The sequence below is a fragment of the Candidatus Saganbacteria bacterium genome (assembly GCA_026387835.1).
Classification (GTDB): Bacteria; Margulisbacteria; WOR-1; order JAKLHX01; family JAKLHX01; genus JAPLKZ01.
Window position 1 is genome coordinate 172,850 of record JAPLKZ010000005.1, and the last position, 57,671, is coordinate 230,520.

A 57,671-nucleotide genomic window follows, 5' to 3' on the forward strand; every position below is an offset into this window, starting at 1 on the left:
AAAAATATCGCGCGCCTTAAAGACATCGAAAAGATGGAAACGACCGGCATGTTCGAAAAACTCCCGAAAAAAGAGGTCGCAAAGCTCCAGAAGGAAAAAGCAAAACTGGACAGGATGCTGGGGGGAATAAGGGACATGTCATCCCTGCCGTCAGTGGTCTTCATCGTTGACACAAAAAAAGAGGTCATCGCCGTGAAGGAGGCCAGGAAACTGGGCATCCCGATAGTAGGGATAGTCGATACCGACAGCGACCCGGAAGAAGTGGACCACGCCATACCGGCCAACGACGACGCAATAAGATCGGTAAAACTCCTCACATCGATAATCGCGGATGCGGTGCTTGACGGAAGGCAGCTAACGGAACCCGGGCAGGAGTTCGGCATATCGATAGAGGACACGCCCGAAGAGCTCGCTGCGGCCATAGAGATCGAAAAGGAAGAACAGCTGCAGGACGTCAGCATCGAAAGCTTCATCAAAATACCCGACAAAGAAACCGAATAGAAAGGCCTTTGGAAATGGCTGTAACACCCGAGATGGTGAAAGAACTGCGTGAAAAAACGGGCTGTGGGATGATGGACTGCAAAAAAGCCCTTGAAGAGTCCGGGGGCGATATGGCAAAAGCGGCGGAGCATCTCAGAAAAAAAGGCCTTGCCTCAGCGGCTCAAAAAGCGGAAAGAGCGGCCTGCCAGGGCATTATCGAATCTTATATACATCTCAATTCTAATATCGGTGTGATGATCGAGCTGAACTGCGAAACAGATTTTGTCGCTAGGAACCCTGAATTCAAAGAGCTTGCAAGGGATATCGCGATGCAGGTGTGCGCGGCCTCGCCGATGTATGTCTCAAGAGAGTCCGTGCCGCAGGCGCATCTGGACCATGAAAAAGAAATAATAAAGGCCCAGTCAAAGACAGAAGGAAAGCCTGAGCATATCATAGAAAAGATGATGAAAGGCAGGATCGAAAAGTTCTACAGCGAGGTCTGCCTGGTAGATCAGCTTTTCATAAAGGACCAGGATAAAAAGATAAGCGACCTCATAAAAGAAAAGATAGCCAAGTTCGGCGAGAATATAGTAATAAAGCGCTTCACAAGATATCAAGTTGGAGAAAAGATCTAATACGCCCGTAATCTACCTCATAGATGGGAACTCTCTGGTCTACAGGGCTTTCTACGCCCTTCCCGACACGATGAAGACCGCTTCAGGCATCACAACAAACGCAATTTACGGTTTTACTAACATGCTTTTAAGGCTTCTCGATGACAAGCCGGATTACATCGCGATAGCTTTTGACAGGCCGGAACCCACTTTCAGGCACAAAGAATACTCTGAGTACAAAGCCCAGAGGCAGAAAGCTCCCGATACGTTAAGGCAGCAGTTCCCTTACATCAAGGAGTTGATCTCGATGTTTTCGATCCCGGTATTCGAGATGGCCGGTTTTGAAGCTGACGACATCGTGGCCACGATCGCAAAAAAGGCCGAGAAAGACGGGATGAAAGCGGTGATAGTCACGGGAGACAAAGACACTTTTCAGCTCATCAATGACAGTATAAATGTTCTTACCGCGGTAAAAGGCATAACCGAGACCATGCTTTACGACAGCACTAAGGTCAAAGAAAGGTTCGGGATAGAACCCAAATTCCTTCTTGATTATAAATCCCTTGCCGGTGACCCGTCGGATAACATACCCGGAATCCCGGGGGTGGGGGAAAAGACGGCGGTATCCCTGATATCAAAATTCGGTGACCTTGAGTCGATAATAAAGAACGCCGATACTCTTGAAGGTAAACTTAAAGACAAGATAAAAAACAATGTCGGGATCGCCCGTCTTTCAAGAAGGCTGGCCGAACTGGTGACGGACATGCCGCTGGACATAGATTTCAAGAAACTTGAAAGGAAAGAAATAGACTGGCCTTCAGTGTTTCCGCTCCTTGAAAAGTTCGAGTTCAAAAGCCTTCTGAAAAAATACGGCAAGGACCAGACAATCGGTTTGTTCGCACAGGAAAGCAGGGAAAAAGTCAGGCAGGCCGACGAGAATACGGATTATAAGTTGATAGAGAACGGCAAAGACCTCGATTCTCTTATCGGAGAGATCAGATCAGCAGGCGCATTTGCTTTTGATACGGAGACTACATCACTTGATACAATGACTGCCAAGCTTATAGGCATTTCAATATCCTGCAAATTATGCAAGGCTTCTTTTATCCCTGAAGGTATTATTTCAAAGTTTGGAAATGCAGAAAAACTGAAGGATATATTTGCGGACTCAGAAATAAAAAAATACGGCCATAATCTTAAATATGACATAGAGATCCTTAACGGTCACGGCATAGAAGTCCACGGTATAGATTTTGACACTATGGTAGCCGCATATATTCTGGACCCGACTGCAGGGAAATTCGGCTTAAAGTTCCTCGGAGCAAAGTATTTCGGAAAGATCATGACCAGCTATGAAGAGCTCATGCTTGCTGACAATGCAAAGGATATCAAGAACACGGATATTGAAGATCTCAAAAATTATGCCTGTGCCGATGCGGATATCACATTCCGGCTCCAGGAAGTGCTGCGTAAAGAACTGACGGAAAAAGGGCTTCTCAGCATATTTTCAAATATCGAAGTGCCCCTGATCGAGGTCCTTGTGAAGATGGAGGAGGACGGCGTCTCGATCGACGAGGCAAAGCTTTCTTTCCTGTCAAAGGACGTTTCCAAAAGGATCGAACGCCTTGAGATAGAGATATATGCCATCTGCGGCGAGAAGTTCAATATCAACTCTCCAAAACAGCTTGCCGAGATACTTTTTAATAAGCTGAAGCTCCCGAAAGGCAGAAAGACAAAGACGGGACAGTCAACTGACGCGTCAGTCCTTGAATCCCTGGCCGGCAATTTCGAGATTGCGCAAAAACTTCTCGAGTACAGGCAGCTCGCAAAGCTGCAGAGCACTTATATCGACGCGCTTCCCCAGATGGTCAACAAGAGGACGGGAAGGATACACACGTCATTTAACCAGATCATCACGGCGACAGGCCGCCTTTCAAGCAGCGATCCAAACCTGCAGAACATACCGATAAGATCGGACCTCGGCAAGATGATAAGGGATGCTTTTGTTCCTGCAAATGACGGGGACATGATCCTGTCCGCCGATTATTCTCAGATAGAGCTACGCATACTCGCGCACCTCAGTAAAGATCCGGAACTGATAAAGGATTTTATCGAAGACAAGGATATTCACTCCGCTACCGCGGCTGACATATTTGGTGTCAAATTCGAAGAAGTAACAAAGGAGATGAGGACCTTCTCGAAAACGATAAACTTCGGCATTGTTTACGGTATGAGTTCCTACGGTCTCGCGAAAACACTCAACATCAAACCCAGAGAGGCTGAAGAATACATCTCTAAATATTTCAACAAATATAAAGGTGTAAAGGCGTTCATGGACAACACGATTCTTTTTGCAAGAAAGAACGGCTATGTCGAGACCCTTCTCGGCAGGAGAAGGTATTTAAGGAATATCGACAGCTACAACCAGAACGAGAGGCAGGCTGAAGAGAGGATAGCTGTCAACACACCGGTGCAGGGAACAGCCGCCGATATAATCAAAGCGGCTATGATAAAGATCTATAATAGACTGAATGTAAGGGCGGGTTTAAAACCCGCCCCTCTCAGATCAAAAATGATACTTCAGATCCACGATGAGCTTGTGTTCGAATGCCCGAAGGAAGAAGTCGAACAAGTTAAGACGCTTGTCAGGGATCTCATGTCAACGGCCGTTCCTCTTGATGTCCCCGTCAAAGTCGATATCGGTGTTGGGAAAAGCTGGGGCCAGGCGAAGTAAAAATACCATTGTCCTTCGTACTCAGATTCTTAATAAATACTTTTAATTAGCGCCTTACCGAAATAATGTGGACAGGTGAAATTCTTGGCGGAAAAACACGATGATTATATTGATAACATATGAATATTCAGGGATTTACAATGAGAAATATTTCCGCTTCCATGAGGAGCGGGTGTATCCCGGCGAGGGCACTGACTGAATTTGACAGGCAAAGATTTCGTATCGTTAAAGGTCTTCAGGATCCGTACGGCCGGTTTGTTTATGCCCCGGAATCTGCGAGCATTTCCATGACACGAAAGTGCAATTCAACCTTTTGCCCTCAATGTGCCCCTGATTCTACAGCAGGTTCAAACCTTTCTCTAAGCAGAGAACAAGTCAAAAAAATTATGGGCGATCTCGCAGAGATTCCCATCAATATGCTATATATCGAGGGTGGCGAACCGACACTTGAACTTGATAATACATTACTGGCGTCCCGTCTTGGAGCGCATATTTTAAACATGTACGGATTTAGTCTCGAGAGCAATCTCTCGTGGGCATCTACAGAGGATAGCACAACTGAAATGCTGTCAAGGCTGGCAACCCAGGGGATCGAGCGAAATAGAAAAATCTTTGTGACAGGAGGGAACCTCGACTCTTTTCATGATTTTGTCCCATTGCAAAATCACATCAATCTTGTGCGTCAATTCTGGCGATATTTCCCAAGCGGGGAAATGGTATTCTCCCGTTTGGAAGACCCTAACGACGACTCGGTAACAAGATTTATCCAACTTCTTAAGGAACAAGGCTGGCGTTGCGATTATAAGGAGATCCCGACAGACCCAGAATTATATCAAACTCCGGCAGTTGAAGAGATAAATATTGATATGGGGTCCCATGCGGGAGGTAAAAGAAAGATCTGCATACAGCATAAATTCCCTGTCCTTGTAGGCAGGGGAAAACAGCTGAGGCAAACCCCTTACTTGGACTGGCTAAACGCAGCAAGAGGAAAGCAGGTCGACATGCGAGAAGATAAAAGCACTATATTTCCTGAAGCTGTCGAAAGCGAAGGGCAAATCGTGAGCATAGGATGGGACGGTCTCGTTTATCTTAATCCTATGTTCATGCATACGCAGACGTATCCGCTGGGCTCGATCGACGAGGAAGACCTGTATTCGATAATCAAGAGGGCAAATAAAGATCCGCTAGTGAGACGGCTGGTGGCAAGAGGATTCGGAAGTATTTTTAGGGTCGCTGCAAAGATATTTCCGCAGCTTGCGCATTTTGACCCAAGGCTGGGCATAAATGAAATCTGCATAGATACTCTTCAAAATCCTGAGCAGAATCTTGCAATACTTGAAGGGATATTGAGAGAAGAAGGAGAGTTAACTACTGCAGCGGCAAGGTTGAAATCCGCCCCGGATAGTATTGACATAAAAGCTGCATTACAGGACTATGCGAGCCGGGACTGGACAGGAATCGAGAATACTTTTGTATGGTGCGCAACAGATAAGGTCGCGGAGCTTACGGTAGAAAAGCAGATTGAGACGATCAGCGCAACGGACCTCAAAGGATTTGAGACGCAGATCCTGTTCTCTCTTGTAATGAGAGCAGAAGAAAAAAGGAAAAAAGAGCTGCTGTGCATGGCGGTGGCGGATAAAGCACTTTTATTAAAACTTTTTGGCCCGCCGATGTATTCGGATTATATTGACGGGCAAAAAGAGTTTGCCTGTAAAGTATTTGCGGGCATAATTGCGGAAAAGGGGAGTATCCCTCTTCCTGCAGACGAAAAAGAAGAAAAACCGTTTTTAGACGTGCTTGTGGCATTATTAAACATCGGCGCGATAGATATTTTCTTTAAAAAATATGAAGTATTGCCTGGCACTGATCAAGCAAAGATGAATAAAATCATTTTAAAAGACGCCGATCTTTTCTCTGTAATTGTTGACAGATTAGGGGACGCATGGATGAAGAAAGGCCCGAAATGATATCTGTAAAAGCTGGGGCCAGGCGAAGTAATCGCCCCATTATTCCGCTCAAAATGGATGAAATAATTTAAATAAATAATCGATATATTTATATGCAATTCAAATGGATACATGAAGGGCCGATATATCAGGCGATGGTTAAAGACCATGGAGGTTTTACCGCTATAAAAAGAAGATTGCCTTATCTTGCGGAAAGGAATATAAAGACTATTTGGTTATGCGGCGTCCAAGAGAACCATAACGGGGTCTCGCCCTTCGCCTTAACGGACCCGCTGGCAGTCGAAAAAAAATATGGTACCGAGGACGATCTAAGGGATCTGATCAATACCGGGCATGAAAAGCACGGGTTCAGGTTCATCGGTGATTCCATATTGAACCACGTTTCAAGAAGCAGTGCATTACTAAGGAGCCATTCTGACTGGTTCTTAAGATACCCGAGCGGTTGGATAAGATATGGCACTGACCTTAACAATGAAAGCGTAGATAAGCCTTTTGTGCCGGGAAAAGATTGTTGGAGGTTCGAGGATACGGCGCAATTTGATTTCCTGGCCCCGGGATTAAAACAGTATTTGATAGACTCCGGATATTTCATGCTTAACCTAGGCTTTGACGGGCTGAGGATGGATGCGCCAATGGCGCTCCTAAAAAATAGAATGAAATATAATTGGTACCGGGGCAGAGAACATGAAGTGGATAAAGTGTTCCGGGATGAACTCCTCAGAGAGTTCATATATCTTATGAGGGAAAGAAGAAATGATGCCTGTTTTGTGGCGGAATCTTTTCAGATGCATAAAGAGATGATCTCTTGCGGGATCGATGTGGCCTATGATCCGGGATGCGTATATAAGGCATACGATGTTTTTAAACGTCTTGCAGATGTGGAGACATTCGATAGATATCTCAGCGACATCTGTTCGAATGGAGGTGAAAGTTCGTTCTGCATGGCCCATTTCAAGGACGGACATGATATAAGGGATACCCGCTGCAATGACGAAGGAATGAAAAAACCAAGGAACCTTGACCCTGCCGAGCTCAAGGTGGTGGCGACGCTTATTGCGACCATGCCCGGGGTGCCGATGTTATTCAACGGGGAGCTTGAGGCGGTCAGAGGATACGGCTATGACAGGGAAGGCACTTCTTTTATAGATTTCGGCAACATCGACGGTGACCTTGCCTCTTTCAATTATGCCCTTTCCAAATTGTGGCGCATGCCGCTGTTCAGACAAGGCGGAACCGATTATCTTCCTACAAGGGACGGATGGACATCCGGCGGTATAAGGGCATTTGCGAGGCAGTTCAACGGCGAAAAGGCTGTCGTCGCGGTAAATATGCATTCAGATTACGCGTGGACAGCTTACAGGTCATTTGGTGTCGATCCTCTTCTCTGGGGTCTTGGGGACGGCCGTAAGATCATGGTGCGTGACATGATGACCGGCCAGCTGTTCCATGAGACGTCAGCCGGTGATCTGAGGACGAACGGACTTAAAGTCGGGCTTTGGCCCAAGGGTTCTCAGGTCCTGCAGCTGATACCGAAAGATTGATCCTTCCGGCGCATTTCTTAGAGCACCTAAAAAATACTGAAATTTCAGATATTTCCCGACGATAGATATATGAGTTCAAAAAGAGCTCAATTAATAAGTTCCAATAAAGGAGAAATGCGATGAGTATATATGCTTTTCAAGCTGGATCAAAAAGAATAGATATTGGCGGACGTCTGGCAATGGACGTGCTTCCCGCGGCTCATCTTAAGAGGTTCCTGGCTAACGGGATCCTTCCGAGAACCCGGCTTTACGGAGATTTACGCACAGTCGATCTCAGAAATCCTAATATGCCGGTCGAAGTGGAGGAGGCGGCACGCCTTCAGAAATTCCTCGGCAAGGAAGCATATGCCAAAATGGCCGCCCGCGAGCCTATTCAACTTGCTGTCAGGACTTCGGTAAACACGCCAAAATATGCTATGAATGAATATCCTTATAAATATATATCGCTTGCATTTTCCCTTTTTGGCAGCCCCGGCGAAGGACGGGCATATAATATGGTCATAACTCCGTATGCCGGGCTAAGTCATCCGGTCATGGAATTTAACTGGGCGGATATATTTTCGCACGGCACAGACTGTTTACCGTATTTCAATCTGACAAGACTTGAGATCATCAAGAACCCAGACACTAACTCGACTTCAAAATTCCTTGTCAGGAGAATGCAGCTGGTTGACAGGCATGACCAGGGACTGGCAGCTGTTTTTTTCAAGAACACTCCGTTATCCGCCTGGACGGGACTTGTCGATCCTCCCGGAACGAAAGGGAAGGATAACAGATATATGGGAATGTATTTTTTGGGCAATTTAGCCTGCGCGCTTGACCGTATCGAGAAAATGTTCCCTGTGCATCAAGCTCTTGATCGCGATTTGAGAAAGAAAGAAGAGGCTTAGGATTAAGCAATATCTGTTTATTTGTTAAAACCTGTTTAACGGCTAAAAAGTTGTAGTTCGCCCCTTTTTATCAGATCTTAACGTTCTGAAGAAATCTTTTAATATATCCATGCAATCTTCTTTGCAAACGTCCTTGATAATTTTTACCTTGTGATTTAACCGCTTGCTCTTTAAGATGTTCATGATGCTTCCCGCAGCCCCGGCTTTCGGGTCAGCAGTGCCATAGATCAAAGTCCTTATCCTTGAAAGGACCATGGCTCCGGCGCACATGGGGCAGGGCTCGAGCGTTGTGTACAGATCGACCTTGTTAAGTCTCCATGTTTTCATCTTTTTTACTGCTTTTTGCAGGCACAGAAGCTCGGCATGGGCGGTCGGGTCATTCCTTTTTTCTTTCTCGTTGTGAGCCCTTGCGATGACCTTGCCGTCGAGGACCGCCACTGCGCCGATGGGAACGTCGCCGGTCTTAAGTGCTTTGTTGGCCTCTTTGATGGCAGACCGCATAAAATGTTCATGTTTCATTCTTCAATTTTACCTTTCTCTATGCTAAAATGAAAGGCACAAATGGCAAAAGAAAAGATAATAATGGACGGCCCGGATATAGCAAGAGCCGTCAAAAAAATAGCGCATGAGATAATCGAAAAGAACAAAGGCGCCAAGAACATCGTTTTCGTGGGGATTCTTGAAGGCGGCTACCCGCTTGCGAAGAGGATTGCCAATATCATTAAAAGTGCAGCGGGTGAAAACATCGACGTTGGCGGGATCGACGTGTCTTTTTACAGGGACGATCTCATGGTAAAAGGGAAGAATATAACACCGAAAAAATCAGATATCCTATTCTCTGTGGACAAGAAGACCGTTATCCTCGTCGATGATGTGCTTTTCCACGGGAGGACCGTGCGTGCCGCCCTCGACAACCTGAACGATTACGGAAGGCCTTCCAGGGTCCAGCTTGCAGTTCTGATCGACCGCGGCAACCGCGAGCTCCCGATACAGAGCGACTTCTGCGGAAAGAAGATATCCACCACTCCTGATGATGACGTCAAAGTGTATCTTGCTGAAAATAACGGAACAGACAAAGTGACCGTAAAATAGAGACCCTCCTAACATGACAAAACAAGTCTTCGTGGTAGAAGCCTCTGCCGGCACCGGAAAAACATTTGCCCTCGCGAAAAGATATATCGATCTTCTGACAGATAAAAATAATCAAGATCAGGATAACTCGTTCAGGAGTATCCTGGCCATCACTTTTACAAATAAGGCCGCCAGTGAGATGAAGGGCCGGATCATGCGCTTTATGAAAGAGATAGCTATTAAGAATACGGATAGTTCACTACAGTCGCTGGACGCTCTCGTCCACAATTACAATTATTTCCAGGTGCAGACTATAGACAGTTTTGTTAATACGATAATTTCAGCTTGTGCTTTCAGGGCAGGACTGACGGCTGATTTTGAGGTCCGTAAGGACCATATCGATTATCTTTCGTACAGCCTTGATGATCTCATCGATTCTTCGGGAGCGGATAAAGAGGTCAGCAAGGTGTTTAGCAATTTCCTCGATCATTATATATTTATTGAGAACAAAACAAGCTGGTTCCCGAGAGAGGATATCCTGGCGATCTTAAGGTCCATGTATTTCGATTCAAATATATACGGAATGGGTTTTAATAAATATGAGACAAAAGAAGATGTAAGGCAAATAAAGAAAAAGACCTTTTCTCTGATAGCGAAACTCGCGTCAAAAGATCTTAAAGGAGTGAACAAGAACTTTATCGCTAGCCTTAATAAATTCATTGATAGATCAAAGACAGGCTTTTCGATCGAAGATGTTTCCGATTATTTCAAAAGGAACGAGATCCCGGTCAATAAAGGGTTTGAAGTATCAGAGGGTGTTGATGAGCTCTGGTCAAAGATCAAAAAGAGCCTGTGCGATCTGTGCGAAACAGAAGCGTTCTCGACATTCAACTGCTACGTGGATATCTATGGCCTTGTGATGAAAGATTTTGAAAAGGCCGCAAGGGCCCAGGATGTAATGTTCCTTGAAGAGCTGAACAGCAAGGCTCTTCAAATAAAGGAGATGATAGATGTTCCTGAGCTTTACTGGCGGCTTGCCACAAGATACAGGCATTTTCTTCTTGATGAGTTCCAGGACACCAGCTTTCTGCAATGGAACAATCTTTATCCGATGATAGAAGAAGCTCTTTCAACAGGGGGCACTCTATTTTATGTCGGGGATAAAAAGCAGTCAATTTACAGGTTCAGGGGGGCGGCGCCCGTGCTTTTTGGCCAGGCAAAGGAACAGCTGAACAATTTTGAGGGTTCAGTGCAGACCATAAATATGAATTACCGCAGCCAGAAGGAGATAGTCGATTTCAACAATATGATCTTTTCGGATGAAAACCTGAACTCGTTTATTTCAAAATTATCCGAGAAAAATGAGGATGTCAATGAGTTTGCCGCAGATATGCTCGAATTGTATAAAAATTCAAAGCAGCAATATCTTGAAGGCAATTTATACGGGAAAGTAACTGTCGAAGCAGTAGACGATAAAGATGATCAGGACTCGTCAGAAATAATCGAGCAAAAGGTCATTGCAGCGGTCAAAGATCTTCAAACGAGGTCGGATCTTAATGATATTGCCATATTGTGCCGTGATAATGATGATGTCCAGATCGTCACATCCTGGCTCCTGAAAGAGAGTATTCCGGTGGAATCATTCCTTACCTTGAGCATCAGGGAGAACGCGCTGATAAAAGAAGTAATATCTTTTTTGAAGTTCTTGACCTCACCCGTGGACAATCTTGCTTTCGGCTCATTCATAACAGGATCGATCTTTCTCAAAATATCCGGTATTGATGCAAAAGAGATCGAATCTTTCATAATAGGGTGGGACAGGGGAAAAGCCCGCGAAAGATATCTATACAAAGAATTCAAAAGCAAATATGCAGAGATCTGGGGATCTTTGATCGAAGAGTTCTTCAATTCAATAGAGTTTGTTCCGCTATATGAATACATGATCAGGACGATCGGTTCATTCCGAGTTATGGAGAATTTCCCCGGTCAGCAGGGCTTTTTCATGAAGCTTCTTGAAGTAATAAAAGATAAAGAGGAGGACATACAGAACGTTGAAAGTTTCATCAAGTATTTTGATGAGACAAAAGATGACCTGTTCGTAAACGCGGCCGGTTCAGATTCAGTGAAGGTCATGACAGTTCACAAAGCCAAGGGGTTAGGTTTCGGGGCGGTCATCCTGCCGTACCTGCGGATGGATGTGAAGGTCACCGGAAGAGGAAGATCGGGTGCCGTGATAGAGGGCGGGGGCAGGCTTTCTATCGTCAGGTTAAAAGAAAAATACAATAACTACTCAAATAAACTAAAAGAGATCTATCTGCAGGAATACAAAAGAGCCTTTATTGATGAGTTGAACAATGTTTATGTCGCTTTGACCAGGGCAAAGAACGAGCTGTATGTCTTTGTCCCGCCAAGATCGGGGAACGCAATGAATCCGGTCAGATGTCTGCTGCCAGAAAAGTTTGAAAGCGGTACGGCAAAAAAATATCCATCTGATATTCCTTCGGAGGAACCGGTTGAGATCAAAACATCAAGATACAGAGATGTGATATCCCTTCTTGAAGATGACGAACATATCAAAGAATCAAAAGTCATTGACAGGGAGAAAAAGATCGCGGGAGACATGGCGCATCTGGTCCTTTCCTTTATAAGAAGTCTAAAAGGAAAAGATGTTGAGGCCGAGATCAATGCGGCATTCCTGAAGGCCGGATCAAAATATTTGAAACACGATCTGGAGCATGTCAGGACCGCGGTTGAAAAGCTGATAAATGATAAGAAAGCGGCTGCTTTTTTCTTTGCGGCGGACGGAGAGATCTTTACTGAACAAGAAGTTATTACGTCAGAAGGACGGCTTTTCAGGATAGACCGGTTGATAGCGAAAAAAGATGAGGCGATAGTCGTGGATTATAAAAGCTCAAAAGATAACCACGAAGAATATGTGACGCAACTGACAAATTATATGGGATTGATCAAAGGAATATTCAGAAAGTCCAAGGTCAGGGGCTTTCTGGTCTATCTGGATACAACTGACATCGAGGAGATCCATGGATAATGTAAGAACATTCGCCCTCAGCGATAACTTTATCGCAAGAACAGCCGATTTTATTATCGATAACTTCGGCCCGTCAATGGATCTCAGCAGGATCGCCTGTATTTATACTAACAAACGGCCCTCTCTTTTCCTTAACCGGGAGCTTGCTTATAAGATAAAGAATAATTTCTTTCCGCCAAAAGCTTTTGTGATGGACGAGTTCGTGGAGCATCTGCTGCTTAAAAGAGAAAAGTTCTCAAGGATATCTTCGACGGAGGCAGCCTACATCATATACAGGTTAATAGAGGACATAGATCCTTCATTGCTAAAAGGAAGGGCATCATTCTCAAGCTTTTTCCCGTGGGCGAGAGAGATCTACTCATTTATACAGCACCTTGATCTGGAGGATATCAAACCCGAAGCGCTTTCGGCTGTTGAAAAAAGCGCGGCTATCGGTTATGAAATACCAGAAACAATAAACAGTCTGTTGCTGAACATAAATAAGGTCCGCGATCTGTTGCATAAGAAAATGGAAGAGACAAAGTCATATTCAAGAGGATATCAGTATCTGAAAGCCCAGAAAATGATCGCAGAAGAAGACCTTCCTGAATATGAAAAGATATTGTTCTGTAATTTCTTTTATCTTCAGAGAACAGAAAAGCAGATAATAAAACGCCTGCATGAGAAAGACAAGGCTGTATTGCTGTTCCAGGGGGAGGAAGCTTCCTGGCCGGTGCTGAAGGAAAACGCCAGATATTTTAATGTCAGTATTTCAGCCGGTCATAAAGACGCAAAAGATCCCGGGCTGAATATTTACAGCGCGCACGACAGCCACAGCGAAGCAGCGGTCGCAGGACAGATACTGGGCGGCATAAAAAAACAGGATTCAGCCGTGGTAGTCCTTCCCGATGCTTCGTCTTCTCTGCCACTGCTATCGGAGATATCGTCATCTGTCAAGGATTTTAATGTTTCTGTGGGTTATCCGCTGAAGAGAAGCTCCTTATATGTGCTTCTTAAGATGATATTTGAGGCCCAGCTTACCGCAAAAAATAACAAATATTATTCAAAACATTACCTGGCAGTGATGATGCACCCGCTGGCAAAGAACATTAAACTTCTTTCAAAAAGGGAGCATTCAAGGATACTTGTCCATAAGATAGAAGAAAGTCTGAAGGGTTTTGAAAGGTCCAAGGTATCGGGCAGTCTTTTTATTGACCTTAAGGAAGTGTTAAACGATAACAAGATCCTTTCCCTGGTCAACGGGATGATAGATGACCCGGATATCAAGATAGAAGACTTGAGATCGGCGCTTAAGGAGCTCCATGAAATATTATTCAAAAAATGGGAAAAGATCTTAACCCCTTCGCAGTTCGCGGCATGCCTGCATGAATTCACTGAGATTATGGGCCGGTCAAGCATCCTCGGATGTTATCCGCTCAATTATTCTGTAGCTCAGAAGCTGTTCGATTGCGCTGATATGCTGAAAAACTGTTCATTTGCCGAGGAGCACTTTGAAAAATCAGAGATATTTAAGATATTTGAAGACATTATGGGGAGCAAGAAAGTGGATTTTTCAGGGACCCCTCTTAAAGGATTGCAGGTACTCGGACTTTACAAGACGCACTGCCTTAATTTTGATGAGGTGATAGTGCTGGACGTGAACGAAGGCGTTTTGCCAAGCACAGGCCTTAGCCAGCCGCTTATCCCGAGAGAAGTAATGCTGGGCTTAGGGCTTTCCAGGATCCTGAGGGAAGAAGAGATCGAGCGTTACCAGTTCATGAGATTGATATCCAGTGCGGAGAATGTTCATTTAATATATAAAAACGACGATAAAAGCACAAGGAGCAGGTTCATAGAAGAGCTTATCTGGCAGAGGGAGAAAAAAGAAAGGAAACTGGATATCATCAAGGTCAAAAAAGTAATAATCCCTTCTTCATATAGCAGTTCCAAACAAGAAGCCGGAAAGACGCCTGAAATATTAAAGCGTTTAAAAGGGCAGGTTTTTTCACATTCATCCGTGAACACTTATATGGATTGCCCGAAGCAATTCTATTTCAGATATGTGCTCGGGTTGAGAGAGAAAGAAAGCCTGCTGTCGGATATCGAGGCTTCGGATATAGGGAATTTCATCCACGAATTGCTTGAAAGCGCGTACAAGGACGTCAAAGGAAGTAAACCCGATATTAACGCGGATTTCAGAAAAAAGCTTTTCACTTTGTTCAATAAAGAATTTGAAGCGTTCTTTTCAAAAAGGATGGCGTCGGATTCGTTCCTGCTTAAAGAACTGGTAAAGAACAAGCTTGATTCGTTCCTGGCGTTCGAGAAAGACAGGAATATCCGGAAAATTATCTGTCTCGAAGAAAAAGTCGACGGTCTGATAGGCGATTTCAATTTCACCGCGAAGATCGACCGGATAGATGAGCTTGAGGACGGGACTATATTGGTCATTGATTATAAAACAGGGGATATAGAAAAGTTGCCATCGAAAAATGACGGGTCGCTGCTCAATCTGTCCGACAGAAAGACCATAAAGAAGATCATTAAATCTTTTCAGTTGCCGATCTATCTTCATCTTGCAGAAAAAGAGCTAAAGTTCAGCAAAATGAACGCTGCTTTGTACGGTATAAAGACAACGGAAATCAAACCTCTATGGAAAGATGAAGCTGAAGACAGGAAACAACACCTGCTGACAGTTTATATCGGTCTTCTTAAGAAGATATTGAACGAGATAATTGATCCGGATGTAAACTTCATGGCAGATGATGAAGACGAAAAACAATGCGACAGGTGCCCCTATTTTTATATGTGCAGATAGGAGATATCGCCAGTGACTAGTCGCTCGTGCATTGTGATAGAATATTATAAATTGGAGAAGAAATGATCGAGATATTATTAATTATAGTAATTTTGTTGTTGATAATTGCCATTGGCCTGATCTTTTTAAAACAATCCAAACCTCAAGATCTTCAAATACTTGAAAAAGGGCAGGAAAGGGTTGAAAGGGCAGTGAAGGATGAGATCTCAAAGAACAGGGAAGAATCCGGGGCCGGCGCCAAAAATTTAAGAGATGAGCTTTTCAATCAGCTTACAAAACTCACATCGATAAATACGGACCGTCTTGACAAGATGAGGGAGACGATAGAAGAGAGATTGAAACTTCTCCAGGATGACAACAGCAAGAAGCTTGAAAAGATGAGAGAGACGGTGGATGAAAAGCTGCAGTCGACTCTTGAAAAAAGGCTCGGCGAATCGTTCAAATTCGTCAGCGAACGGCTCGAGATGGTCCACAAGGGCCTCGGCGAGATGCAGAACCTGGCGATCGGGGTGGGCGATCTTAAAAAAGTACTGACAAATATTAAATCCCGTGGGACATGGGGGGAGATGCAGCTTGAAAAATTGCTTGAAGAGGTCCTCAGCCCCGAACAATATGAAAAGAACGTCGCGACCAAGAAAGGAAGCAGCGAAAGAGTGGAGTTCGCCGTCAAGCTTCCCGGCAAAGAAAAAGACCATATCTGGCTGCCTATAGACTCGAAGTTTCCGAAAGAAGATTACGAAAAACTGGTCGACGCGCAGGATAGGGGAGATATCGCGTTGATCGAAGAGCTTGGCAGGGCGCTTGAAATACGGATAAAATCGGAAGCAAAGGATATCAGGGAGAAATATATAAATCCACCCAACACTACTGATTTCGGTATAATGTTCCTGCCGTTCGAAGGCCTGTATGCGGAAGTCTTGAGGAGACCCGGGCTGGCTGAGATACTTCAAAGAGACTACAGGGTCATCATCTCCGGCCCGACCACGATCTACGCGTTACTAAACAGCCTGCAGATGGGTTTCAGGACACTGGCAATAGAAAAACGCGCGAGCGAAGTCTGGAAGATATTATCCGCCGTCATCGTGGAGTTCGGCAAGTTCGGGGATATCCTTGACAAGACAAAGAAAAAACTTGAGGAAGCAACGAACACGATAGATGATGCTGCCAGGAAATCAAGGACGATCGAATCCAAACTCAAAAGGGTGCAGACGATGCCGGCGGCCGATGAAGCTCCGATGATAGGGGAGCCGGAGAACTAAATAAGGAGAGGGAGCTGTAAGATGTACAAAGTCAAAGTTAAGAACAACGGCGGTATGGTGTTCACGGCAAAGTCCGAGCACGGCGAGATAAAGATAGATGCCGAGGGGAAAGCCATTGAACCTCTTGAGACGCTTCTCGCGGCGCTGGGATCATGCACCGGATTCTACATAAGAAAATACGCGCAGTCCGCTAACATCAGGATGGATATGTTCACTCTTGATCTGGAAGCTGAACTGGCCAAAGGTTTCCCTTCATATTTCAAAAAAATAAAGATGTCAATCGACCTGAACGGAGCGGTGCTGAGCGATCTTCAAAAGACGGCCATGATGGAGTTCATAAAAAACTGCCCGGTATTGAACACCCTTGATAACGAGCCTGCAGTGGAGACTGTCCTGCTTTAGGTTCTCTGTATAGTCCCGCTCAGGGCTTCCGCTCCTGTTTTTCTGGAAACGATGACCCTTTCTATGCCATTGTGGTCTTCGAACACTTTGGGAGTTTCAAATTCGACGCTGTCATCTATCATCTTAACGATCTTCGAGGACTGGCCGATACCGGCTTCGATTATCAGATACCCTGACGGGAAAAGATAAACGTGGGTCTTTGCAAAGATATTCCTGTAGAAATCCATCCCATCGGCTCCGCCGTCAAGTGCCTGGACCGGCTCATAGTTGGCGATCTCCGCCTGCAGGTTTTTTATTTCGCCGCTCGGGATATACGGCGGGTTTGAGACGATGATGTCGAACTTGTCTCCCTTATATTTTGAATCAAAAATATTGTCATGGATGAAAGTGATCCTGTCAGAGACGCAATGCTTTGCAGCGTTCCTTGCTGCTGTCTCTATCGCGGACTTTGAGATATCCGTGGCAGTGATATATGAATTTTTAAGATAATATGCAAGGCTGACCGAGACAGCCCCTGACCCCGTTCCAATATCGAGTATGCATATCCTGTCCTTCTTGATGTCTTTACCAGCATCGATCGTGATCTCAACAAGCCTTTCGGTCTCGGGCCTCGGAATCAGCACCGATGAGTCAACATCAAAATCAAGGGACATGAAAGATCTCTTACCGGTGATATATGCTGTTGGTTCCTTTTTTGCCCTTCTTAATATAAGCTTCTTGAACGTCGCAAGTTCATCATCTTTCAGGACCCTCTCATGCTGGACGTACAGGTCGATCCTTTTCAGGCCGAGAGAGTGTGAGAGAAGTATCTCCGCTTCAAGGTGGGGATTTTCAATACCGTTCTTCTCAAAATACCCGGTGGTCCAGTCAAGGATGGAAGATATGGTCCAGGTCATTTTACCGATGCTTCCAGTTTAGCTATGCGGTCGGCAGAAGTGAGACCGTCGATAAGCTCATCGATAGCTCCGTCCATGACCTCCGTGATATTGAATACAGAAAGGCCTATCCGGTGGTCGGTGATCCTGTTCTGCGGAAAATTGTAAGTCCTTATTTTTTCGCTCCTGTCGCCGCTGCCAACCTGTATCTTTCTCATCTGGCTGATCCCGTCTTTTCTTTTTGCCTCTTCAAGCTCGTAAAGCCGTGCTTTCAGGAACCTGAAAGCTTTTTCCTTGTTCTGGTGCTGGCTTCTTTCGTCCTGGCACTGTACGACGATGCCTGTCGGCATATGCGTTATCCTGATCGCCGTGCTCACTTTGTTGACATTCTGCCCGCCGGCTCCGCCGGACCTGTAAACGTCGATCCGAATTTCTTTTTCATCTATTTTAATATCGACGTCTTCGACTTCCGGGAGCACCGCGACGGTCGCCGCCGAGGTATGTATCCTGCCCGAAGCCTCCGTAGCCGGGACACGCTGGACACGATGCGTGCCGCTCTCGTATTTCAACCGGCTGTAGGCCCCTTTGCCTAGTACCGCGAAGATGACTTCTTTGAAGCCTCCGAGACCCGTCGGGTTCGAGTCCATCATGTCGACTTTCCAGTTATGGCGCTCGGCATACCTGATATACATCCTGAAAAGCTGTCCCGCGAAAAGCGCGGCTTCCTCGCCGCCGGTCCCGGCCCTGATCTCCATGTAAATGTTCTTTTCATCGTTGGGGTCTTTCGGAAGGAGCAGGACTTCTATCTCTTTTTCAAGGGACATCATTTTTTCCGAAAGATCTTTATGAAGTTCCTTAAGCTCGGTATCTTTGGAGTCTTTTATGTCTTCGAGGTCTTCTGACGCGGCTTTATACTGCCTGTATTTATCCACGATCTCTTTGAGGTCAGAGAACTCCTTGCTGAATTTCTGGATCTTTTCCCTGTCCGCCAGGGTGTCGGGATGCGACAAGAGGGATTCAAGCTCTTTGTAGCGGTCTTCGAATTTTGTCAGTTTGACAACAAAGCTCATGGGAGTATTCTACGCAGCAGGAGACCTGCTACTTCTTTTTTTTATCTTTTTTCGGGGTTCTTATCTTCTTCTTTTTCGGAGTAAGTTCTTTAGCCGCATATTTCTTCTTGAATTTGTCCACCCTTCCTTCGGTATCAAGCAGTTTCTGTTTCCCGGTGAAAAGAGGGTGGCAGGCGCTGCAGATGTCCACGCGGATGCTTTCTTTTGTGGAGCCGATCTCGTACTGCGCGCCGCAGGCGCACTTGACCAGCACGGCATGGTATTTAGGGTGGATTTTTTCTTTCATATCGAAATTATATCACGGCAGAGTGTATAATATCAATAAACTGTCATGAAGAACAAAAAATTGATAATAGGGGTGACCGGCCCGATAGCTTCGGGTAAAAGCCTGGCATGCAGAGCGTTGAGGTCCATGGGCTGCGGTGTTATCGACGCGGACCTGGTGGGCCATAAGTTGTTGAAAAGAGGCTCCCCGGCATTTAAAAAAGTCATTAATGCCTTCCCTGGAAAAGACATTTGCCGAGGAGCGCAGATCGACAGAAAAAAGCTGGGTGGTATTGTTTTCGGTGACAGGCGTATGCTGAAAAAGCTTGAAAGGATCACCCATCCCTTGATAAAAAAAGAGATCGAACGCCGGATCTCAAAAATACAAAATAGAACTGTCGTGGTCAACGCGGCTGTGCTCGAAGAGATAGGGCTTGCCGGCAGCATGGACAAGATAATAGCCGTCGTCTCCGGTAAGGGTAAAAGGCTGGCACGGCTTATGAAGAAGATGTCCAGGACGCAGGCGCTTTCCCGCATGAGGGCTCAAAGGAGCGATAAGGATTATATTAAAAAAGCTGATGTCGTGATCAGGAACGATTCAAGTGCCGGAAATCTCATCAAAAAGACGAAAGAAGCCCTCAAAAAGATTATCCCAGGCTGAAGCCGCTCTTTAATTACGGTCGTAATAATACTGAGTAGCGAAGTTCAATATGTTAAAATACAAATGGAGGCTTGAATGAAGATACTTGTCGTCTCATCGGAAATGGCGCCTTTTTCCAAGACAGGCGGGCTGGCGGATGTGATAGGCGCGCTTCCTAAATCTTTAAAGAAGATCGGGCACGACGTAAGGGTGATCATACCTAAATATAAAATGACCGACAAAGGCGGTTTTATAACACATCCTCTGATGAAGGATATCAGCGTGGAGATCGGCCAGAAGAAATACAAATTCGATCTTTTTGAGACAAAACTCCCCGGCAGTGATGTAACGGTGTACCTGGTCGGCTGTGATGAATATTTTGACAGGGACGGTTTGTACCAGGAGAACGGGAAGGATTATCCTGATAATGCCGAAAGGTTCCTGTTTTTCTGCAAAGCCGTTCTCATATCGCTTAAATCAATGGGATGGGAACCTAATGTGGTCCACTGCAACGACTGGCAGTCGGCTTTTGTCGCGGCTTTTATTAAGACGATATATGCCAAAGACCCGTTCTTCAATACGATAGCGACGGTCTATACCATCCATAATATGGGATACCTCGGCCTTTTCGCGGCCGACAAGATGCCGCTGACCGGACTGGGATGGGAATATTTCACACCGGATCTTCTGGAATTCTGGGGAAACCTCTGTTTCGCGAAAGCAGGCCTCGTCTACGCGGACGTGATCGGCACGGTCAGTGAGACATATTCAAAAGAAATCGCGCTGCCGGAATTCGGCTGCGGACTTGACGGGCTGATCAGGTCAAGGAAAGACGATATCTACGGCATAGTGAACGGTATCGATTATGAGGTCTGGGACCCCGAAAAAGACAAGGACATCACGAGCAATTATTCATCTTCAAATCTCAGGGGAAAAGCGTCGGACAAAGCAGCCCTCAGAAAAAATCTGGGACTGAAAAACGAGAACGGTCCTGCTGTCATAGGCATGGTGACCAGGATGGCAGACCAGAAAGGTTTTGACCTGTTAAGCGGGATATTTACAAAGATGATGTCCCTGCCCGTGCAGTTCGTACTGCTGGGAACAGGCGAGCCGAAATACGAAAAGCAATTCCTGGCCTTTGCTAAAAAATATCAGGGAAAAGTCTCTGCCAATATCGGTTTTGACAGCGCCGCGGCGCCGCCCATATATGCGGGCTCTGATATGTTCCTGATGCCTTCCAGTTACGAGCCCTGCGGCCTGGGACAGCTTATAAGCTTCAAGTACGGGACGGTCCCCATAGTCAGAAAAACCGGAGGCCTGGCGGATACCGTTATCGATTATGATCCGTTGACCGAAGAGGGCAGCGGGTTTGTGTTCGCGGATTATTCTTGTGACGGCCTGTTTGACGCTGTCAAAAGGGCCGTGTCGTTATACGTGTCCGATAAAAAGAAATGGACATCCCTGGTCAAAAAAATAATGAAGTACGATTTTTCCTGGGATTCATCGGCAAAAAACTACATAAACCTCTATAAAAAAGCGATCGAGAACCTTTCCGTCAAAAATCATTAAGGAGGAAAGCCATGTCCGGACATTCTAAATGGTCGACCATCAAAAGGGCAAAGGCAAAGACCGACGCGACCAGAGGAAAAATATTCTCAAAACTCGCGAGAGAGGTCACTGTGGCAGCAAAGACCGGAGGGGGAGACCCCGCGAGCAACGCGCGGCTGCGTCTTGTAGTGGACAAAGCCAAGGCAGCCAATATGCCTAAAGATAATATTGAAAGGGCCATAGCGAAAGGCGCGGGCGGAGGCGAAGGCAGTACCATTGAAGAATTTACTTATGAGGGATACGGGCCTGCCGGTTCCGCGGTGATAGTCGATGTGATGACGGACAACAAGAACAGGACGCTCGGTGAAGTGCAGTTCATATTTTCAAAGCACGGCGGCAACATGGGGAAAGCGGGATGCGTTTCATGGCAGTTCACAAGGTGCGGGGTCATAACCGCGGATAAAAGCAAAGTTAACGCGGAAAACCTCATGACCGACGCGATAGAGGCGGGAGCGGAAGATATCAACGATGAGGATGCCGCGATAGAGATAAAAACAAAACCGGAGAATTACGAAGCTGTCCTTAACGCCCTGAGAGCCAAAGGATACGAGTTCATCTCGAGCGAGATAACTCTTGTCCCCAATTCGACGATCAAAGTCGCGGGTGATGAGGCGAGGAAACTTCTCAAGCTCGTCGATGCGCTTGAGGAGCACGATGACGTCCAGAACGTCTACTCGAATTTCGAAATAGAGGACGGGGCTATCGGATGAAATTAATAGCCGACCTTCATATCCACACCGTCTCTTCGGGACACGCTTATAACACCATCTATGAATATGCCGCTAAAGCGAAGAAAAAAGGCCTAAAATATATTGGCATGACAGACCACGGCCCTGCGATGGGAGGGGCCCCGCACCCATATCATTTTGCCAATCTGCATTCGCTTCCCGAAAAGATAAACGGCGTCAGGGTACTGAAAGGCATCGAGGCGAACATCATGGACAGTGAAGGGAACCTTGATCTCGCACATGAGTTCTTAAAAGATCTGGAACTGGTGATAGTCTCGTTCCATATAAATCTCGGTTATGACGGGAGCGATAAGAAAAAAAATACGGAAGCGCTTATCAAAGCGGTCAGGAACCCTAAAGTGAACATGATAGGGCATCCGGGAAACCCGCAGTTCGAAACGGATATAGAGGCGGTGGTGGAAGAATGCAAAAAGAACGGGGTGCTTATCGAGATAAACAACAGCAGTTTCTCCGGAATAATAAGACAGGGGAGCTGGGAGCCCTGCATCAGGTTCGCCAAAGCCGTCAAGAAGATCGGATGGAAGGTCTGCTTCAGCAGCGACGCGCACTGCCTGGCTCACCTGGCGGAGTTCGATAAGGCGGTCCAATTGGCAAAGGAAGCGGGGCTAAATCTTCAAGATATTGTCAATACTTCGGAAAAGATGATAGAAAAGTTTGTCTTGGGTAAACAGCAGAATTGATCATTCATAACCGGACACTAAGCGAATTCAGGCACTGCACTGTTAAGTCGAGCCGACTATATATAATATAGTATAATATATATCGTATGCCATCCGAACAGAACATAATCATCAAGGGCGCGAGGACACACAATCTCAAGAATATAGATGTAGTGATACCACGCGGGAAACTTGTAGTGATAACCGGGCTTTCCGGTTCCGGCAAATCTTCGCTTGCTTTCGACACGATATACGCCGAAGGCCAGAGAAGGTACGTTGAATCACTTTCCGCATATGCAAGGCAGTTCCTCGAGCAGATGCAGAAACCGGATGTCGATTCAATAGACGGCCTTTCACCGTCTATCTCTATTGAGCAGAGATCCCCGAGCAGGAACCCGAGATCTACTGTCGGGACGATAACCGAGATCTATGATTACCTGAGATTGCTGTTTGCAAATATCGGGAAACCTTTCTGCCCCAACTGCGGGAAGAAAATAGAAAAGCAGAGCGCTTCACAGATCGTAGATTCAATATTTGCTTCCCGGGCCGGAGAAAAACTGCAGATACTTGCTCCTGTCGTATCAGGAAGAAAAGGTGAATACAGGGACGTGTTCGAGTCTGTTTCAAAGGACGGATTTGTGCGGGTGAGGGTGGACGGAAAGATATTAGAGCTCGAAGAAAAGATAAAGCTCGACAAGAACAGAAAGCATAATATCGAGATCGTGATCGACAGGATAAAGATACTTCCGGAGAACCGCAAAAGGGTGTTTGATTCAGTCGAGACCGCTCTGAAGTTCGGCAAGGGGCTTGTCGGTGTCGTCAACGAGAAGGGCTTGTCACAGGTATACAGCGAAAAATTCAACTGCCCTTCATGCGGTACAGGCCTTGAAGAGATCAGCCCGAGGATATTTTCTTTCAACACCCCATACGGGGCCTGCCCTCAGTGCACGGGGCTCGGTTCATCGCTTGAATTCGATCCGGACCTGATAATCCCTGACAAGCATCTTTCAATAAACGAAGGCGCGATCGCGCCGATAAAAAAGCCGTCGCCTTATTACGCGCACCAGCTTCTTGCGCTGGCGAGGGAATATAAGTTCAGCCTAGACACTCCCATAAATAAGTTATCGAAAGCCCAGTTGAATATAGTGCTTTACGGGAGCGAGGAGCCGATCCATTACAGGTATGAATGGAAAAGAGGTTTCGGGGAGTATGATGACGTATATGAAGGGATAATAAATCTGCTGCGGCGCAGATACACGACCACGCAGTCTGAGCATGTAAGGTTCCACCTCCACAGGTTCATGAGCCCTGTCCCGTGCACGAAATGCAAAGGCGAGCGGCTGAAACCTGAAAGTCTCTCTATTAAGATCCAAGATAAGAATATCGCGCAGGTAAGCGCCATGGATGTCGAAGCGCTCACTGCGTTCATTGACAGCCTGAAGCTTACGGAAAACGAGAAGATAATTTCAAGGCAGATTTTGAAAGAAATAAAGCTCAGGCTGAAATTTCTTCTTGATGTGGGATTGAACTACCTTTCGATGAACAGGGAGACATGGACGCTTTCCGGCGGGGAAGCACAGAGGACCCGCCTTGCAACTCAGATAGGTTCCGGTCTCGTAGGAGTCCTCTACATTCTTGACGAGCCGAGCATCGGGCTTCACCAGAGGGATAACAAGAGACTGATAGCAACGCTTGAAAAACTCCGTGACCTGGGCAATACAGTGATAGTCGTGGAGCATGACGAAGAAATAATAAGGTCATCTGACCATATCATAGATATCGGGCCCGGAGCGGGAATACACGGAGGAAAAGTCGTCGTGGCCGGATCTTTAAATAAGGTCATCCACTCTGAAAATTCGATAACAGGCGATTATTTAAGCGGAAGATCAAAGATCGATATCCCGCGGGAAAGAAGGGCAGGCAACGGAAAATATCTGACCGTAAAGGGAGCAAAACACAATAATCTTAAGGACATAACGGTCGATCTTCCTCTGGGAAAGTTCATCTGCGTAACGGGAGTCTCGGGGTCCGGTAAAAGTTCGCTGGTGAACGATGTCCTTTACACCGCGCTGGCAAAAAAGTTCTACAGGTCCGCAGCAAAACCGGGCGAGCATGAAGAGATAAAAGGCGATGAAAATATCGACAAGGTGATCATAATCGATCAGTCGCCGATAGGCCGAACGCCGAGGTCCAACCCCGCGACTTACACAAAGGCTTTTGACCACATAAGGGACATCTTCGCGCTGAGCAGCGAAGCAAAAGTGAGGGGTTATCAGAAAGGAAGGTTCTCTTTCAATGTAAAGGGCGGCAGGTGCGAGACCTGTGGCGGAGGGGGACTTATTAAGATAGAGATGCATTTCCTGCCCGACGTGTACGTGCGGTGCGATGAGTGCAAAGGCATGAGATATAACAAGGAGACCCTCGATATAAGGTACAAGGGTAAGAATATCGCGGAAGTCCTGGACATGACCGTGGAAGAGGCCCTGCAGCTTTTTGATAAAGTTCCGCACATAAAAAACAAGCTCAAGGTACTGAGCGAAGTCGGACTTAACTATATCCATCTCGGGCAGTCCGCGACGACCCTTTCCGGAGGAGAAGCGCAGAGAGTGAAACTTTCGACGGAACTCTCCCACAGGAGCACCGGAAAGACCTTGTATATATTGGACGAACCGACTACAGGGCTGCATTTTGAGGATGTAAAGAAACTTCTGGAGGTCCTCGGAAAACTTACGGACGCCGGCAATACTGTCCTCGTCATCGAGCACAACCTTGACGTTATCAAAGTTTCGGATTATATTATTGATTTAGGGCCCGAAGGAGGCCATAATGGAGGATATATAATAGGGAAAGGGACCCCGGAAGAACTGGCCGGGAACAGAAAAAGCTTTACGGGACATTTTCTTAAGAAATATTTCGGCTGATAGCGCGAGAATTTTCAAAAAACTGAGGAGGTGAAATATGCCGGATGTAACACCGTTACAGGATTTCGGATACGTGGAGAAGAACAAAGATACCCGCTTCATTTTGACCACTTCTGAATGGAGGGGGAATACGTATGTCGATCTCAGGGAATACTACCAGACGTCTGATGAGCCTCGCGAGTGGCTTCCGACCAAAAAGGGCGTCAGGTTCAGGAAGGACCTGCTTGACAACGTACTGAAACTCTTAGAAAAAGCGAAAGAATAACCATCCATGAGCGAAGAAAGACTACCGCCGCAAAACCTTACTGCGGAACAGTCGGTCTTAGGTGCGATGCTGCTTGACAAGAATGCGATCATAAAAGCATTTGAGATCCTGCAGCCCGACAGTTTTTACCGTGAAGGCCACAGGCTGGTCTGCGAGGCGATAATGTCGCTTTTCGACAGGGGCGAGCCGGCCGATATCGTCACCGTCACCAACGAGCTCAGAAAGAACGGTTCGCTTGAGGCAGCCGGCGGGAGCGTTTATATAAGCGACCTCCTGAACAGCGTCCCTACCGCGGCGAACGTCGAATACTATGCCAGGATAGTCGATGAGAAAGCGATCCTGCGGCGCCTGATAGATTCCGGCACAAAGATAGTCTCAGACTGCTTTGACGGGCAGGTAGATGTCAACTCCGTGCTGGACAAGGCGGAAAAAACGGTCTTTGACATCGCGATGAAGAAGATCAAGCAGGGATTTTTCAAGGTCGACAAAGTCCTGAAAAACGTGCTTGACCGGATAAACCTGCTGTATGAAAAAAAACTCCCTCTTACCGGTATTCCTTCGGGCTTTCCCGACCTCGACAAATTGACGGCCGGATTCCAAAGTTCGGAACTTATAGTCCTGGCCGCAAGGCCGTCCGTGGGAAAGACCGCTTTCGCGCTCAACATAGCTCAGAATATCGCTATAAGGCATAAGATCCCGGTCGCGATCTTCAGCCTGGAGATGTCAAAAGAACAGCTCGTCACAAGGCTTTTATGTTCCGAGGGGGAGATAGAGTCATCAAAACTGAAGACAGCCACCCTGTCAGACACCGGATGGAAAAGACTGACCAAGGCGATCGGAAGAGTATCCGAAGCGCCGATATTCATCGACGACTCGCCCCTTCTTTCGGCAATGGAGATGAGGGCAAAAGCAAGAAGGCTGAAGATCGAGCACGGGATAGGACTTGTGATAGTCGATTTTCTCCAGCTGATGCAGACACGCGGCCGGTCGGATAACCGCGTGCAGGAGATATCCGAAGTGGCAAGGTCGCTGAAGACGCTTGCCAGGGAGCTTGATGTGCCTGTACTTGCGCTTTCCCAGCTTTCAAGGGCGATCGAACAGCGCCAGGACAGGATGCCAAGGCTTTCCGACCTGAGAGAATCCGGCGAGATCGAGCAGGTGGCCGATATCGTGATGTTCATCCACAGGGAGGATTACTACAACCCTTCTTCAGATAAAGGCAACATCGCTGAAATAATAATCGCCAAGCAGAGGAACGGTCCCACGGGCAGCATCGAGCTTGTTTTCCGCAAGGAGTTCACTAAATTCGAGAGCAAAAGCCCTTATGAATCCACTCCGCAGTAACGGTCATGCCGTGCAGGCGCGGCCGTTCATTTTTTTCACTTTCTTTTTTCTGATAATAATATCTTAGATCAAAGCTGACTCGATCTCTTATCAGAAGGAAAAAGGCATCATAGAGGCGAGAGGGAGTGTCGAGGCGGAATATAAGAATACGGTCATAAAAGCTCCCCATATCATATATTATTCCGGACCGGCAAGACTGGCTGCGGATGACGGGTTTTCCCTGACAAGGCAGAATGTCTGTCTTAACGGCGGGAAGCTGGATTATTTTGTCAAAGACGAAAAGGGTACCGCAGAGAGCGTGTATATTTCCATGGGGCATACATGGATAAGCGGGGAGACCGTCAGCATCGACCCTCAGGAAATATACTTAAAAAATTCGAGCTTTTCTTCCTGCGACCTTCCCGTGCCTCACTATAAAATAACAGCGTCTTCGATGACCCTTTATCCAAAATCCGGCTGGATCGTTGAGAACATGGGCTTGATGTATATAAATAACATCCCTGTTTTTCCAGTGCCGACATACGTGTTCGACACAGGGTTGATAGGCGGGATCTACGGAAAAAAGAATCCCGCGCCCCTGCCTGACATCGGCACGAACCCGACCGACGGCACTTATATTAACGAGGAGGTAGTCTGGCGGTTGTCCAGTTACAGTTATGGTCTCCTTTCCATACAATATGCGACTAATAAAGGCCTCGGCGGAGGTTTTGAGAGCAATTATGTACTGAACAACAACAATGAAGGCAGTGTCCGGATCTATGACAACCACACAGACAAGTGGTACGGAGGTTTGACACATGCTTTTTATTTCGGCGACGATGTCCAGAGTGAAAAAACGAGGTCAATGCTATATCAGGTATTCCAGGTCCCTCCGCGAAAGAAATATGAACTGGACGTGTTGCTTTCCTACAGGGAAAGGACGAACTACGAAAGACTGACGATGCTCCCCATGATCACGTTAAAATACGTGGACATTCCTTTCCCATTTATTAATTTCATGCCCAAGGCCGAGTTCTCCCTTGGTTCTGTTTCCGAAGAAAGTACCGGGATCGATGTCTTTCGTGCATACGCGGCTACATCGCTTGATTATATCCAGCCTCTTGGGGAGACGGCGGACCTGAAGCCGGGACTTGATCTCTCATATACAGGATATGATTCTTCAGGCAGTTGGGCGAAGGTCCTCGGCAGGATAGATGTCGTAAAAAGGTTCTCGGACATTTTTGATGCGGGGGCGGGCTATTCGCATTTCTTTGTCAACACAGGAGGAAGCCCTTTCAGATGGGAGAACTACAGGTTCTTCCCGTACGATGATGTTCACGTGTCCGGAAATCTAAGGTTCGCAAAGATGTCTTTCGGGGTGAACGTTTCTTACAATACTCCGGTTTTTTCGGTCCGCGATATAGATTATAATGCGACTATAGGGCTCCACTGCTTTGATCTGAAAGCCCTGTGGAGGACAGCAAGAGGCGAGTTCTCCCTCGGGGTCGAGCTGTTAGACTAGGAGGAAAAATGAAAAAGGGATATCTGATCACGTTCGAAGGCACGGAAGGCTGCGGTAAAAGCACTCACGCGAAGATGCTGGAGAAATATCTGAAAAGTCTCGGGAAAAGGGCCGTCCTGTCCCTTGAACCGGGCGGGACAAAACTGGGACGAGATATTAGAAAAGTCCTTCTTGGTTTTGAAGAGCCGCTGGCCCGGAACGCGGAACTGTTCCTGTTCGCCGCTGACAGGGCCCAGCATGTTTCTCAGGTGATAAAACCGGCGCTTGATGACGGTGCCATTGTGATATGCGACAGATTTATTGATTCGACGGTCGCTTACCAGATAGGCGGAAGAAAACTTCCCGAAGAACTTGTGCGGTATATAAACGCGGTCTCCAGCGGAGGCCTGATGCCGGACCTCACGTTCTTGCTTGATGTATCTCCGATGGTCGGGGTCCCTAGAGCGATAGCGGCATCCGCCAGGGAAAAGGGGCCCGTGAAGAAGGTGGACAGGTTCGAAAAAGAGAAGATCGCTTTTCATAATGATGTCAGGAACATGTACCTTGAGATAGCAAGGAACGATCCGGAAAGGATCAAGGTCATAGATGCGGAAAAGCAGGATATCAGTAAAGTTCAGGAAGAGATAATGAAGATTGCAAAAGAGATATTAAATATTTAATCACACTCACGGTACTGTTCAATTTTAATAGGCCATCCAATCCATCATCGTAATATTATTCAGCTTGAAAAGATGATAGGCTAATATATAACGGATATATAATCTATATATGAGAAATAAAGTGGGTAAAATAATAAAGAACAAAACAACCGTATTTCTTTTGTTTGTAATTCTATTGCTAATTTCAACCGTTTCGAACGCTGAGCTGCAAAACGGCATGAACGCGAATATTATTATAGGACAACCCGATTTCTCAACTTGGACAGCGGGAAATGGTTTGAACCAAATGAGCACCCCATATGATGTGTGTACAGACGGCAGGTCATTATATGTTGCCGATTGTGTCAATGCCCGCATACTTATATTCAATGCCATACCTACATCCAACAACGCGTATGCGGATTTTCAACTTCACATTACAGTATATAATGGTGTCTGGTCGGACGGAACCCGCCTGATAACGGGAAGGTATTACTCACAAAGACTTGATATCTATAACAGTATCCCGACACAAGAAGCGCAACCGCCGGATGTGCAGTTCTTACCACCCACTAACGCCGGCGCCAACTCAGCCACTCCCTACCACATGTACTTCGACGGAACGCACCTATATGTGCTTGATTTTAACGGAAGCCGGGTCCTCATCTGGAACTATTTACCCACAACAGGCCACACGGACTGTGATGTTGTAGTCGGGCAAACCAATTTCGCATCATTATCGTCAAATCAGGGAGGAGGGCCTGGCGCCAATACGCTCTCTTTAAGCACCGGGTCTCCTAGTGGTGTATGGTCTGACGGCAGCAAACTTATAATTACCGACAGGGGCAATAACCGCGTCTTGATATGGAATTCTATACCTACAACTAATAATGCTTCTGCGGATGTTGTGATAGGCCAGACCAACTTTACCTCTAATTCGGCCAATCAGGGCAGAAGTGCCTGCGGGGCCGATACAATATCGGGCCCGAGGACCGTTTGTTCCGACGGTAAGAGGCTCTTCATCGCCGATATGAACAACTTCCGTATACTTGTCTATAACAATATTCCTACCGCAAACGGTGCTTCCGCGGATTATGTCATAGGTCAGCCCGATTTTACCTCCGGCAGTATCCGTGATTTGTCAAGGGATTCCTGCAGTTATGTCCGTGGTTTATCTACTGATGGGAAAAGGCTGTTCGCTGCTGCCAACGGAAATTGTGTCCTCGTCTATAACATCACATACAAATCAGAGAATTTTACCGGAACACCCTCTTCAACTACACAGATCAATTACAGCTGGACAAACTCATGCGCTTTAAATGATGGGTTCAGAATATTGGACGGATCAGACCTTACCAAGGTGGAAGTTTCCGGAAATGCCAGAGCAACGACCGAGTCAGGATTACTGCCAAATACGTTATATTCAAGAAAAATACAAACATATAATGTCGGAGATGCAGTAACTTCAGAAACTATAACTATATGTTCTCTTGCGGCGACACCCGAAATAAGCACAGCAACAGCCAGCTATGACTCGGTAAATGGCTATAACTGTGTGATAGCGGTTAATGCCAACGGTAATCCGGCTGGAACAAATTACGCGGTTTCAACGGATAACGGGAGCAACTGGCTGCAGGCGGACGGGACAATATCAGCAACGGTATATTGGAGCACTTCAACAACAGGGTGGACCTATAAAAACTTATCGCCGGACACAACATACAGTTTTAAGGTAAAGGCAAAGAACGCGAACGGGGTTGAGACCATATTATCAGCCGCAGCGAGCGCGGGACACCTGCCAACAGCCAAAGCCTTTAGCGGGATAACAACGACGGAGATAACAGCGAACTGGGGAGCGAATGGAAATCCGGCCACGACAGAATATTACTGCGAGAACACGACAAAAGGTACAAACAGCGGCTGGATAACATCGACGAGCTGGACATCAACAGGGCTTATAACTTCAACGCAATACTCTTTCAGGGTAAAAGCAAGAAGTGCTGACTGGCCCGAGACAGGCTGGATATCTTTGGGGACGCAGTATACAGCGGGAAAGCTGGCGCCGGACCTGTTGAAGACGGCGAGTCTGGGTCTCATAGAAGGAGATATTATAAGCAAATTGGCGAAGATAACGATAATGATAAATAGCGGCTTGACCGTAGACACGGGCACGATAAGGTTCTACATAGACGGGATAGCGGTGACTGACGGGACTCTTTTATATTACGACAGTATCGCGCAGGAGAGCGGAGTTGCGACGATAGAGTACACGATAAAGAACCCCCTGGCGGTGGGAACGCACACAATAAAGGTATCGATCGTCACGGAGGACGGGACGCTGTACGAAAAGGAAGTAAGCAGCCTGAAAGTTATGAGCGACAGCGCGACGGTGGGAGCGTCGCTGGCATACCCGAACCCTTATGATCCGCTGAAAGGGGAGATAAAGTTCGGATACAATCTTGCTCTTGACGCGGACGTGACGATATATGTATTTGACATAAACGGGAGGTTCATTTTCAAGCAGAGCTGCTTAAGCGGGCAAAGAGGCGGAACGGCAGGATACAACGAGACGACGTGGAACGGCATAAATGCATTCGGGTCGATGCTGGATAATGATGTATATCTTGTGAGGATAGCCGAAACTAACACGGGGAACGTGATCGGCAAGCTGAAGATCCTGGTGCTTAAGGGCGGGATATCGTCCTCTAAAAAAGAGAGGAAGACAGCGGGGGTTCTGGGGCCGGGAGGAAAAGGGGACAATAAGCACGGGGATAACGGCGGGAGCAGCGGGATAACGGTAATTCTGTTATCGGTCCTGACAGGACTTGTGACGCTGGATGCGATGATGAGGTTTTACAGAGTGATAAAGAAGATAAAGAAAAGATAACAAAAGAAGTGTTCCTCTCGCTCATCCGCTTAATGGCAAGACTTTTCTTAATTATGTTAAAATGTGTCTATGAAATCAGCTGATATCCGCAGTAAATTCCTAAAATATTTCGAGGATAAAGGCCATTCAATACTTCCGGGTTCTTCGCTTATCCCCAAGGACCCCACGGTCCTTCTGACGCTTGCCGGGATGCTGCAATTCAAGCCGGTATTTCTCGGGCTTGAAAGGCCGGCCGTTCCGAGGGCCGCGACGGTGCAGAAATGCGTGAGAACAAATGATATCGAAAATGTCGGCCACACAGCGCGCCACCACACTTTTTTTGAGATGCTCGGCAACTTTTCTTTCGGCGATTATTTTAAAGACGACGCGATCGCGTTCGCCTGGGAGTTGATAACAAAAGAGTTCAGTATCGATCCCAAAAGGCTTCACATTGCCGTGTTCGAGGATGATGATGAGTCCGTAAAGATATGGGAAAAGACCGCCGGACAGGCGGGAAAGCGGCTTGTCAGGCTGGGGGAGGACAATAATTTCTGGGCGGCCGGGCCGACAGGGCCCTGCGGGCCGTGCAGTGAAATATATTACGACCTGGGAGAAAAGTCCGGATGCGGGAAAAAAGAATGCGGTCCGGGCTGCGAATGCGGCAGGTTCCTCGAAATATGGAACCTGGTCTTCATGGAATTCAACAGGGATGAGAGCGGAAAGCTCACGCCTTTGCCTAAAAAGAACATCGACACAGGGATGGGCCTTGAAAGAATAACATCAGTGCTTCAGGGCGCCGGTTCAAATTTTGACACCGACCTGTTCATCCCGATCATTGAAAAGATAAAAGAATACCATGTAGATCCGCAGATCGTATCGCTCAGGATAATATCGGACCACGCGAGAGCAGCGGTATATCTGATAGGGGACGGGCTTCTTCCCGGGAACGAGGGGCGTAATTATGTGCTCAGAAGGATAATAAGAAGAGCGATATTGCACGGGAAAAAGCTCGGGATAAAAGAACAATTCCTTTATAAACTATCGGGCATCGTGACCGAGCTCGGAGGCGTTTTTTATAAGGACCTTGCGGAGAAGAGCGCTCAGATAGCGAAGGTCATTCAAACCGAGGAGGAAGGGTTCGGAAAGACGATGGAGCAGGGCATCTCGCTTCTTGAAAATATCCTGTCGCGGTCTTCTTCGGGTGTCGTTGAAGGAAAAGATATATTCAAATTGTATGATACTTTCGGTTTCCCTTATGAACTGACAAAAGAAATAGCCGTTGAAAGGGGTTTCGGCCTCGATGCGAGCGGGTTCAGCATCGAGATGGAAAAGCAAAAAACGAGAAGCAGGGAGAGTTCTTCGAAAATATACGCGCTGGGACCGGTCCCGCAGGTCAAGGGTTATCCTGCTACCGAGTTTACCGGATATGATACTCTCGAGAGCGAAGCGAAGGTTCTCGGTGTCACCGGCGGATTTATCATCCTCGACAGGTCTCCGTTCTATGTGGAAAGCGGCGGACAGGACAGCGATAAAGGCTGGCTGATCATAGAAAGGAACAGGACCGAGGTCAAAAGGCTGGTCAAGACGGCGGAAGGGGTCATCCTTCATCAGGCCGGCGGTGACATCATCCCCCATACGGGCGAAAAGATAAAGTCCGAAGTGGACAAGGAGGTCAGGGCTTTGATCTCCGGGCATCATACATCGACGCATCTTCTCCACAGTGCTCTCAGAAAAGTTTTGGGAGAGAACGTAAAACAGAGCGGTTCATTTGTTACTTCCGGCAGGTTCAGGTTTGATTTTAACAGCGCTGAAGCGCTGAAGGATGAAGAGCTGAAGTCAGTGGAAGATTTTGTAAATAACGCGGTAAAAAGTTCTATCCCCGTGGAAACAGTTATCACGACCATAGAGGAGGCAAGAAAAAGCGGAGCTCTTGCTTTGTTCGAGGCAAAATACGGGGAAAAAGTCAGGATGATAAAGATCGGTGATATCAGCAAAGAATTGTGCGGGGGGACGCACGTGAAGAACACTTCAGAGATCGGGCTTTTCAAGATCGTAAAGGAAGGCGCGATAGCTCACGGGATGAGGCGCATAGAGGCGGTGTCAGGGGCCGCTGCTGAGCAGTATTTGAAGCAGAAAGAACAGGAAGATGCGAGAGCGAGCGGGCGGGATGCGGCAAGAGCAAAGGAAAAAGAAGACGAAGAGAAGCAAAAAAACAAAGCACTCTCGATGATCGATCCCATGATAAGCGGCGGCCAGGACATCAGAGGCATAAAATATGTCTATCAGGAATTTAAAGACTTTAAACCGTCCGCATTAAAGGACGCTGCTGCACTGGTTTCCAAAAGGCTCAAAAAATGCGTCTGCCTTATAGTCTCGGTATCCGCGGATAAAGTTTCTATCATAGTTTCCGTGTCAGCCGAGCTTCAAACGGCGGGTTTTCATGCCGGCAATATCGTAAAACAACTTGCTTCTGTCGTGGGCGGCAGGGGCGGCGGCAAAGCCGATATAGCTGAGGCCGGCGGAAAAGAGGTCTCAAAGGCTCCCGAGATCAGGAACGTATTAAAAAGGATTATCGATGAGAATACTGGCGGTTGATCACGGCACAAAAAGGATCGGCATCGCCTTGTCAGATCCTCTGGGCACGACGGCCCTGCCGGTGACTGTCATTGCCAATGACGCAAAATTGTTCGATAATATCAAAAAGCTGGCTGAGGATTATGAGGCCGGCGAAATAGTCGTCGGGCTGCCTAAAGCTCTTGACGGAAGCATGGGCCTCTCCGCGGAGAAAGTCATTGACTTTGTGAAGAAACTGAAAGGCAAGATAAGAATACCGGTCATGACTTATGACGAGCGGCTATCGACCGCGGCAGCGCAAAAGATGCTTATCGGGGCCGATATGCGGCGCTCGCAGAGAAAAATGGTCATAGATAAAATAGCGGCAGCCTATATGCTCCAAAGTTATATGGACTCGAAAAAACGGGAAAGAAAAACCGATGAATGAAACAGGGAAAAAGATCTTTTTTATCGACGCGGTAAGATCAACCGTGAAAAGGACCTCGGGATATTTGAAAAAAAATAAATTCATATTGATCGGGCTCGTTTTTGTGGCCATTATGGCGGTCGCCGTTTTCCTGTCGGGGACTCTTTTCCTTTCAAAAGACCCTTTGGACAACAAGCTTATCAAAGTCACTGTCCCGAATACATTTACCACAAGGGAGATAGGCAGTTTGCTGTATTTGAGCGGGATAATAGATAATACCGCGGCGTTCGACTTTTCGGCAAAAATGATCAGGCTCGATTCGCGGCTGAAGGCGGGCACGTATTTTTTCAGCCCGAGCATGACGGTACTTAATATCCTTACCGATCTGAACGAGGGAAGGACGGTGTTCGGGCCGGCAAAATTGACGATACCCGAAGGCTCTTCGATATACAAGATCGCGAGGACGATCGAAAAAAAAGGTATCATGATGGACGGGAGCATCGATTCGCTCTATTTCGACGGCATTTCCGAAAATTTAAGATCAAGATATCCGTTCCTTGCCAATCCAAAGACAAAGTCCCTTGAAGGCTATCTTTTCCCCGACACGTATTTTGTCCCGGACAGGATGACGGTGGACGCTTTGGTCGAATTAATGCTCGACCGTTTTGTAAAAGTAGTGATGCCTGTCTGGAACACTTCGGGTATCAAAAGATATTCTCTTCACGAGGTGCTGACGATAGCTTCGATAGTCGAAAAAGAAGCGCAGGTCGACTGGGAAAGGCCGATCATCGCCTCGGTTTTTTTGAACCGCCTCGAGAACGGAATGCCGTTGAGGGCCGATCCCACGGTAAAATACGCCCTTGAAAGGCCGAAAAAGATAATTACTTATGAGGACCTCAAGGTCAGGTCGCCGTACAATACTTATATAAACAAAGGCCTGCCTCCGGGCCCCATCTGCAACCCCGGCCTGAAATCCATACTGGCAACGATCTATCCGGCAAGGACCAATTTCATATATTTTGTGTCAAACGGCAACGGTACGCACACTTTTTCGCCTGACTGGGCCGGCCACGCGAAAGCGGTCGCAAAATACAGAAAAATAAGGGACCTGAAGGCAAGGTAGTTATCGGTCAGTTACTCCCACTCGATAGTCGAAGGCGGTTTTGAGGAGATGTCGTACACGACGCGGTTTATCTGGGGCGATTCGTTGATGATGCGGCTCGAGATCGTCTCAAGAAGCTCATAAGGCAGTTTGGCCCAGTCCGCGGTCATTGCGTCGTTCGAGGTCACCGCGCGTATCGCTATCGTGTTCAGATATGTCCTTTTATCTCCCATGACCCCGACGGTCCTTATGGGAAGCAGTACGGCAAAAGACTGCCAGAGTTTTGTGTAATAGCCGGCTTTTTTTACTTCGGTGACGACTATATCATCCACATCCTGCAGGATCTTCACCCTTTCTTTTGTGACCTCGCCGATTATCCTGATGGCCAGGCCCGGACCGGGGAAAGGCTGTCTTGAGATTATTTCTTCGGATATCTCCAATTCTCTTCCGAGAGCCCTTACCTCGTCCTTGAAAAGTTTCCGCAGGGGTTCGATCAGCTTGAACTTCATCTTTTTCGGGAGGCCGCCCACGTTGTGATGCGTTTTTATCCTGGCCGCCGATTTATTTTTTCCCGGCACGGCGCTTTCTATGACATCAGGATAAAGAGTTCCCTGGGCGAGAAAAGGTATCGTGCCCAGTTTTATCGCTTCTTCCTCGAAAGTGTGGATGAACTCGTTCCCGATTATGTGCCGTTTTTGCTCCGGGTCGGTTACGCCTTTAAGCTTGGAATAGAAATGCTCCGAAGCGTCCACATATATAATGTTTATTTTAAAATTCTTCTCGAACATGACAGCGATCTTTTTCGCCTCGTCCTTTCTCATGAAGCCCTGGTCGATGAACATGCAGGTCAGCTGATCTCCAACCGCGCGGTGCACGAGGACGGCGACGGTCGTAGAATCGACGCCGCCTGAAAGCGCGCAGAGAATTTTGTCTTTTCCAACCATAGTTTTTATTTTTTCGGTCTGGCGTTCGATAAAAGATTTGGTGGTCCATGTGGCCTGGCTGTTGCAGATGATAAAGACAAAATTCTTTATTATATCGTCCCCGTATTCGGTATGGACCACTTCGGGATGGAACTGGACGGCATATAGTTTCTTTTCTATATTTCCTATCGCCGCGGCAGGCGTGTTCTGTGAATGCGCCATTATCTTGAACCCGGGAGGAGCTTTTTCAACGCTGTCGCCGTGGCTCATCCAGCAGTTTATCTGTAGAGGGATCCCCGCGAAAAGGTTCGTGTGGTCGTCGATGTTGAGCGGTGTTTTGCCGTATTCCCTCACCGCGGACTCTTTTACGCTCCCTCCGAGTTCTTTTGCCATAAGCTGCATGCCGTAGCATATCCCGAGTATCGGGATCCCGCTTGTCAGTATCCCGGGATCAAGTTTCGGGGCGTCTTTTTCATAAACGCTGCTGGGCCCGCCGGAAAGTATTATCCCTTTGACTTCTTTTTTCTTTAATTCCCCGAGAGTCGTGGAGTAGGGGAGGACCTCGGAATAGACATTGCATTCCCTGACGCGCCGTGCGATGAGCATGCTGTACTGGGCGCCGAAATCAAGGACGACGATGAGGTCATGCTTTTTCATATATTGATTTTACATTACAGAATGAAAACTATCAACCGACTCAAAATGAATGTTATGCTCCGCGCATATAAAAATACTATAAAATTGTGTGAAATTTCGCAAAAAAAATGACGATAGATAATTAAGAAGATTTAAGGCTAAATCTCTTGAGCTTGTAAAGCAAGAGAATTATTTGAATACAAGGAGGCTGAAATGGCGAAATTAATTTCACCGGCAGAATTATCAACGAGATTTCGTCCGCAGATGGTGCAGGCTTTTGGTGTGAGACTGCCTATCCCAAGAGCGATATCTAGCAGAGCTCCGCAATGGATACAAAGTGAAATATCCGCCACTGGATGTTTACGTCCGCAACATGACCGTCTTGCAGGGGATGTATCTCCGGAAAAAATAAGTAAATTTTATGCAATCCCTCAAGCTTTAACAGGACTACGCTTTGATTTAAAGATTTCAACTGACACACAGGGCCGTATTCTCCCGTCATTGTTTCGGCCGAATAATTTTGCCGTGCTTCCGGGAAGTGCAGTTGAGTTTTCAGACATTCTTTACGGAAGAACTGCGGCTGCCTTTTTTGACCATCCGCAAGATGGTCTCCAGGTTCGTAGAGAGCCATTATATGAACATCTCTATCGTCTTGATACACTTGATCCTCCGGACGGCCACGGGATCCTAGTTGCAGTATTTCAGTTTGGAGTAATTAGTAACACAAAGGACGGATCAGATTCATCAAATTATGATGCGGGCGAGGGCTGGTGGCCCCTAGTACTTTCATTAAAAACTCCTGTTGATGAATAGAGGCTAAAACCGAGGACGGCTCTACTTATACATCCCGAGCTGCTGTGCTTTCTGGAAGACTTTTCCTTCTGTTAAATTTGACGGTGCGATGACGATATCTACGGACTGCATCTCTTTGATGTTCGAGGCGCCGAGAGTGCCCATCGAAGTCTTTAAGGCTCCCACAAAGTTCTCTGAGCCGTCATCGAATTTCGCGGGGCCGAGAAGTATTTCTTTTAATGAACCGATAGTCCCGACTTTTATCCTTGTCCCGCGCGGAAGCACCGAATTCGGAGTGGCCATGCCCCAGTGAAAACCTTTTCCGGGAGCTTCTTTGGATTTTGCAAGGGGCGATCCGATCATCACAGCGTCAGCTCCGCACGCGATAGATTTGCAGATGTCCCCGCCGACCACCATTCCGCCGTCAGCGATAATAGAAACGTATTTTTTTGTCTTCTTGTAAAAATCATCCCTTGCGCAGGCGCAGTCAACGATTGCGGTAGCCATAGGTATTCCGATCCCCAGGACTCCGCGTGAAGTGCAGGCAGCACCGGGGCCTATTCCGACCAGTACGGCAGAAACTCCGGTCTCCATAAGTTTAAGCGCGACTTCGTATGTCACGCAGTTCCCGACTATAACAGGGATCCTGACCGACTTGCAAAGTTCCGACAGGTCAAGCGGCTTAAAGAGCTTTGTTTTATGAAGAGTGGAAACGACAGTCGCCTGAACCACTAAAATATCGGCTCCCGCTTTTTCCGCAATATGCCCGTATTCCATGGCTTTCTGCGGCGTGACAGAGACGGCCGCGACCGCTTTTCTATCTTTTATCTGTTTTATTCTTTTTGTTATCAGTTCCGGTTTTACTTCTTCAAGGTAGATCTTCTGCATCAAAGGGACATATTCTTCGCGCGGGGCAAGGGCAATGCGGTCAAGGACATTGTCCGCGTCTTCATATCTTGTCTGTATGCCCTGGATGTTAAGGACTCCCATGCCGCCGCAACTGCTCATCAAGGCGGCCGTGTTCGGGTCGATGACGGAATCCATGGCGGATGCGATTATAGGCAGCTCAAGTTTCACTCCGGCGATCGTCACGGAAATATCCACTTCATCGGTCTCAACGGTAGAAAGCGACGGTACCAGCGCTATCTCGTCAAACCCGTAAACCCTCCTTGTTTTTCTTCCTTTTCCCAGCTCTAGTTCCATTGTTTGTCCTTTCTATCAGATCACTCCGCATTGGTCCGGATCGTTCAGCCGTTCATCATATCTTTCGGCGGTTTTCCGGACAGCTCTTTTTCCACATACATGGCTATCATCTTTTCGAGCTCATCGACGACGGGTTTTGGTATCCATACTTCACCGCACTCCTCGCAGATGAAAGCCGGCACGTCCTCGATCACGTAAAGTTTTTCATTCTCGTAATGGTCAAGGCTGACCTTGTCAAAGTAAAGCTTCCCCCCGCAGGCGCTGCATTGACCGGGATTTAGATCGCTAAAGGAATCGTCAGTGTTGTCGAGTTTCATTTATCTTTGAAAATTATTATACATTAACAAAAGGCTCTTGACAAGAACACCGCATTAAAGATAAAATTGTCTTCAGTCTGAAATAGAAAATCTAATCTGGAAGGGGGTGACTATTAATGAAAAAGAATTTTCTTTTCTTATTGACAGGTATTGTTTTGTTGTCAGCGACAGTGATCACAGGTTGTAATAACACGATCAATATTAATCTTGCGCCGGGCATGGTCACGTCACCTGAAGCTGTAGTATCAGGAGCGGCTACTGTTTCCGGAGGCACGGTAACCCTTAACCTGGGCTCCATCATCGTGAGCGGTGAAGCGCTTTCCGGGTTAACGGCGGCGAACTTCAAGATCTATGTCGGGACAGGGACCGATGTAACTAAATATACAGAGGTCACCCCGACAGTGACTTCGACAACCACCAGCAAGATTGACATGGTATTTATCCTGGACAGGACAGGCAGCATGGGCAGGACAATTACCGGATGCAAAAACAGCATTGTGGCTTTTGCGTCGACTCTTGATGCCGCGGGTGCAGATGTGAAGTTCGGTGTTGTAGCTTTTGGTGATACTCCGTCTGAACAGATGAATATAGCTTTGCCGGCGTCATCAACCCAGGTCCAGACTTTCCTGGCGACTGTCACAGCGAGCGGCGGAGGCGACGGACCGGAAAACCCGCTTGATTCCATCATGTATGCGTATAACAACTATACATGGAGGGCAGGCGCGCAAAAAGTGTTCATCGTATTGACGGACGCGTGCGCGCATCAAAAGGGTGATGGTCCGGACTATACAACAAGGACGCTTGCGGGCGTGCAGACATCGCTTTCGGGAAATGCCGTTGTATACACGGTCAGTCCGACAGAGGACAGCAATGCTTATCCTTCGCCTGGATATGATACCGGAACTGCGGATATAAGATGGTTGGCTGACGGATGCGGCTGGACCCCGACTATAACGACCGCGACATATGGAACTGTAAAAGGCAGAGATGCCGCAGGGACTACTTATGTTGGGACCGGCGGAAAGTGGATGGGACTGCCATCAAGCGGCAATGTAGACCTTACAGCGCTTGGCATATCAACGTCTGTCACAAAAGGATACACGGTCACATTCAGCTATACTGTAGGCACGACCTTGTACATACATGTCTTGATCGATAAAAATAAAGACGGGATATGGGATATTGACGGATTGCTTACCTTGACGGTTAGCACGTCCGGCAAGCCTGAAGGCGCAGTAGTTGATCCTTCAAAGAGATGGAGACCCGGACATAACTAAATGTTCTCCCGTCTTATTAAAGAGGCCCTGAGAAATTGGGGCCTCTTTTTCTGAGCCCGAACCCAAGCGGTTCGGCTCTTTTTTTTCTTGACAACACCCGTTATCAATAATAAACTTAATGGTGATGAAAAAGATCCTGTCTCTTCTTTTTATAGGTTCATTATTATTGTCCGGTTGCGGTGAGACCGTCATATCCAACGCTACGGTCACGGGTTTTGTGACTGACACTTCTGCTGCAGCGATCCCGGGAGCGACGGTGACTATAGCAGGGGTCTCGGGGACCACCGGATCAAGCGGCAGCTATAATTTAACCGGAGTAAAGACCGGACTGCAGACAATATCTGCATCCGCGGCGGGATATATCTCCCAGACGAAGCAGATAAATGTCGGCGCTCTTGAGACGAACTACGCGCCGGCCATGGTCCTTTCCAAAAAAGACGGCAAATCCACGGATGTTGGAAGCGGCGGCGGTGATGTTACTAATGCGGACGGTACCGTTAAAATAACCATACCCGAGAACGCGCTGAAATCCACGCAGATTATAACGGTCACAAAATGCGACCTGTCGGCTGCGCCGGCGCCACCGAGCGGATATAAATTCATCTATCTTGTCTATATAACGCCCGTGGACATCTCTTTAGAAAAAAAAGTGACGCTCAGGATACCCCTGTTGACCGAAGTGGCGTCGGATGTGACGGTCCCGTTCTTCAGGTTCGACACTTCAACTTTGAGCTGGGTCGCGATCGACAGCGGGTCAATTGATGCTGTAAGCAGTACGATATCAGTAGGTTTGAGCAATTTTGGCTGGATCGCTGCGGCGAGGAGCCTTGGTACGGGTTATGGAACCGTGAACGGAAGAGTTGTTTCATCATCAGGCCCGGTGATCGTTGGAGCGAACGTCTGGTATTCTTCAAATATCACCGTCAGTGATCCGAGCGGAAATTACACTCTCTCAAATATGCCCGAAGGCACCCTGACGATAAATGCTTACGCTGCGGGTTACAACGCAAATACCGCATCAGTGACGGTAAAAGCCGGCAGCCTCGTTTACGCGCCGGACATAGTGCTTTCTCCGACCGCGCCGCTTTACGGTACGATAACAGGACAGGTGATCAGCTCTTCGACTTCAGCGGGGATATCAGGCGCAAGGATAACGGTCTCGGGAAAGACCGCGTACACGGATTCTTCAGGTCTTTTTACAGTGACTGACATATCTCCGGGTTCGGTCAGTGTGACGGTCTACGCAAATGGGTATCTAAAAAAGACGTCTTCCGCAACGGTCACTGCCGGTGCGGGCACCACGCTCAATTTTTCTATCGACGTGACGACAGTATCGACGTTCTTTGATGATTTTGAGACGGACAAAGAATGGGTTAAGTCTATCTCTTATGTATATTCGCCAAAATGTTTGTGGAACAGGACCGCTAATTCTGCCGCGGTCAAGGACATATATGCTCCTGTTTATGTCACTCTTCCCGATTATGAAAAGAACGGCGGGGCGATACCTCTTGCTTACAGCGGGAGTTATTCGTACTGGTTCGGCGAGGCTGACAAGGGCTCCTTTATGGGAGAACAGCTGACGGTCCCGCCCGATACGGCGTTGTCAGGAGGAACTTCCGCCGCAAGGTATCAGGGAGACCTTACATCACCAACTATAAGCCTTGCGGGATACGAGTCGGGTAAGCTTTCTTTCTGGACCTGGTGGGAAGTGGAATCGATGCACTGCGCTTCCGGATTTGACGTGATGAAGATAATGATATCGACGGACGGCGGCGCCAACTGGAGCGATCTCGCGACGCTAAATCCGGTGATCGATCAGGCCGGCAAACAGGAATATCTTCCGTATTCATCGGGCGGATTCAATAAGGAAGGTGTCTGGGTAAAGCATGAATTAGACCTGACCCCTTATGTCGGCAATGACGTTCAGATACGTTTTTCGTTCGACGCGAAAGACAATAAATATAACGGTTTCAGGGGCTGGTTCATCGATGACGTGTCGGTGACTGCGGAGAGGATGTCGACGGCAGTGAGGAAATAGGGGCCGTATTTCCCTTTATGTTATAATCTTTCTATCAGGAGGAAATTTTCCATGCATTTCGGCATTGATAATTTAAGGCTGACCGATCCCGAGGTGGCTTCGGCTTTGGACGCGGAACTCGACAGACAGAGGAACAAGCTCGAGATGATCGCGTCGGAGAATTTTACCAGCAGGGCGGTGATGGAGGCGACGGGCTCGTGCCTTACAAATAAATACGCGGAAGGCTATCCTGGCAAAAGATATTACGGCGGATGCGAGTGTGTCGATACTGCGGAAAACCTGGCGATAGACCGTGCGAAGAAGCTTTTTGGTTCCCAGCACGCGAACGTCCAGGCACATTCGGGTTCACAGGCGAACACCGCTGCCTATATGGCATTCTTAAAACCCGGGGATACAGTTTTAGGCCTTAACTTGTCTCACGGCGGCCACCTCACCCACGGCAGTCCGGTAAATATATCCGGAATACTTTTCAATTTCATTCCGTATGGCGTCAGGAAAGAAGATGAACTTATGGATTACGACCAGATATCGGAACTTGCGAAAGTACATAAGCCTAAGATGATCGTCGCGGGAGCGACCGCATATCCGAGGACAATAGATTTTAAAAGACTGGGAGAAATAGCACGGGAAGCGGGCGCTTATCTTATGGTAGATATTGCTCATATCGCAGGACTTGTTATCGCAGGCCTGCATCCGTCTCCGGTCCCGCACAGCCATGTGGTAACATCGACCACGCACAAGACGCTGAGAGGCCCCCGCGGCGGCCTGATACTTTGCAGGGAAGAATATGCGAAGCAGGTAGACAAAGCGGTGTTCCCGGGGATACAGGGCGGGCCTTTGATGCACGTGATAGCGGCCAAGGCCGTTGCTTTCAAAGAAGCGATGCTGCCGCAGTTCAAAACCTATCAGGAACAGATCATAAAGAACGCGAAAGCTCTGGAAAAAGCTATGATCAAGAACGGATTCAGGCTTGTTTCCGGCGGCACCGATACGCATCTGATACTTGTAGACCTTACAAACAAAGGGCTTACGGGAAAAGCCGCGGAAAAGATCCTGGACGATGTCGGGATAACGGTCAACAAGAACACGATCCCTTATGAAACACAATCCCCTTTCATAACGAGCGGGATCAGGGTGGGGGTCCCGGCGCTGACGACCAGGGGCCTCAAAGAACAGCAGATGGAAGAGATCGCTGTCCTGTTCTCAAGGATACTTTCTGACGCGGACAATGAAAATGTAAAAAAACAGGTAAAAGAAGAAGTGGCAGCCTTGTGCGAAAGGTTCCCCCTATATGAAAAAGGAGCTTTTGAAGCTTGATAGTCCTCAGCGGCGTCTCAAAGATATACCCTAACGGGGTCGAAGCGCTCTCCGGCGTGGACCTCAGCATAGGGAAAGAAGAATTTGTTTTTATAGTGGGCCCCACAGGTTCGGGCAAATCCACACTTTTAAAAATGCTCTACAGGGAGGAACTTCCCAACAGCGGCCAGGTGATCGTGGACAGGCTCAACATCGCTGATATCAAAAAGAACCAGATCCCGTTCCTGCGGCGTAACATCGGCGTAGTTTTTCAGGATTACAAACTTCTTCCTTTAAGGACGGTATATGAGAACGTGGCGTTCGCCCTTCAGGTGCTGGGAGCTTCGCGCACTTATATCAGAAGGCAGGTGACGCAGGCGCTTGATCTGGTCGGCCTGCTGAAAAAAGCAAGAAGTTTTCCGGGCGAGCTGTCGGGCGGAGAGCAGCAGAGGGTCTGCATCGCGCGGGCGATAGTCAACAATCCTCCGCTGCTGTTGGCAGATGAGCCGACAGGGAACCTTGACCCTGCCACGTCCTGGGAGATCATCCATCTCCTTGAAAAGATAAACAAGCGCAGCACCACGGTAATAGTCGCGACGCATAACAAATCCATCGTGGACGGCATGAGAAAAAGAGTGGTCGCGCTCGAGAGCGGCCGCATCATAAGGGACCAGCAGCTGGGGGGCTACAGCAATGTCCTTTGAGTTCTTTTTAAGGGAAGCGTGGAACGGTTTCCGCAGGAGCGGGATCATGAGCGTGATATCGCTGGCGACCATAACCGTGTCACTGGTCGTCCTTGGCGCGTTCCTTCTGGTGATGTTCAACCTTGGGCATATCATCGACTCTGTCGGGTCCAAGATGGAGATCGTGGCTTATGTCGACAAACCAATAGACGACTATACCGCCAGCACTTATATGCTCCAGCTGACAAAGATCGAAGGGGTCCAAAGCGTAAGATATATTTCAAAGGACGAAGCCTGGAGCGATTTTAAAAGAGATTTTGAGGGGCGGCTCGAACTTGAGGAGATCGTAAAAGACAACCCCCTGCCCAACGCTTTTGTCATCAAAGTGAAAAAGCCGCAGCTTGTGACGGCGGTGGCAAAAAAGATATCCAACGTGCCCGATATCGACGAGGTGAGATATTCCGGCAGATTAGCCGACCGCTTCCAGACGCTGCTTGACGCAGTAAGACTGGGAGGGCTGATACTTGTCGCCCTGCTGATACTGGCGACCCTTCTTATCGTGGTGAACACGATAAGGCTTACGGTGATAGCAAGGCAGACCGATATAGCGATAATGAAACTGGTAGGCGCGACCAACAATTTTATCAAGTGGCCTTTCATTATCGAGGGAATACTGATAGGCGTGATAGGCGCGGCGCTCTCGTTCATCATATTAAAGTTCTCGTATGACCTTGTCGCGATGCAGATCATGAAAGCCCTGCCGTTCATACCGCTGGTCACCTCAAAGACGGAACTTTTTCTGATATACGGCGCGGTATCGGTCACGGGAGTGCTGCTCGGGGCTCTGGGAGGATATATTTCCGTAAATTCATTACTAAAGGAGACAATGTAAATGCTGAAATTTTTCAGGGAAAAGATGAAGGCGATAATGATAACGATAGCGGTAATATTCGCGGCGACGATGTTCTACGGCTTGGGGTATAAAGGGTTGAAAGGAGGTCCTGTCCAGCGCGCGACAAATGAAGGGCTCGCCACTGTGAACGGCAGGCAGGTGGACATATTCCGTTTCAACCAGATGGTCGGCCGCCTGATGGCGGCGCAGACAAAAGGAAGCCGCGACCCTATGGCTATGCTTTATATGCAGAACGTAGCCCTCGCGCAGCTCATTGATTTCACCGTTATTTTGCAGGCCGGGGAAGGACAGTCCAGGATAGGAGGGGAAGAGATCGACAAGGCAGTGACGGATATAATGTATTCAAACAAGATCCCAGACCTTAAGACTTTCCAGAACATATTGAGGTCCCAGGGTTTTTCGCTGGACGATCTCCGCCGGATGATAAAGGACGAGATAATCGTCCAGCGTTTTGTGGCAAAGATGAACGGAGAGGTCTCGGTGTCGCCGGACGATATGAGAGAGGTAAGAGCGCAACATATCCTGATAAGGCCGGCCGACGGGTCAAAAAAATCGTGGGATGAAGCGCTGAAACAGGCTGAGTCGGTATTGGCGCAGGCAAAGTCAGGCAAGGATTTTAACGCCCTTGCTAAGGAATATTCGCAGGACCCCGGGAACGCGAAAAAAGGAGGGGACCTCGGATTTTTTAAAAAAGGCGCGATGGTCAAAGAGTTCGATACGGCGGTCTTTGCGCTGAAGCCGGGAGAAGTGTCGCAGCCGGTAAAGACGCAGTTCGGATATCATATCATCAAGATGGATGAATCAAGGCTTGTCAAGGGAGCGGACAAAGAAAAGATCCTGGCGGAAAAAAAAGACAGGCTTTTCAAGGAATGGCTTGAGGGACGCAAAGAAAAGTCCCGGATCGAAATAAAGAACTATCTTTTAAATGCTTTTAACATGATGCTTAAGAACGACCAGTCTGGCGCGGTGATGGAGTTCAAAAAAGCCGCGGAGGCTGAACCTCAGAGCCCGTACCCGCATCTATTTTTCGGCAACATGCTGGTCCAGATGGGGAATAGCTCATCGGCATCGGAGGAATTCGGAAAGGCCGCGAACCTGGCGGGGCCCGATCCGTACGCCCATCTCTATATCGGGAAGGCATGCCTTAATACTTCAAGAACGTCGTCCGGAAAAACCGCAGAAGCGATGGCGGCAGAAGCGCTGTCGGAGTTCCAGAAAGCTTCCGTTCTCGCGGGCGAAAACAGAAAGATCCGTGAAGACCTGGCGGCATCGTTCAAAGAATTGAAGATGAAAACCCTTCTTTCGGAAGAGAACGGGAAACTTGAAAAAATAAAAGAGAAAGAAAAATTCGAGGAAGAGATAAAGAAAAAGATGGGAACGGGGACTTCCGAGACCGAAATAAAATGATCCCGGCGCTATTTCGCCAGATCGCAGGCTTCTTTTAAGAGCCTTTCAACATCTTCTTTCCGGGTAGCCTCGCAATATATACGGAGCAGAGGTTCCGTGCCGGAAGCTCTTAGTAATACCCAGCTTCCGTCTTCAAATATCAATTTTATCCCGTCCATGTCCCGGATGTCCTTTACTTTGAGACTTGCCATCTCTTTAGGAGGGGCTTTTGATAATTTTTCCATCACGGCATTTTTCTTTTGATCGTCTATGCGGATGTCCACCCTGTCGTAATAATACCGGTGAAATTCTTTTGAGATATCGGCCAGTATTTCTTCAAGGTTCTTTTTTTCGGCGGCCATAAGCTCGATCAACAGGAGCGCGCATAGAATGCCGTCCCTTTCGGGGATGTGCCCTTTGATCCCGAAACCGCCGCTTTCTTCCCCGCCGATAAGGATGTCCTCCTTCAGCATGAGATCGCAAACGTGTTTAAAACCGATCGGCCTCACGTACAATCTTAGCCCGTATTTTTCGCACATCTCGTCGATAAGATGAGTGACGTTGAAAGTCTTGACGACCGACCCGGCCATCTTTTTGTTCTTTACAAGATGATGGAGCAGCAGGGCAAATACCTGGTGCGTATTGATGAAGACCCCGTCCGAACCCACAGCTCCTATACGGTCCGCGTCACCGTCAAGCGCGAGGCCGACGACTTTTTCCCTTCCGCATTTATCAATGAGGGCTTTCAGGTTAGGTGTGATGGGCTCGGGGTTCACGCCTCCGAAAAGAGGGTCGCGGCGGTCATTGATCTCTTCTATCTTGATGAGGTCTTTCAGGACGGTCTTAAGATATCCGGAGCCGCTGCCGAAAAGACAATCAACTACGACTCTTACGCCCGATCCCGATATAAGGTCGAGATCCACCATCTTAGATACGCTTTCAAGATAATCTTTTTTCGGATCAAAGGTCTTTATTTTCCCCGCGGGCGTGTTTTTTGGTGATGCTTTATCGAGAAGCGCTTCGATTCTTTTTGTCATCTCAGGTGTTGCTGATCCAGCAAAGCTGCCTTTGACCTTGAAACCGTTCCAGTCAAAAGGGTTATGGCTGGCCGTTATCATTATCCCCGCGGGGCTCGAATATTTTTTTACGAAAAAAGAAACAGCAGGGGTAGGGCAGGAGCTTTCGGCCAGGAGCACGTCTATCCCGTTAGAAACCACTGTTTCCGCGGACAATCCCGCGAAATGTTCCGAAAGGAACCTGTTGTCGTAGCCGATCACGACGGGAGCGGACGCTTTTCCGACAAAGAGTGAAAAGGCTTCAGCAACGGTCTTTACGTTCTGAAAGGTGAAGTCCTCGGCAATGCGCGCTCTCCACCCGTCAGTCCCGAATTTGATCATATATAAAACCCTCCTCTAAAATGTCTCCTCATAAAATTCTTTTGTTCCGGTATCCGAAGGTCCCGATCCTTCTTTAATGATCTCTTCCCCGTTTGCCGGGGTAGTCTTTTTGCCGTGGGAGCTTGCGCAGACGCTCGTCGGCTGCTTACCTGCCCAGAAAGTGGCCCATTTGACTTTCCCGGGAGGACAGTCCGGACCGGCAAGACGGCCGGAATAAAGGCAGATCCTGACATTTACGACATTTTCCGGTTTTGGAAAATCTTCGGGAGGCGTCGCTGAAAGTACGGTCTCCATGAACTGTTTCCATATCCTGGGGCACACCGAGACCTCCGCGACGCCCTTCATGGGAGTATTGTCGTCGTTGCCGACCCATACTCCGGTTATCAGCTGCGGCACGAATCCTATGAACCAGGCGTCGCGGAAATTATCGGATGTTCCGGTCTTTGCCGCTGCGGGCCTGCCTATCTTGGCGCGATATCCCGTGCCGATCGCGATGACCCCTTTCATCATGTCGACCATGATATAAGCGATCTTGGGCTCCAGCACCTGCGTCTTTTTATCTTCGTTCTCTTCGATGATCCGGCCGTTCTTGTCTGTTATCTTTGATATGCAGAGAGGATCCGCCCTCACACCTCCGGTCGCAAAAGAGCTGTAAGCGGAGGTCATCTCCAAAAGAGACATATCGGATGTGCCGAGCACGAGAGAGAGGCTGGGGCTTATATCGGACTTTATCCCCATTTTGTGAGCGACAGCTATCGCGTTGTCGATCCCGACTTTCTGCAGCAGTTTTATAGCCGGGAGATTAAGGGAGTTCTCAAGCGCGTAACGCAGCATGACAGGTCCCCTGAACTTTTTGTCAAAATCTTTCGGCTTCCATTTGCCGTCCGGATGTTCCTTGTCCGGGAACACGTCGAAAGTCGCAGGCGTGTCATACAGTATATCTCCGGGAGAGATACCCTGTTCCATGGCCGCGGTGTAGACAAACGGTTTGAACGATGACCCGGGTGATCTTTTTGCCTGGGTCACCCTGTTGAACTCGCTTTTGTTAAAATCGCTCCCTCCGACCATCGTCAGTATATGGCCCGTAACGGGGTCGATGGTCAAAAGCGCGGCTTGCGAGAAATGGTATTTAGGACCTTCTTTCATGATGAAACTTGAGACCGTGCTTTCGGCCACGTGCTGCATCGGCATATTAAGCGTCGTGTAGATCCTTAACCCGCCCTTGTAGACCATCTCCGGCCCGTATTTTTCAACAAGCTGGTTGATCACAAAAGTGGTGAAATAAGGCGCGTTGAACTTATATTTGTTCATCTGTCCCATCGAAAGGGTGACTTTTTCTTTTTTTGCCGTTTCCGCCTGTTCGTCCGTTATCATCCCGTCGCGGGCCATTTTTTCAAGGACATTGTCTCTCTTTTTAATTGCGAGATCAAAATTCCTGTATGGCGAATATATTTCAGGAGCCCCTAAAATACTGGCAAGAAGCGCTGCCTCTCCGAGGGTAAGGCTGTCCGCATGCTTGCCGAAATAGATCTGGGAAGCGGTGTCGGACCCGTAAGTGTTGTGCCCCCAGTAGACCTGGTTCAAATACATCTCAAGGATCTCTTCTTTCGTGTATTTGCGCTCAAGCTCCAATGCTATATACATTTCCGATAATTTCCTGCCGAAAGTTTTTTTTGTGTTCAAAAAGAGAGACCTGGCCAGCTGCTGAGTGATTGTGCTTCCTCCCTGCTCGATACGGCCGCTGAAAAGATTTACCAGTGTCGCTCTTGCGATCGCTTTCAGCGAGATCCCGCGGTGGTTGAAAAAATCATTGTCTTCCGAAGCCAGCACCGCTTTTATCAGGTAAGGGGATATCTGCGAGATGGGAACGGATATTCTTTTTTCCCCCGCGTGTATGGTCCCTAGCACGGTCCCGTCGGCCGAATATATGATCGTAGATTCGAACGGGACGGCGTCGCTCAGGTCAGAAAGGTCCGGCAGTTGAACAGACCCCTGGATGGCAAAACCGGCTGTAGCCGCGATGACAATAAGTAATATTACTATCATCCAGCTGCCGCCCTGCTTCTTTTTCTTTTTCGGCATTTTCTTTAATGATTATAACATGGTAATAACAGCAACCCTCACCCCAACCCTCTCCCGCTAACCGCGGGAGAGGGAGAAAAAAATGCTTGTTGAATATTTCAATCAACTTTTTTATGCACCCTCTCCCTCAGGGAGAGGGAAGCCTGCCCGCAATGCTTCGCATAGCGAAGCAGGCGGGGGTGAGGTATGGGATGGTATGATATAATTTAATTGGAGTAAATAAAATGAAAAACATCCTGTTTCCCTGCCCAAGATCAAAATCGAGTGAAATTTTCAATAAATACCATCGATACTCTTTCAGCCGGTGACGATCCGGATATTAAAGGGAGAAAATAAAAATGCAGACAACTAGGGCTTCTTTTGCAGCAGCGCTAAGGACGAGAGTAAATAAAATGAAAAACATCCTGGTCATCCACGGCGCGAATCTCAACCTTCTCGGCCAAAGGGAACCTTCCGTGTACGGGAGTTTCACGATGGAAGATATCAATAAAGAGCTGAAGAAACTCGGAAAAGAGCTCGGGGCGAAAGTGGATTTTTTTCAGAATAACATAGAAGGCGAGATAGTGAACGCCATCCAGGCAGCGAAAGACAGGTATGGCGCTATTGTTATCAATCCCGGAGGTTACACGCATACCAGCGTCGTCATAAGGGACGCGATAGCGGCAGTGAAGCTCCCGACCGTGGAAATCCACATGTCGAACATCTACGCCCGCGAGAAATTCAGGCAAAGATCCGTAATCGCTCCCGTGGCATCGGGTCAGATCGCGGGTTTCGGAAAAGACAGCTACCTCTTGGGTCTCCGCGCCGCTGTATCTTTGATAAAGTAAGATGGGATCTCTCCGGATACGCTGCTTAAGAAAAGCGGCAAGCATCGCTTCCTCCGTTATGGATGAGATCACCCTTTTAATACAACCCGGAATGACCGAAAAACAAGTAGCCCTCATGATCAGGAGGATGCTGAGAAAAAAAGGCGCTGAAGGCCATTCTTTTGACATAATAGTAGCTTCAGGCAGAAGATCGTCGTTCCCTCACGGTTATGCCACAAAGAAAAAGATCAGGAAGAACGAGATCGTGATGCTGGATTTCGGCGCTGTGTATAAGGGATGGAAGTCGGATATTACGCGGACGGTCCATCTCGGAAAGTTTACAGGTTTTCAGAAAAAGGTCTATAATCTTGTATTAAAGGCCCATTTAAAGGCGGCAAGGGCGGTGGCCGACGGTGTCCCGGTAAAAGTGATCGATAAAAAGGTCAGAAGCGAGTTCAAGAAACACGGCCTTGAAAAATACTTCTGTCACAGCACCGGGCACGGGATCGGCAGGCATGTCCACGAACCGCCGAGGATATCCTTTAAAAGCGACGAGGTTTTGAGGCAAGGTATGGTAGTGACGATAGAACCGGGACTTTATTTTAAAAAATGGGGCGGCATAAGGATAGAGGATATGATACTTGTGACAAAGGACGGCCATGAGATGCTGACGCACGCGCTCCGATGAAGACTACGGCAATAATCGCGGCGGGCGGGCTTGGCACCAGGATGCGCAGTCCCGACGGAAAGCTTTTTATCGAGATCTGCGGCAAACCTGTGCTCGGCCTCACGATAAAAGCTTTTGAGAATTCGGAGATCATCGACGATATCATCCTTGTCGTCGCGCTCGACGAGATAGAAAAAGCGAGAAAATTAAAAGAGAGGGAAGGCTACAAAAAAATAAGGCATATAATACAGGGCGGAGCGTCGAGACAGGCATCGGTCTATAACGGGCTGCAGGTCGTCTCGGATGACACGGATATCGTCGTGATCCATGACGGCGCGAGACCTTTTGTGACAAAAGAGATAATCCTTGAGGCGGTCAGCGAGACAAGGGCGCACAGAGCGGTGATAGTGGGGGTCCCGGTCAAGGACACAATAAAAACGGTGAAGGACGACAGGCTTGTCTCGAACACCCTTGACAGGGAGATCCTGTGGCAGGTCCAGACGCCGCAGGTGTTCGATTTTAAACTTATAAAAGAAGCCTACGAGAGAGCAAACAGGCTGGACATCCAGGCAACGGACGACGCGAGGCTGGTAGAGCGGCTCGGTGAAAAAGTGAAGATGATCAGCGGGTCCTACGATAATATCAAGATAACAACGCCGGAAGACCTGATGATCGCGGAGGCGATACTGAGATCAAAACAGTCATAATCGGTATAATGGCAGGCCTGATAAGCGGGCTTGTGGGGGTGGGAGGCGGGATCGTGATGGTCCCTGCGATGGTCATATTATTAAAAATGAACCAGCATGAAACGCAGGGGACATCGCTGTTCGCGATCATACCCACGGCTGCGGTCGGAGCAGCGACTTACGCGGTATCGGGATATCTGAACGTCGGCGTGGCGCTCTGGGTCGCGATAGGCAGTTTTGCCGGAGCGTATTTCGGAAGCTCGTTCGCTAACAAGATATCGGAAAAGAACTTAAAGATCATCTATGTCTTATTTTTGATGGTGGTCGGGATAAAATTCTTAATAAAATGACAATAACAATACTGACAATGATCGTTTTGACGGGGTTCGGTGCAGGGCTGTTGAGCGGGATGCTGGGCGTGGGTGGCGGCACGATAATAGTGCCTGCTCTTGTGATAATACTCGGCTTTTCGCAGCATCTTGCCCAGGGGGTATCTCTCGCGGTCATAATCCCCACAGCGATAATGGGAGCTTACGGTTATTCTATAAGGGATAAGATCAACAGGGATGTCGGAGTAAGGATGGCTTGCGGTTCGGTAGCAGGGGTTCTTCTCGGCTCATATCTTGCCTGCAGGATCGCTTCGGACGACCTTAAAAAAATATTCGGGGTCTTTGCGATCATTGTCGCGTTAAAGATATTAAAAGATGTATTTTCCAAATAAAAATGAGTTCCTGGAACTTTCTAAAAAAGGCAACCTGATCCCTGTCTACAGGGAAATAATCGCAGACACGGAGACCCCGGTTTCCGCGCTTTCAAAGATCGCCGGAAAGTATTCTTTTCTGCTGGAAAGCGTTGAAGGCGGAGAGAACCTGGCGAGATATTCTTTTCTCGGCTGCGATCCCGAAATATTGTTCAGGAGCAAAGGCGGCGATATCGAGATCATATCCGTATCGGGAAAAAGAAAGACGACAGAGAAAAAGAAAGGCGACCCCTTAAAGGCGCTTAAAGAGGTCCTGGGGAAATATAAACCCGTAGATATAGAGGGCCTGCCGCGGTTTCACGGGGGAGCGGTCGGATATATAGGATATGATACCGTAAGATTTTTTGAGAACATCCCCGATAAGAACAGGGATGAGCTCAAGGTCCCGGACTGCCAGTTCCTTCTAACGGACACGTTCCTCGCGTTCGACCACGTGAAGCACAAGATAATCGTGATCTCAAACGCTTTCATAGAAAATGACCCGCAGGGAGCATACGATAAAGCTGTCGCAAAGATCGAAGCGATAGCAAAAAAGCTCAAGAAGGCCTCATCTCTAAGACCGCTGGATATCTCCGGCAAAAAAAAGCAATTAAAAATCGAATCTAACACATCTAAAAATGAGTTCGAAAAATCGGTTGAAGCGGCAAAAGAATATATAAAAGCCGGCGATGTCATCCAGGTCGTCCTTTCACAAAGGCTCAGCACCGGCGCCGCGATAACTCCGCTTGACGTGTACCGGAGCCTGAGGACGATCAACCCTTCGCCGTATATGTATTATTTTTCTTTTGACGGCATGCATCTTATCGGCTCATCCCCCGAGGTCATGGTAAGGCTGGAGAACGGGACCGCGACGGTCCGCCCGATAGCGGGCACGATGCCCAGAGGGAAAGACGAGAACGAGGACAAAGCTCTTGAGAAGGAACTTCTTTCTGATGAAAAAGAAAAAGCCGAACACATAATGCTCGTGGACCTGGCCAGGAACGACCTCGGCCGGGTCTGCGAGACGGGCACGATAAAGATCTCAGATTTCATGTCGATCGAGCGTTATTCTCACGTGATGCATATAGTCACGAACGTCTCCGGGAAATTATCCTCCGGCAAGGACGCTTTTGATCTTTTTGCGGCTTCTTTCCCGGCAGGCACTGTTTCGGGCGCCCCGAAAGTCAGGGCCATGGAGATCATCGACGAGCTTGAGAACGTGAAAAGGGGGCCTTACGCGGGCGCGGTGGGTTATTTTGATTTCAGGGGCAACCTTGATACCTGCATAACGATAAGGACTATATTGATGATAGGCAAAAAAGCCTATATCCAGGCGGGCGCCGGCATTGTGGCGGATTCTGTCCCGGAGAAAGAATACTTTGAAAGCCTGAACAAGGCAAGAGCGCTGCTCAAGGCGATAGAGGACGTCTCTAAATGATAAATTTCCGCCTGCTCAGGAATTCCGACATGACACTGTGGATCTGCGCGGCATTCCTTGTCCTGACCGGTTTTTTGGCCATATATTCATCGACGTTCGCGATGATGTCAAGAAAAGCGGCGATCTTTACCGAAGCCAATATAGATTCCCTGATGTTCTTAAAAAGGCACCTTGCTACTTTTTTCGTGGCGCTGTTGTTCATGTCGTTTTTCATGTACATCGATTATGCCCATCTGAAAACGGCTTCGTCATGGCTTTACGCTTTCATGATAGTCCTTCTTTTGACCGTGCTGTTCGTCGGTTTTGAAAGCTACGGGGCGCAGCGATGGATAGGGGCCGGGCCGTTTTCATTCCAGCCTTCGGAGATATCCAAGCTGATAATCATCATAGCTCTCGCAAAATATCTGGAGTCTAAAAAAGGCCTTGAACGCCTGAGAGACCTTTTTTTGCCGGCGGTGATAGTCGGCGTGCCGTTTTTGATGATATTCAAACAGCCGGACCTGGGCACCGCGCTCGTGCTTGCCGCGATCACGGTCACGATGGTCGTCTGGACGCAGGACAACCCGATGATATTATTACTGATATTCACTCCGGTCATCAGCGTCTTTGCCAGTCTCGCATGGATATGGTGGCTGGTCTATCTTGTTATCCTTGCGGCCGCGCTCTATCTCATCAGGCCTAAAGTAATAGATTTTATTTCCATAATAGCGGTGAATATTTTGACCGGACTTGCCGTGCCTGTGGTCTGGCATCTTTTAAAGGATTACCAGAAACAGAGGCTCTTTATCTTTTTGAACCCGTCTTCCGACCCGTTCGGCGCGGGATACCACACTATCCAGTCGCAGATCGCCATAGGTTCCGGAGGATTTTTCGGGGCCGGATATCTTCACGGCACACAGACACAGCTGCAGTTCATCCCGCAGCAGTGGACCGATTTCATCTTTTCGATGATCGGAGAGGAGTTCGGCCTGATCGGATCATTGCTGGTGATAATCGTGTTCGCGGTGCTCATCTGGAGGGCGATAACCATTGCTATAGAAGCCGGGGATATGTTCGGAAGCCTTTTGGCCGCGGGGATCGCCGCGATGTTCGCTTTTCACGCGGCTGTCAATATCGGCATGACGCTCGGCATCGCGCCAGTCGTTGGAATACCTCTTCCTTTTATCAGCTATGGCGGAACATCATTAATAGTGTCTTTGAGCGCGATAGGGATACTCCAGAGCATTTCGATGAGAAGGGTGAAGCTGTTCTTTTAGAGCTTATCGCTTAGAGCTTCTTCTTGCCATTGCTCCCCGCATTTGTTATCATATTTTCAATAATAGATGAAAAAAACGAAGCAATTAAATTTTCAGGAGATCATCTTCAGGCTTGAGCAGTACTGGGCAGGGCAGGGATGCGTGATCCAGCAGCCGTACGATATGGAAAAGGGCGCGGGCACAATGTCTCCCCCGACTTTTTTCAGAGTGCTGGGACCGGAGCCTTGGAACGTGGCGTACGTCGATCCCGTGCGGCGTCCCGGGGACGGAAGGTACGGTGAAAATCCGAACAGGCTCGGAGCTTATTATCAATACCAGGTCATCCTGAAACCGTCACCCCTGGACGTACAGGACATCTATATAAAATCTTTGAGCGTCCTCGGCATCGACCCGAAAAAACACGACCTGAAATTCGTTGAAGACAACTGGGAGTCCCCCACGCTCGGAGCCTGGGGCGTCGGCTGGGAAGTCTGGCTTGACGGGCTTGAGATAACCCAGTTCACATATTTCCAGCAGTGCGGGGGGTTCGAGCTGAAGCCGATAAGCGCGGAGATAACTTACGGCCTTGAGAGGCTCGCGATGTACATCCAGAAAAAGACGAACGTCTACGATATAGAATGGAATGAGCGGGTCACTTACGGCGATGTGCACCTCCAGGCCGAGAAGGAATATTCAAAGTTCAGTTTTGAGGAGGCTGATATCGATCTCCTGATGCAGTGGTTTGAAGGATACGAGAAAGAATCCTCGAGGCTTTTGAGATCGAACCTGGTCCTGCCCGCGTACGATTATGTGCTGAAGTGCTCTCACGCGTTCAATCTTCTGGAAGCGCGCGGAGCGATAAGCGTTACGGAAA

General features: G+C 47.9%; 48 protein-coding genes (2 of these 48 running past the window's edge). 39 read left to right on the forward strand and 9 right to left on the reverse strand.

Annotated features, from left to right (window positions below):
- From rpsB to NTZ10_01765, 6 genes are all read left to right on the forward strand, one after another.
- Nucleotides 1-501: the 3' portion of a 30S ribosomal protein S2 gene (gene rpsB / locus NTZ10_01740; GenBank protein MCX5748956.1), read on the forward strand. It extends 324 nt beyond the left edge of the window; the window shows 501 of its 825 coding nt (coding positions 325-825); its start codon lies off the left edge, out of view; it ends in the stop codon at nucleotides 499-501.
- Between the two features lie 14 nt (nucleotides 502-515).
- Nucleotides 516-1,115 (forward strand): translation elongation factor Ts, encoded by a 600-nt coding sequence (tsf, locus tag NTZ10_01745; GenBank protein MCX5748957.1) that lies wholly within the window; start codon nucleotides 516-518, stop codon nucleotides 1,113-1,115.
- On the forward strand, nucleotides 1,099-3,828 hold the full coding sequence (gene polA, locus NTZ10_01750) for a DNA polymerase I (GenBank protein MCX5748958.1): 2,730 nt from the start codon (nucleotides 1,099-1,101) through the stop codon (nucleotides 3,826-3,828). The genes tsf and polA overlap by 17 nt, the downstream gene beginning before the upstream one ends.
- Nucleotides 3,829-4,244: 416 nt before the next feature.
- A complete protein-coding gene (locus tag NTZ10_01755) occupies nucleotides 4,245-5,795 on the forward strand; it encodes a hypothetical protein (GenBank protein MCX5748959.1) in 1,551 nt (516 codons plus the stop codon).
- A gap of 92 nt (nucleotides 5,796-5,887) precedes the next feature.
- A complete protein-coding gene (locus NTZ10_01760; protein ID MCX5748960.1) occupies nucleotides 5,888-7,336 on the forward strand; it encodes an alpha-amylase family glycosyl hydrolase in 1,449 nt (482 codons plus the stop codon).
- 119 nt (nucleotides 7,337-7,455) lie between these two features.
- Nucleotides 7,456-8,226: a hypothetical protein gene (locus NTZ10_01765; GenBank protein ID MCX5748961.1), complete on the forward strand. Its 771-nt coding sequence runs from the start codon at nucleotides 7,456-7,458 to the stop codon at nucleotides 8,224-8,226.
- 42 nt (nucleotides 8,227-8,268) lie between these two features.
- Here NTZ10_01765 and tadA read toward each other — a convergent pair whose 3' ends face one another.
- Nucleotides 8,269-8,745 (reverse strand): tRNA adenosine(34) deaminase TadA, encoded by a 477-nt coding sequence (tadA, locus tag NTZ10_01770; GenBank protein ID MCX5748962.1) that lies wholly within the window; start codon nucleotides 8,743-8,745, stop codon nucleotides 8,269-8,271.
- Nucleotides 8,746-8,787: 42 nt separating this feature from the next.
- On the opposite strand from tadA, the gene pyrR reads away from it, so the two are divergent.
- The 5 genes from pyrR (at nucleotide 8,788) to NTZ10_01795 (ending at nucleotide 16,801) form a co-directional block, all read left to right on the forward strand.
- A complete protein-coding gene (pyrR, locus tag NTZ10_01775; GenBank protein ID MCX5748963.1) occupies nucleotides 8,788-9,318 on the forward strand; it encodes a bifunctional pyr operon transcriptional regulator/uracil phosphoribosyltransferase PyrR in 531 nt (176 codons plus the stop codon).
- A 13-nt stretch (nucleotides 9,319-9,331) separates the two neighbouring features.
- Nucleotides 9,332-12,346, forward strand: a complete 3,015-nt coding sequence (locus NTZ10_01780) for a UvrD-helicase domain-containing protein (GenBank protein ID MCX5748964.1) — start codon at nucleotides 9,332-9,334, stop codon at nucleotides 12,344-12,346.
- A complete protein-coding gene (locus tag NTZ10_01785) occupies nucleotides 12,339-15,140 on the forward strand; it encodes a PD-(D/E)XK nuclease family protein (protein ID MCX5748965.1) in 2,802 nt (933 codons plus the stop codon). Before NTZ10_01780 ends, NTZ10_01785 begins: the two co-directional genes overlap by 8 nt.
- Nucleotides 15,141-15,202: 62 nt before the next feature.
- Nucleotides 15,203-16,399, forward strand: a complete 1,197-nt coding sequence (rmuC, locus tag NTZ10_01790) for a DNA recombination protein RmuC (protein ID MCX5748966.1) — start codon at nucleotides 15,203-15,205, stop codon at nucleotides 16,397-16,399.
- Between the two features lie 21 nt (nucleotides 16,400-16,420).
- Nucleotides 16,421-16,801, forward strand: a complete 381-nt coding sequence (locus NTZ10_01795) for an OsmC family protein (protein MCX5748967.1) — start codon at nucleotides 16,421-16,423, stop codon at nucleotides 16,799-16,801.
- Here the strand turns inward: NTZ10_01795 and prmC are convergent.
- From prmC to rpmE, 3 genes are read right to left on the reverse strand one after another with little or no spacing between them, the layout of a single operon-like run.
- Nucleotides 16,798-17,697 carry a peptide chain release factor N(5)-glutamine methyltransferase gene (prmC, locus tag NTZ10_01800; protein ID MCX5748968.1) on the reverse strand — a complete coding sequence of 300 codons (900 nt, stop codon included), beginning with the start codon at nucleotides 17,695-17,697 and terminating at the stop codon, nucleotides 16,798-16,800. The two genes, NTZ10_01795 and prmC, sit on opposite strands and share 4 nt — an antisense overlap.
- A complete protein-coding gene (prfA, locus tag NTZ10_01805; GenBank protein MCX5748969.1) occupies nucleotides 17,694-18,746 on the reverse strand; it encodes a peptide chain release factor 1 in 1,053 nt (350 codons plus the stop codon). Before prfA ends, prmC begins: the two co-directional genes overlap by 4 nt.
- 28 nt (nucleotides 18,747-18,774) lie before the next feature.
- Nucleotides 18,775-19,032, reverse strand: coding sequence for a 50S ribosomal protein L31 (rpmE, locus tag NTZ10_01810; protein MCX5748970.1), 258 nt, complete (start codon nucleotides 19,030-19,032; stop codon nucleotides 18,775-18,777).
- Between the two features lie 45 nt (nucleotides 19,033-19,077).
- On the opposite strand from rpmE, the gene coaE reads away from it, so the two are divergent.
- From coaE to mltG, 13 genes are all read left to right on the forward strand, one after another.
- Nucleotides 19,078-19,671, forward strand: a complete 594-nt coding sequence (coaE, locus tag NTZ10_01815; GenBank protein ID MCX5748971.1) for a dephospho-CoA kinase — start codon at nucleotides 19,078-19,080, stop codon at nucleotides 19,669-19,671.
- 75 nt (nucleotides 19,672-19,746) lie between these two features.
- Complete coding sequence (gene glgA, locus NTZ10_01820) at nucleotides 19,747-21,219, forward strand: glycogen synthase GlgA (protein MCX5748972.1); 1,473 nt, start codon at nucleotides 19,747-19,749, stop codon at nucleotides 21,217-21,219.
- An 11-nt stretch (nucleotides 21,220-21,230) separates the two neighbouring features.
- Entirely contained in the window at nucleotides 21,231-21,968 is a 738-nt protein-coding gene (locus NTZ10_01825; GenBank protein ID MCX5748973.1) for a YebC/PmpR family DNA-binding transcriptional regulator, read from the forward strand.
- A complete protein-coding gene (locus tag NTZ10_01830; protein MCX5748974.1) occupies nucleotides 21,965-22,687 on the forward strand; it encodes a phosphatase in 723 nt (240 codons plus the stop codon). Before NTZ10_01825 ends, NTZ10_01830 begins: the two co-directional genes overlap by 4 nt.
- An 86-nt stretch (nucleotides 22,688-22,773) precedes the next feature.
- On the forward strand, nucleotides 22,774-25,587 hold the full coding sequence (gene uvrA, locus NTZ10_01835; GenBank protein ID MCX5748975.1) for an excinuclease ABC subunit UvrA: 2,814 nt from the start codon (nucleotides 22,774-22,776) through the stop codon (nucleotides 25,585-25,587).
- Between the two features lie 37 nt (nucleotides 25,588-25,624).
- Nucleotides 25,625-25,852 (forward strand): transcriptional coactivator p15/PC4 family protein, encoded by a 228-nt coding sequence (locus NTZ10_01840; GenBank protein MCX5748976.1) that lies wholly within the window; start codon nucleotides 25,625-25,627, stop codon nucleotides 25,850-25,852.
- A gap of 6 nt (nucleotides 25,853-25,858) precedes the next feature.
- Nucleotides 25,859-27,196: a replicative DNA helicase gene (gene dnaB / locus NTZ10_01845; GenBank protein ID MCX5748977.1), complete on the forward strand. Its 1,338-nt coding sequence runs from the start codon at nucleotides 25,859-25,861 to the stop codon at nucleotides 27,194-27,196.
- Between the two features lie 298 nt (nucleotides 27,197-27,494).
- Nucleotides 27,495-28,697, forward strand: coding sequence for a hypothetical protein (locus NTZ10_01850; protein ID MCX5748978.1), 1,203 nt, complete (start codon nucleotides 27,495-27,497; stop codon nucleotides 28,695-28,697).
- Between the two features lie 8 nt (nucleotides 28,698-28,705).
- A complete protein-coding gene (tmk, locus tag NTZ10_01855; protein ID MCX5748979.1) occupies nucleotides 28,706-29,356 on the forward strand; it encodes a dTMP kinase in 651 nt (216 codons plus the stop codon).
- 286 nt (nucleotides 29,357-29,642) lie between these two features.
- Nucleotides 29,643-32,222, forward strand: coding sequence for a hypothetical protein (locus tag NTZ10_01860; GenBank protein ID MCX5748980.1), 2,580 nt, complete (start codon nucleotides 29,643-29,645; stop codon nucleotides 32,220-32,222).
- Nucleotides 32,223-32,291: 69 nt separating this feature from the next.
- A complete protein-coding gene (alaS, locus tag NTZ10_01865; protein ID MCX5748981.1) occupies nucleotides 32,292-34,796 on the forward strand; it encodes an alanine--tRNA ligase in 2,505 nt (834 codons plus the stop codon).
- Nucleotides 34,777-35,202 (forward strand): Holliday junction resolvase RuvX, encoded by a 426-nt coding sequence (gene ruvX, locus NTZ10_01870; protein ID MCX5748982.1) that lies wholly within the window; start codon nucleotides 34,777-34,779, stop codon nucleotides 35,200-35,202. The genes alaS and ruvX overlap by 20 nt, the downstream gene beginning before the upstream one ends.
- On the forward strand, nucleotides 35,195-36,304 hold the full coding sequence (gene mltG, locus NTZ10_01875) for an endolytic transglycosylase MltG (GenBank protein ID MCX5748983.1): 1,110 nt from the start codon (nucleotides 35,195-35,197) through the stop codon (nucleotides 36,302-36,304). Before ruvX ends, mltG begins: the two co-directional genes overlap by 8 nt.
- An 11-nt stretch (nucleotides 36,305-36,315) precedes the next feature.
- Here the strand turns inward: mltG and guaA are convergent, their stop codons facing one another.
- Nucleotides 36,316-37,863: a glutamine-hydrolyzing GMP synthase gene (guaA, locus tag NTZ10_01880; protein MCX5748984.1), complete on the reverse strand. Its 1,548-nt coding sequence runs from the start codon at nucleotides 37,861-37,863 to the stop codon at nucleotides 36,316-36,318.
- Nucleotides 37,864-38,055: 192 nt separating this feature from the next.
- Here guaA and NTZ10_01885 point away from each other — a divergent pair, with 192 nt between their 5' ends.
- The gene (locus NTZ10_01885; GenBank protein ID MCX5748985.1) at nucleotides 38,056-38,655 is read left to right on the forward strand and encodes a hypothetical protein; all 600 of its coding nucleotides are present in this window, start codon (nucleotides 38,056-38,058) and stop codon (nucleotides 38,653-38,655) included.
- Between the two features lie 21 nt (nucleotides 38,656-38,676).
- On the opposite strand, the gene NTZ10_01890 is transcribed toward NTZ10_01885, so the two are convergent.
- Both NTZ10_01890 and NTZ10_01895 read right to left on the reverse strand, forming a co-directional pair.
- A complete protein-coding gene (locus NTZ10_01890; GenBank protein ID MCX5748986.1) occupies nucleotides 38,677-39,837 on the reverse strand; it encodes a GuaB3 family IMP dehydrogenase-related protein in 1,161 nt (386 codons plus the stop codon).
- Between the two features lie 44 nt (nucleotides 39,838-39,881).
- Nucleotides 39,882-40,154, reverse strand: coding sequence for a YgiT-type zinc finger protein (locus NTZ10_01895; protein MCX5748987.1), 273 nt, complete (start codon nucleotides 40,152-40,154; stop codon nucleotides 39,882-39,884).
- A gap of 116 nt (nucleotides 40,155-40,270) precedes the next feature.
- Between NTZ10_01895 and NTZ10_01900 the strand changes: the two genes are divergently transcribed.
- The 6 genes from NTZ10_01900 to NTZ10_01925 all read left to right on the forward strand — a co-directional run bounded on the left by NTZ10_01900 (nucleotide 40,271) and on the right by NTZ10_01925 (nucleotide 47,768).
- Nucleotides 40,271-41,431 (forward strand): VWA domain-containing protein, encoded by a 1,161-nt coding sequence (locus NTZ10_01900; protein MCX5748988.1) that lies wholly within the window; start codon nucleotides 40,271-40,273, stop codon nucleotides 41,429-41,431.
- A 124-nt stretch (nucleotides 41,432-41,555) separates the two neighbouring features.
- The gene (locus NTZ10_01905; protein MCX5748989.1) at nucleotides 41,556-43,469 is read left to right on the forward strand and encodes a carboxypeptidase regulatory-like domain-containing protein; all 1,914 of its coding nucleotides are present in this window, start codon (nucleotides 41,556-41,558) and stop codon (nucleotides 43,467-43,469) included.
- A 51-nt stretch (nucleotides 43,470-43,520) separates the two neighbouring features.
- Nucleotides 43,521-44,786 carry a serine hydroxymethyltransferase gene (locus NTZ10_01910; protein ID MCX5748990.1) on the forward strand — a complete coding sequence of 422 codons (1,266 nt, stop codon included), beginning with the start codon at nucleotides 43,521-43,523 and terminating at the stop codon, nucleotides 44,784-44,786.
- Entirely contained in the window at nucleotides 44,783-45,469 is a 687-nt protein-coding gene (ftsE, locus tag NTZ10_01915) for a cell division ATP-binding protein FtsE (GenBank protein MCX5748991.1), read from the forward strand. Before NTZ10_01910 ends, ftsE begins: the two co-directional genes overlap by 4 nt.
- Nucleotides 45,459-46,340, forward strand: a complete 882-nt coding sequence (ftsX, locus tag NTZ10_01920; protein ID MCX5748992.1) for a permease-like cell division protein FtsX — start codon at nucleotides 45,459-45,461, stop codon at nucleotides 46,338-46,340. The genes ftsE and ftsX overlap by 11 nt, the downstream gene beginning before the upstream one ends.
- Nucleotides 46,341-47,768 (forward strand): peptidylprolyl isomerase, encoded by a 1,428-nt coding sequence (locus NTZ10_01925; protein ID MCX5748993.1) that lies wholly within the window; start codon nucleotides 46,341-46,343, stop codon nucleotides 47,766-47,768.
- 8 nt (nucleotides 47,769-47,776) lie between these two features.
- Here NTZ10_01925 and NTZ10_01930 read toward each other — a convergent pair whose 3' ends face one another.
- Both NTZ10_01930 and NTZ10_01935 read right to left on the reverse strand, forming a co-directional pair.
- Nucleotides 47,777-49,144 (reverse strand): phosphoglucomutase/phosphomannomutase family protein, encoded by a 1,368-nt coding sequence (locus NTZ10_01930; protein MCX5748994.1) that lies wholly within the window; start codon nucleotides 49,142-49,144, stop codon nucleotides 47,777-47,779.
- A gap of 15 nt (nucleotides 49,145-49,159) precedes the next feature.
- Complete coding sequence (locus tag NTZ10_01935; GenBank protein MCX5748995.1) at nucleotides 49,160-51,226, reverse strand: penicillin-binding protein 1A; 2,067 nt, start codon at nucleotides 51,224-51,226, stop codon at nucleotides 49,160-49,162.
- A 392-nt stretch (nucleotides 51,227-51,618) separates the two neighbouring features.
- Between NTZ10_01935 and aroQ the strand changes: the two genes are divergently transcribed.
- The 8 genes from aroQ to glyQ form a co-directional block, all read left to right on the forward strand.
- Nucleotides 51,619-52,053 carry a type II 3-dehydroquinate dehydratase gene (gene aroQ, locus NTZ10_01940; GenBank protein MCX5748996.1) on the forward strand — a complete coding sequence of 145 codons (435 nt, stop codon included), beginning with the start codon at nucleotides 51,619-51,621 and terminating at the stop codon, nucleotides 52,051-52,053.
- 1 nt (nucleotide 52,054) lies between these two features.
- Nucleotides 52,055-52,720 carry a M24 family metallopeptidase gene (locus NTZ10_01945; GenBank protein MCX5748997.1) on the forward strand — a complete coding sequence of 222 codons (666 nt, stop codon included), beginning with the start codon at nucleotides 52,055-52,057 and terminating at the stop codon, nucleotides 52,718-52,720.
- A complete protein-coding gene (gene ispD / locus NTZ10_01950; GenBank protein MCX5748998.1) occupies nucleotides 52,717-53,406 on the forward strand; it encodes a 2-C-methyl-D-erythritol 4-phosphate cytidylyltransferase in 690 nt (229 codons plus the stop codon). The genes NTZ10_01945 and ispD overlap by 4 nt, the downstream gene beginning before the upstream one ends.
- Nucleotides 53,407-53,414: 8 nt before the next feature.
- Entirely contained in the window at nucleotides 53,415-53,735 is a 321-nt protein-coding gene (locus tag NTZ10_01955) for a sulfite exporter TauE/SafE family protein (GenBank protein ID MCX5748999.1), read from the forward strand.
- Complete coding sequence (locus NTZ10_01960; protein ID MCX5749000.1) at nucleotides 53,732-54,106, forward strand: sulfite exporter TauE/SafE family protein; 375 nt, start codon at nucleotides 53,732-53,734, stop codon at nucleotides 54,104-54,106. Before NTZ10_01955 ends, NTZ10_01960 begins: the two co-directional genes overlap by 4 nt.
- Nucleotides 54,090-55,562 (forward strand): anthranilate synthase component I, encoded by a 1,473-nt coding sequence (trpE, locus tag NTZ10_01965; protein MCX5749001.1) that lies wholly within the window; start codon nucleotides 54,090-54,092, stop codon nucleotides 55,560-55,562. Before NTZ10_01960 ends, trpE begins: the two co-directional genes overlap by 17 nt.
- Nucleotides 55,559-56,818: a rod shape-determining protein RodA gene (gene rodA / locus NTZ10_01970; protein MCX5749002.1), complete on the forward strand. Its 1,260-nt coding sequence runs from the start codon at nucleotides 55,559-55,561 to the stop codon at nucleotides 56,816-56,818. Before trpE ends, rodA begins: the two co-directional genes overlap by 4 nt.
- A gap of 66 nt (nucleotides 56,819-56,884) precedes the next feature.
- Nucleotides 56,885-57,671, forward strand: the 5' portion of a protein-coding gene (gene glyQ, locus NTZ10_01975; protein ID MCX5749003.1) for a glycine--tRNA ligase subunit alpha. It continues 113 nt past the right edge of the window; the window shows 787 of its 900 coding nt (coding positions 1-787); the start codon lies at nucleotides 56,885-56,887; its stop codon lies off the right edge, out of view.

What these genes read in the sequence shown, in the direction of transcription:
- tsf (MCX5748957.1), top strand. Translation starts at nt 516, where the DNA reads ATGGCTGTAACACCCGAGATGGTGAAAGAACTGCGTGAAAAAACGGGC.
- NTZ10_01755 (MCX5748959.1), top strand. Translation starts at nt 4,245, where the DNA reads ATGCTATATATCGAGGGTGGCGAACCGACACTTGAACTTGATAATACA.
- NTZ10_01760 (MCX5748960.1), top strand. Translation starts at nt 5,888, where the DNA reads ATGCAATTCAAATGGATACATGAAGGGCCGATATATCAGGCGATGGTT.
- NTZ10_01765 (MCX5748961.1), top strand. Translation starts at nt 7,456, where the DNA reads ATGAGTATATATGCTTTTCAAGCTGGATCAAAAAGAATAGATATTGGC.
- tadA (MCX5748962.1), bottom strand. Translation starts at nt 8,745, where the DNA reads ATGAAACATGAACATTTTATGCGGTCTGCCATCAAAGAGGCCAACAAA.
- pyrR (MCX5748963.1), top strand. Translation starts at nt 8,788, where the DNA reads ATGGCAAAAGAAAAGATAATAATGGACGGCCCGGATATAGCAAGAGCC.
- NTZ10_01780 (MCX5748964.1), top strand. Translation starts at nt 9,332, where the DNA reads ATGACAAAACAAGTCTTCGTGGTAGAAGCCTCTGCCGGCACCGGAAAA.
- NTZ10_01785 (MCX5748965.1), top strand. Translation starts at nt 12,339, where the DNA reads ATGGATAATGTAAGAACATTCGCCCTCAGCGATAACTTTATCGCAAGA.
- rmuC (MCX5748966.1), top strand. Translation starts at nt 15,203, where the DNA reads ATGATCGAGATATTATTAATTATAGTAATTTTGTTGTTGATAATTGCC.
- NTZ10_01795 (MCX5748967.1), top strand. Translation starts at nt 16,421, where the DNA reads ATGTACAAAGTCAAAGTTAAGAACAACGGCGGTATGGTGTTCACGGCA.
- prmC (MCX5748968.1), bottom strand. Translation starts at nt 17,697, where the DNA reads ATGACCTGGACCATATCTTCCATCCTTGACTGGACCACCGGGTATTTT.
- prfA (MCX5748969.1), bottom strand. Translation starts at nt 18,746, where the DNA reads ATGAGCTTTGTTGTCAAACTGACAAAATTCGAAGACCGCTACAAAGAG.
- rpmE (MCX5748970.1), bottom strand. Translation starts at nt 19,032, where the DNA reads ATGAAAGAAAAAATCCACCCTAAATACCATGCCGTGCTGGTCAAGTGC.
- coaE (MCX5748971.1), top strand. Translation starts at nt 19,078, where the DNA reads ATGAAGAACAAAAAATTGATAATAGGGGTGACCGGCCCGATAGCTTCG.
- glgA (MCX5748972.1), top strand. Translation starts at nt 19,747, where the DNA reads ATGAAGATACTTGTCGTCTCATCGGAAATGGCGCCTTTTTCCAAGACA.
- NTZ10_01825 (MCX5748973.1), top strand. Translation starts at nt 21,231, where the DNA reads ATGTCCGGACATTCTAAATGGTCGACCATCAAAAGGGCAAAGGCAAAG.
- NTZ10_01830 (MCX5748974.1), top strand. Translation starts at nt 21,965, where the DNA reads ATGAAATTAATAGCCGACCTTCATATCCACACCGTCTCTTCGGGACAC.
- uvrA (MCX5748975.1), top strand. Translation starts at nt 22,774, where the DNA reads ATGCCATCCGAACAGAACATAATCATCAAGGGCGCGAGGACACACAAT.
- NTZ10_01840 (MCX5748976.1), top strand. Translation starts at nt 25,625, where the DNA reads ATGCCGGATGTAACACCGTTACAGGATTTCGGATACGTGGAGAAGAAC.
- dnaB (MCX5748977.1), top strand. Translation starts at nt 25,859, where the DNA reads ATGAGCGAAGAAAGACTACCGCCGCAAAACCTTACTGCGGAACAGTCG.
- tmk (MCX5748979.1), top strand. Translation starts at nt 28,706, where the DNA reads ATGAAAAAGGGATATCTGATCACGTTCGAAGGCACGGAAGGCTGCGGT.
- NTZ10_01860 (MCX5748980.1), top strand. Translation starts at nt 29,643, where the DNA reads ATGAGCACCCCATATGATGTGTGTACAGACGGCAGGTCATTATATGTT.
- alaS (MCX5748981.1), top strand. Translation starts at nt 32,292, where the DNA reads ATGAAATCAGCTGATATCCGCAGTAAATTCCTAAAATATTTCGAGGAT.
- ruvX (MCX5748982.1), top strand. Translation starts at nt 34,777, where the DNA reads ATGAGAATACTGGCGGTTGATCACGGCACAAAAAGGATCGGCATCGCC.
- mltG (MCX5748983.1), top strand. Translation starts at nt 35,195, where the DNA reads ATGAATGAAACAGGGAAAAAGATCTTTTTTATCGACGCGGTAAGATCA.
- guaA (MCX5748984.1), bottom strand. Translation starts at nt 37,863, where the DNA reads ATGAAAAAGCATGACCTCATCGTCGTCCTTGATTTCGGCGCCCAGTAC.
- NTZ10_01885 (MCX5748985.1), top strand. Translation starts at nt 38,056, where the DNA reads ATGGCGAAATTAATTTCACCGGCAGAATTATCAACGAGATTTCGTCCG.
- NTZ10_01890 (MCX5748986.1), bottom strand. Translation starts at nt 39,837, where the DNA reads ATGGAACTAGAGCTGGGAAAAGGAAGAAAAACAAGGAGGGTTTACGGG.
- NTZ10_01895 (MCX5748987.1), bottom strand. Translation starts at nt 40,154, where the DNA reads ATGAAACTCGACAACACTGACGATTCCTTTAGCGATCTAAATCCCGGT.
- NTZ10_01900 (MCX5748988.1), top strand. Translation starts at nt 40,271, where the DNA reads ATGAAAAAGAATTTTCTTTTCTTATTGACAGGTATTGTTTTGTTGTCA.
- NTZ10_01905 (MCX5748989.1), top strand. Translation starts at nt 41,556, where the DNA reads ATGAAAAAGATCCTGTCTCTTCTTTTTATAGGTTCATTATTATTGTCC.
- NTZ10_01910 (MCX5748990.1), top strand. Translation starts at nt 43,521, where the DNA reads ATGCATTTCGGCATTGATAATTTAAGGCTGACCGATCCCGAGGTGGCT.
- ftsX (MCX5748992.1), top strand. Translation starts at nt 45,459, where the DNA reads ATGTCCTTTGAGTTCTTTTTAAGGGAAGCGTGGAACGGTTTCCGCAGG.
- NTZ10_01925 (MCX5748993.1), top strand. Translation starts at nt 46,341, where the DNA reads ATGCTGAAATTTTTCAGGGAAAAGATGAAGGCGATAATGATAACGATA.
- NTZ10_01930 (MCX5748994.1), bottom strand. Translation starts at nt 49,144, where the DNA reads ATGATCAAATTCGGGACTGACGGGTGGAGAGCGCGCATTGCCGAGGAC.
- NTZ10_01935 (MCX5748995.1), bottom strand. Translation starts at nt 51,226, where the DNA reads ATGCCGAAAAAGAAAAAGAAGCAGGGCGGCAGCTGGATGATAGTAATA.
- aroQ (MCX5748996.1), top strand. Translation starts at nt 51,619, where the DNA reads ATGAAAAACATCCTGGTCATCCACGGCGCGAATCTCAACCTTCTCGGC.
- NTZ10_01945 (MCX5748997.1), top strand. Translation starts at nt 52,055, where the DNA reads ATGGGATCTCTCCGGATACGCTGCTTAAGAAAAGCGGCAAGCATCGCT.
- ispD (MCX5748998.1), top strand. Translation starts at nt 52,717, where the DNA reads ATGAAGACTACGGCAATAATCGCGGCGGGCGGGCTTGGCACCAGGATG.
- NTZ10_01955 (MCX5748999.1), top strand. Translation starts at nt 53,415, where the DNA reads ATGGCAGGCCTGATAAGCGGGCTTGTGGGGGTGGGAGGCGGGATCGTG.
- NTZ10_01960 (MCX5749000.1), top strand. Translation starts at nt 53,732, where the DNA reads ATGACAATAACAATACTGACAATGATCGTTTTGACGGGGTTCGGTGCA.
- trpE (MCX5749001.1), top strand. Translation starts at nt 54,090, where the DNA reads ATGTATTTTCCAAATAAAAATGAGTTCCTGGAACTTTCTAAAAAAGGC.
- rodA (MCX5749002.1), top strand. Translation starts at nt 55,559, where the DNA reads ATGATAAATTTCCGCCTGCTCAGGAATTCCGACATGACACTGTGGATC.